Source organism: Pseudomonas sp. VMV1 (assembly GCF_056790235.1).
On record NZ_JBXGSE010000004.1, the window covers coordinates 224,895 to 281,237 of the forward strand.

The following is a 56,343-nucleotide window of genomic DNA, read 5'->3' on the forward strand; positions in this document are numbered from 1 at the left end:
CGGCGCCGCGGTGATGCCAGGCCACTGCCACATGCAGGAGCAGGAAGGCGGTCAGCGCACCGAAGTTGCACATGGATGCGAGCAGATTGATCTGACCGACAAAGAACAGGCCCAGTCCCAGGCTCAGTGCTGCCACCAGCAGGATGGCGCGTTGGGGCACTCGGGTCACCGGATGGATCTGGCGCAGGAACTGCGGCAGTTGGCGGTCACGGGCCATGGCGAACAGCAGCCGGGAGGTGGCGGCCTGGGCCACCAGGGCATTGGCGATGGCAGAGCCGATGGCTACCGCCAGGGCGATCACCACCTGCAGCCAGGGCCCGGCGATCAGCCGACCGATCTCGTAGAAGGCGTTGTTGGAGGCATCGGCGTCAGGGTACTGGACCAGGTTGGGTTGCAGCAGGGCGGCCAGCCAGGTCTGCACCATGAACAGCACGGCCACCAAGGCCAGGGCCAGCAGGGTGGTGCGGCCCACCACGCGGCTGCCGCCACGGGTCTCCTCCGACAGGGTGGAGATGGCATCGAAGCCGAGGAAGGACAGCACCGCCACCGACAGGGCACTGAAGATCAGCGGCAGGGAGAACTCCTCGGGGTTGTACAGCGGCTTCATGGTCCATTCGGCGCCGTTGACCCCACGGCTGATGGCCAGCGAGGCCAGCACCACGAACACCAGCAGCACTGCCAGCTGGCCATAGAGGAACAGGCGGTTGGCGCGGGCGGTGGTCTCGATGCCGCGCAGATTGACCAGGGTGTTGAGGGCGACGAAGAAAACGATCCACAGCGGCTGGGGAATCGCCGGGATGACATTGGCCATGGCGTTGGCGCCGATCACATAGAGCAGGGTGGGCACCAGCAGGTAGTCGAGCAGAATGGCCCAGCCCGCGAGAAAGCCCAGCGCCGGATGCAGGCCACGACCGACGTAGGCATAGACCGAGCCGGCCACCGGAAAGGCGCGCGACATCTGCTGATAGCTGACGGCGGTGAACAGCATGGCGACGAAGCCGATCAGGTAGGTGAGGGGCACCATGCCGTGGCTGGCGTCGAATACTCCGCCAAAGATGGAAAAGGGTGCGATGGGCACCATGAACACCAGACCGTAGATCAGCAGGTCCTTCAGCCCGAGCTGGCGCTTGAGCTCCTGGGTGTAGCCGAAGCGAGCGAGGTCGGCGCTGTCGCCGGACGGAGCGTGCTGAGTCATGGGGGCTTCCTCGAAGGGGCGGGGGTAAACTCGACTCTAGGCCAGGGGCGGCGACGGCCCCATCCACAAAAGTGCTAGGTTTGCAGGAAACCCGCGATGACTGGCAGAGCCTTTGCTTCGCGTTCCCTATCGTGATCCAGGGAGGAGCTTCAAGATGCATGCCGATCTGTTCGCCGTCAGTAGCCGACTCGCCGGGTTGCCCACGCTCGACGCCTGTCTGGATACCGTCCAGGACGTCGCCGAGCGTCTGGGCTGCAAGGCGCTGATCTACGACTACGCACCGGTTCCGCTCAGTCATGACGGGGTACTCATCACGCCGTCGGTGTTCAAGGTGCGCAACACCCCGGCGGACATGCAGGCCTTCTGGTGCGAGCGCGGCTACTACCAAATCGATCCCGTGCAACAGTGCGCCAGCCGCCGCGCGGCGCCCTTCGTCTGGTCGTTTCGCAGCGAAACCCGCAGCGCGCTTCGCGAGTACCTGGGTGACAGTCATCGGCCGGTCACCTGTTATGTGCGCGACAGTGGCCTCGCCACCGGGGTAACAGTGCCGCTGCACCTTCCCGGCGGCGCCTTCGCCACCCTGACCGGCATCCTCGATGCCGATGCCCGCGATGCCGAGGCCACCGGCGAAGCCTGCCTGAGTGCCTTCCTGGTGCTGGCCCATGCCTTCCAGGCCCGCGCCGATGAACTGCTCGCGCCCGCCGAGCGATGCTGCGGCCAGATCCGCCTGACGCCACGGGAGCGCGAATGCCTCCAGTATTCAGCCAAGGGGCTGACCGCCAAGCGCATCGCCGCGACGCTCCATCGCTCCACTGCCACGGTCAACCTGCACCTCAATTCCGCCGCCCGTAAATTGGGTGCGCGCAATCGGGTGGAGGCGGTGGTGCGTGGCCTGCACTATCGGCTGGTGGAGGTATGAGCGAGTTGGCCAGATCCGTGGGGCGATCGACCTTGCGACGATGACACGCCACCCGGACACTGGGGCCTCACCTGCCTAGGAGTGTCCCATGAGCGCTGCCCGTCCCCCCGTACCGCCTTTCACCCTGGAATCCGCCCGGCAGAAGGTTCGCGCCGCCGAAGACGGCTGGAACAGCCGCGATCCGGCCAAGGTGGCGCTGGCCTATACCGTCGACAGCCGCTGGCGTAACCGTTCCGAATTCCTCCAGGGGGGCGCCGCCATCGAGGCCTTTCTCACCCGCAAGTGGCAGCGCGAGCAGGAGTACCGGCTGATCAAGGAGCTCTGGGCCCATGACGGGGCGCGCATCGCCGTGCGCTTCGCCTACGAATGGCAGGACGAAAACGGCCAGTGGTATCGCTCCTATGGCAACGAGAACTGGCAGTTCGACGACCAGGGCCTGATGGCCGAGCGTCACGCCAGCATCAACGACCTGCCGATCAGCGAAACCGAGCGGCTGTTTCTCTGGCCCCAGGGCCGGCGGCCGGATGACCACCCGGGCTTGAGCGACCTGGGGCTCTGACTGGCAGCGGGTGGCTATCCCGGACGGGGCTGGGTCCTGTACAAGGACCTCTGGCCGCCAGGACCCGCTGACGATGCACTACCGCAACCTGCTCCGCCGCCTCGATCTGGTTTCGCTGCAACTGCTGCTGGCGGTGCACGAGGAGGGCACCCTGACCCGCGCCGCCGAGCGCGAGATGATCGCCCTGTCCGCCGCCAGCAAGCGCCTGCACGACCTGGAGCGCTCGCTCGACATCGAGCTCTTCGAGCGCAACGCCAAGGGCATGACCCTGACCCCGGTCGGCGAGACACTGCTCTACTACGCCAAGCGCATCCTCGCCGACGTCGAGCGCATCAGCATCGACGTCGGTGAGCACCTGCAGGGGGTGCGCGGCTACGTGCGGATGATGGCCAACATCTCCGCCATCATCGAATTCCTGCCCGAGGATCTGCAGGCCTTCGCGGTCGGCCATCCCCAGGTCAAGGTCAGCCTGGACGAGCGACCCAGCGCCGGCGTGGTGAAGGGCGTGCTGGAAGGCGCCGCCGACCTGGGCATCTGCTCCTCGGACACCGACACCCGTGGCCTGCTGGCCGTGCCCTACCGGCAGGACACCCTGGTGGTGGTGATGCGCCCGGATCATCGCCTGGCCGCGCAATCGCGGCTGGCCTTCGCCGAGACCCTGGACGACGACCACGTCGGCCTGCACGCCGACAGCTTCATCAACCTGCGTACCAAGGCGGCCGCACGCAGCCATGGCAAGGCCTTGCGGCTGCGCATCCACGTGCCCGGCTTCGATGCCGTATGCCGCATGGTGCAGGCCGGCTTCGGCCTGGGGGTTCTGCCGCTGCAGGCCTTCGAACTCATCGGTCGGCCGCTCGGACTGGTGGCCGCCGCCCTGGAGGATGACTGGGCGCAACGCAGCCTGGCGCTGGTAGTGCGCGACGTGGACTCCCTGTCACCGGTCAGCCGGTTGCTCTACGACCACCTGCTGCAGGTCTGAATCCAGGCCTTCGTGTTTCACGAAGGCCTGTTGCCGAAAGACGTTTATCCCCGGCTGACCGATTGTCCTAGCATCGGTGCATTCCAATAACAACGAGGCTAGTCCGCATGACGGCTCTTACCGGACTGCGTGTCATCGAGATCGGCACGCTCATCGCCGCCCCCTTCGCCGCGCGCCTGCTGGCCGAATTCGGCGCCGAGGTGATCAAGATCGAAGCCCTGGACAAGGGCGATCCCCTGCGCAAGTGGCGCAAGCTGCACGAGGGCACCTCGCTGTGGTGGTACCTGCAGTCGCGCAACAAGAAGTCCCTGGCGCTGAATCTCCGCTCCGCCGAGGGCGTGGCCCTGGTCAAGCAGCTGGTCGAGGGCGCCGACGTGCTCATCGAGAATCTGCGCCCGGGTGCCCTGGAAAAGCTGGGTCTCGGCTGGGACGTCCTGCACGCCCTCAACCCCAAGCTCACCCTGGTGCGCATCTCCGGCTACGGCCAGACCGGCCCCTATCGCGATAGACCCGGCTTCGGCGCCATCGGCGAGGCCATGGGCGGCATCCGCTATACCACCGGTACTCCAGGTACGCCGCCGGCACGGGTCGGGGTCAGCCTGGGCGATTCCCTGGCCTCCATGCACGCGGTGATCGGCGCGCTGATGTCGGTGCTGCGGGTCAAGACCGGCCAGGGCGACGGCCAGGTGGTCGATGTCTCCCTGGTCGAGAGCGTGTTCAACGTGATGGAGAGCCTGGTGCCGGAGTACTCCATGCTCGGCCATGTGCGCGAGCGCACCGGCGGGGCGCTGCCGGGCATCGCACCGTCCAATACCTATCCCACCCGTGATGGCGCCTATGTGGTGGTCGCCGGCAATAGCGATCCGATCTTCGTGCGGCTGATGCAGGCCATCGGCCGGCCGGATCTCGCCGAGCGGGCGGACCTGGCGCAGAACGATGGGCGTGCCCGCCACAGCGAGCTGATCGACGACGCCATCGCCGCCTGGACCGGCAGCCTGGGGATCGACGAGGTGCTGGCGGTGCTGGAGGGCGCCGAGGTGCCGGCCGGGCGCATCTATTCCGCCGCCGACATCGTCGCCGATCCCCACTACCAGGCGCGAGACATGCTGCTGGACACCACCTTGCCCGATGGAGCCACCCTGAAGATGCCGGGCATAGTGCCCAAGCTGTCGGCAACGCCGGGCCAGGTGAACTGGCAGGGTCCGACCCTCGGCCAGCACACCGATACCTTGCTGACCGACCTGGGGCTGAGCGAGGCGGACATCCAGCGGCTCAAGAAGGATGGGGTGGTGCAATGAGTGCCGAGCGCCTGATCGTCCAGGAAGTGGCGCCGCGTGATGGCTTGCAGATCGAGCCGAGCTGGGTGGAAACCGCTGACAAGATCGCCCTGATCGACCAGCTGTCTGGCCTGGGCTTCTCGCGGATCGAAGCCGGCTCCTTCGTCTCGCCCAAGGCCGTGCCCATGCTGCGCGATGGTGAGGCGGTGTTTCAGGGCATCGCCCGCCGGCCCGGGGTGACCTATGTCGCCCTGGTGCCCAATCTCAAGGGTGCCCAGCGCGCCCTGGCAGCGGGTGCCGATGAATTGAATCTGGTGCTCTCCGCCAGCCAGACCCACAACCAGGCCAACATGCGCATGAGTTGCGAGCAGTCGCTGGCCAGCTTCGCCGAGGTGGTGCAGCTGGCCAAGGGGCAGGCGGTCTCGCTCAACGGCACGGTGGCGACCACCTTTGGTTGCCCGTTCGAGGGGCGCATCGACGAAGGCTGGGTGTTCGAACTGGTGCAGCGCTACCTGGCGCTGGGCATGACCGGCATCACCCTCGCCGACACCACCGGCATGGCCAATCCACGGCAGGTCGCGCGGATCGTCCGTCAGGTGCTGGAATTGATCCCGGCGTCCGCCCTGACCCTGCATTTCCACAATACCCGCGGCCTGGGCCTGAGCAACGTGCTGGCCGCCTACGAGGCCGGCGCCCGTCGTTTCGACGCCGCCCTCGGCGGGCTCGGCGGCTGTCCCTTCGCGCCTGGCGCGTCCGGCAACATCTGCACCGAGGACCTGGTGAATCTCTGCATGGAAATCGGGGTGGAGACCGGCATCGATCTGGAGCAACTGATCGCGCTGTCGCGTACCTTGCCGGCGCTGCTCGGCCACGACACCCCTGGCCAGGTGGCCAAGGCCGGGCGCAACTGCGACCTGCATCCGCCGCCTGCGGCGAGTGGCTAACCCCCGCCCACCCTTCGTTCGCCCTGACTACAACAACAAAGGAGCGCCAGCCTGGCCGCTCCCGGGAGATCGCTATGCATCCGTCCGCCACCCCCGCCGCCGTCGCGGCCGCTGAACACACCCTGGTCCGCAAGGTCGCCTGGCGGCTCATGCCGCTGATCATGGTCTGCTACCTGTTCGCCTTCTTCGACCGCATCAACATCAGCTTCGCCAAGTTCCAGCTGCAGGCCGACCTGTCACTGAGCAACACCGCCTACGGCCTGGGCGCGGGACTCTTCGTGGTCGGCTATGTGCTGTTCGAGGTGCCCAGCAACATGATGCTGTACAAGGTCGGCGCACGGCGCTGGATCGCCCGCATCATGATTTCCTGGGGCATCGCCACGGCGCTGATGATGTTCGTCACCGCCGAATGGCAGTTCTATGTGCTGCGCTTCCTGATCGGCGCCATGGAAGCCGGCTTCGCCCCGGGCATCCTCTACTACCTGACGCTCTGGTTTCCGCAGAGCTACCGCGGCCGCATCACCTCGACGCTGTTTCTGGCCTCGGCCTTTGCCGGGCTGATCGGCGCCCCGGTCTCGGGACTGATCCTCGGCCAGCTGGACGGCCTGCTCGGTATGCGCGGCTGGCACTGGCTGTTCCTGCTCGGCGGCCTGCCCTGCGTGCTGCTGGGCGTGCTGGTGTTGCGCCTGCTGCACGACCGCATCAGTGATGCGCCCTGGCTCAGCGGCGAGGAAAAGACCTTTCTGGCCAGCCGCATCGCCCGCCATGAAAACAACGCCCACGGCTCGCTGCTGGCGGCGATCCGGCTGCCGGGTTTCCTGCTGCTCGGGCTGATCTACTTCCTGATCCAGGTCGCCTCCTACGGCCTCAACTTCTGGGCGCCGCAGCTGATCCGCAGTGCGGGCACCGAGAGTCCCACCATCATCGGGCTATTGACCGCCGTGCCCTATGTCTTCGGCGCCATCAGCATGGTGGTGGTGGGGCGGTTGTCGGACGCCAGCGGCGAGCGGCGCAAGTTCGTCTGCGGCCTGGTGATCGCCGGGGCATTGGGATTCTTCAGCGCAGGCCTCTTCGCTGACCACACCACCCTGCTGATCCTCTCCCTGGCGCTGATGGGCGCCGGCATCATCGCCTCCATTCCGGCCTTCTGGGCGCTGCCGCCGAAACTGCTCGCCGGCGCGGGAGCCGGTGCCGCGGGCGGTATCGCCCTGATCAACACCCTGGGACAGTTCGGCGGCATCGTCAGCCCGGTGATGGTGGGCTACATCAAGGACGTGACCGGCAGCACCACCCCGGCGCTCTATCTCATCGGCTGTACCAGCCTGCTGGCCGCCGGCCTGCTGTTCTGGGCACTGCCGCAGAGCCTGCGGACTTCGGACCGGGTGGGTGCCCGGACGCCAGAACCCGCACCGGTCGAGGACGTCGCGCTGCTGGGGGACAAGCGTCCCCTCAACTCCTGAGGCTAGCGGTCCGGCGCGCGCCAGCGCCGGACCAGCCTGAGCACCAACACGAAGAACACCGGCACGAAGACCAGCGCCAGGGTAGCGCTGAGCATGCCGCCGATCACCCCGGTGCCCACCGCCTGCTGGCTGGCCGAGCTGGCGCCGGTGGCCAGGGCCAGCGGTACCACGCCGAGGATGAACGCCAGCGAGGTCATGACGATGGGCCGCAGACGTAGCCGGGCGGCACGGCAGGTGGCCTCGTACAGGTCCATGCCGCCGTCGTGCAGGCTCTTGGCGAACTCGATGAGCAGGATGGCGTTCTTCGCGGTGAGACCTATCACCGTGATCAGGCCGACCTTGAAGAAGACGTCGTTGGGCATGCCTCTCAGGGTCACCGCCAGCACCGCGCCGAGCACCCCCAGGGGCACCACCAGCAGCACCGCGGTGGGAATCGACCAGCTCTCGTAAAGGGCGGCGAGGCAGAGGAACACCACCAGCAGCGACAGCCCCAGCAGCACTGGCGCCTGGCCGGCGGAGAGGCGTTCCTGCAGCGACAGTGCCGTCCACTCCAGGGCGAAGCCCCGCGGCAGCTCCGTGGCCAGGCGCTCCAGTTCGGCCATGGCCTCGCCGGTGGTGTGACCGGGCAGCGGCTCGCCGGACAGGCTGATGGCCGGATAGCCGTTGTAGCGCGACAGCTGCGCCGCACCCTGGGTCCAGTCGGCGCTGACGAAGGCGGAGAGCGGCACCATGCGGCCACGCTCATTGCGCACCTCCAGCCGCAGCAGGTCGTCCACCTGGCTGCGGGTGCCCAGTTCGGCCTGGACGATCACCTGCTGCATCCGTCCGCGATTGGGAAAGTCGTTGACGTAGCTGGAGCCCAGGGCGGTACCCAGCGTCTCGCCGAGGGCGGCGAAACTTACCCCCAGGGCAGCGGCCTGGCGGCGATCCACGACCAGTTGCACCTGGGCACTGTCGGCCAGGGCCGTCTCGCGCACATAGGCGATGATCGGATTGCCGGCGAGCTTCTCCTGCAGTTGGTCCCGCGCCGCCTTGAGCGCCGCCTGGCCGCGATTGGACCGGTCCTGCAGGCGCACCTCGAAACCGCTGGAGGTACCCAGGCCTTCCACCGGCGGCGGCAGCACGGCGAAGCCCTGGGCCTCGCTCTCGCCGGCCAGGGCGGCATTGGCGCGCTCGGCGATGGCCGCGGCGGAATCCGCTGAGCCGCGGGCGGACCAGTCCTTGAGGGTGGTGAAGGCCAGGGCGGCGTTCTGGCCGCTGCCGGAAAAGCTGAAGCCGAGCAGGACGAGATCGTTGGCCACGCCTGGCTCCTCGGCGTAATGGCGCTCCAGGCGCTCGATCACCTTGAGGGTGCGCTCCTGGGTGGCCCCGGGCGGCAGCTGGATGTCGGTGATCAGATAGCCCTGATCCTCGGTGGGCAGGAAGGCGCCGGGCAGACGGCCATAGAGCGCCACCAGCCCCATCAGCAGGGCGGCGAACAGCACGAGGTTCGGCAGCAGTCGGCGGATGGCACGGGCCACCCAGCCTTCGAAGCTGCCGGTCAGCCGCTCGAAGCCGCGGTTGAAGGCGCCAAAGACGCCACCGCGTGCGTGGGCATCCCGGGCAATCGGCTTGAGCAGGGTGGCGCACAGCGCCGGGGTCAGGCTCAGGGCGAGAAAGGCGGAGAAGAGGATGGCCACCGCCATGGACGCCGAGAATTGGCGATAGATGACGCCGACCGAGCCGCTCATGAAGGCCATGGGCACGAAGACCGCGGTGAGCACCAGGGTGATGCCGACGATGGCGCCGGAGATCTCGCCCATGGCCTTGCGGGTGGCGGCGCGTGGGTCGAGGCCCTCGCTGGCCATCAGTCGCTCGACGTTCTCCACCACTACGATGGCGTCGTCCACCAAGATGCCGATGGCCAGCACCATGCCGAACAGGGTCAGCACATTGATCGAATAGCCCAGTGCCAGGAGCACGGCGCAGGTGCCCAGCAGCGCCACCGGCACCACCAGGGTCGGGATCAGGGTGTAGCGCAGATTCTGCAGGAACAGGTACATCACCGCGAAGACCAGCGCCATGGCCTCCAGCAGGGTATGGATGACCTGGGTGATGGAGATCTTGACGAAGGGCGCCGTGTCGTAGGGGATGTCGTATTTCATCCCGGGTGGAAAATACTGGGACAGCTCGGCCAGCTTGGCGCGCACCGCCTGGGCGGTGGCCAGGGCGTTGGCGGTGGGTGCCAGCTGCACCCCGACCGCCACCGAAGGCTTGCCGTCCAGCCGCGTGCCGAAGTTGTAGCTCTGGCTGCCCACCTCGACCCGGGCCACGTCGCCCAGGGTCACGCTGGAACCGTCGGCCCCGGCACGCAGGAGGATGCCGGCAAACTCTGTAGGATCGCTGAGCTGGCCCTTGATCAGCACCGGTGCGGTCAGTTCCTGGCCAGCGGGGGCAGGCAGTTCGCCAAGGCTGCCGGCCGCTACCTGGACGTTCTGCTCGGCGATGGCCCGGGTCACGTCCGCCGGGGTCAGGCCGAAGGCCACCAGCCGACTGGGATCGAGCCAGACGCGCAGGGCGTGCTCGGCCCCGAACAGCTGGGCCTTGCCCACGCCGTCCAGGCGGCGCAGCTCGTTGACCACGTTGCGTGCCAGGTAGTCGCTCAGGGCGGTGGTGTCGAGGCGCTCATCGGTCGCGGAGAGGGTGACGAACATGAGGTAGCCGGCCGAGGTTTCCTCGATCTGGATGCCCTGCTGGGTGACCGCCCGCGGCAGGCGCGGCTCCACTACCTTGAGGCGATTCTGGATGTCCACCTTGGCCAGCTCCGGATCGGTGCCGGGCTGGAAGGTCACGGTCAGGGTGGCGCTGCCCTGGCTGCTGCTGGAGGAGAAATAGAGCAGGTGATTGACGCCATTGAGCTCCTGCTCGACAAGGCTGACCACGCTCTCGTCCAGGGTCTGCGGCGAGGCGCCCGGATAGGTCAGGTACAGCTCGATCTGCGGCGGCGCCACAGTGGGGTACTGGGCCACCGGCAACTGGGGGATGGCCAGCAGCCCGGCGAGCAGGATGAACAGCGCCACCACCCAGGCGAACACCGGGCGGTCGATGAAGAAGTTGGCCATCAGCGCACCTCCGCCGCGGCGGCCTGGGCTTCTTCGGGCTCCACCACCAGTCCCGGCTGGGCCTGTTGCAGGCCCGAGAGCAGTACCCGCTCACCGGCGGCGAGGCCGGACTCCACCACCCAGCGGCCTTCGACCACCGGGCCCAGGCGTATCTCGCGCAGGGCCACCCGGTTCTGGGCGTCCACCACCCAGACCTGGGCCCCGCCGTCGACGCTGCGCTGCACCGCCCGCTGTGCCACGCTCAGGCCCTGGTCGATGCGTGCCTGCTCCAGGCGCACCCGCACGAAGCTGCCAGGCAGGAGGTCGTGCCGCGGATTGGGAAACCGGCTGCGCAGGGTGATCTGCCCGCTGTTGGTGTCCACCGCGAGATCGGCGAACAGCAGGCGGCCTTCTTCGGGATAGGGGCTGCCGTCCTCCTGCAACAGGGTCACCCGCGCCTGATCCGGCGCCACCTGCTGTAGCCGGCCGTCCCGCAGCGCATCGCGCAGGGCCTTGAGCTGGCGGGTCGACTGGGTGACATCGGCATGGATGGGGTCCAGCTGCTGGATGATCGCCAGCGGCGTGGCGTCGCCCTGGCCGACCAGGGCGCCCTCGGTGACCAGCGCCTTGCCGATGCGCCCGGTGATGGGTGCGGTGACCGTGGCGTAGCCCAGGTTCAGCCGTGCCCGCTTGAGCGCCGCCTGGGCGGCTGCCACCTCGGCCTCGGCCTGCAGGCTGGCACCGCGGGCGTTGTCCTGCTCCTGGCGGCTGATCGCCTCGCTCTCGACCAAGGCCGCGTAGCGTTCGGCCAGGCGCCGCGCCTGGAAGGCACTGGCCTCGGCCTTGCGCAGGGCGGCGGCGGCACTGTCCACCTCGGCCTGCAAGGGCGCCGGGTCGATGCGGAACAGCACGTCACCGGCCTTGACCTCACTGCCTTCGCGAAACACCCGCTGCAGCACGATACCGGCGACTCGCGCCCGCACCTCCGCGGTCCGCGGCGCCACCAGGCGGCCAGTGAGTTCGCTGGCGATGGCCAGGGGCATGGTCCGCAGCCTCTCCACCTGCACCCTGGGCGCGGGCGGGGCGGCGGCTTCCTCGGCCGGACGGTCGCAGGCGGTGAGGAGCAGACAGAGCAGCACGAGGCTGCCAAGGGCAGGGCGGGTCAGGGACATCGGGACTTCCTCCAGGAGAGCGCCATGGTAGGCGGCGCGCGCTCGCGGTCCTGTAAACGTCTGTAGCGCTCTTGTGAAAGAGTGTTAAGGCAGGCGCCGGCCGGCCCGCTGCTCGGCTATGCTCGGGCTTTCCCCGCGTGAAGACCTGCCGTGATCCCCTTGCTTATCGTCGAAGACGACGCCGCCCTGGCCGAGCTCATCGCCACCTATCTGGGCCGCCAGGGCTATGCCGTGACCGTCATCGGTCGCGGCGACGAGGCCCTGGCCGCGGTGCGGCGGCTGCGCCCGCAGCTGGTAGTGCTCGACGTCATGCTGCCCGGGCTGGACGGCCTGCAGGTCTGCCGTCAGCTGCGCGCCGCCCAGCCCGGTCTGCCGATCCTGATGCTCACCGCCCTGGACGACAGCCACGATCAGGTGCTGGGGCTGGAGATCGGCGCCGACGACTACGTCAGCAAGCCCTGCGAACCGCGAGTGCTGCTGGCGCGCATCCGCACCCTGCTGCGCCGCTGCCAGCTGGGTGACACGTCCCAGGACGACGGCCTGGTCATTGGCCAACTGCGGCTGCTGCCAGGCGAACGCCAGGTCTGGTGGCGGGACCAATTGGTGGAGCTGTCGTCCACCGAATTCAACCTGCTGGCGATCCTCATGGACCATGCCGGCGAGGTGCTCAGTCGTGACCAGCTGATCCAGCAGCTGCGCGGCATCGAATTCAACGGTGTCGACCGCTCGGTGGACGTGGCCATCTCCAAGTTGCGCCGCCGCTTCGAGGAACATCCCGGCGAAGCCCGGCGGATCAAGACTGTCTGGGGCAAGGGCTATCTCCTCAGCCGCGCCGAGTGGGATTAGCGTGGTGTCTCGAACGTCAACTGCACGATGTTGGCGGCACTTCTTGTTTCAGGGCGTCGTTGCCACTTCTTGCCATTGCCCTGCTATGGCGAGGAGTGGCGCCTGGCCCATCCGGAGCGCCGAACCGAGCGAAACCACTCGCCAATTCTTGCGAACTTCTGAGGCGCCACACTAGATGTTCAAGATCCTCGTCCGGCTCTACCTCATCCTGCTGGTGACCTACGGCGCCGCCAGCTACCTGGTGCCCGAGGCGCTGCTCAAAGTGTTCGACGAGCGTTACAGCCGCTATACCCTGGAGCAGCTGCACGGCCCACTCAGCCTGGTACAGCGCGCCTTCGCCACCACGCCGGTGGAACGCTGGCCGGCGTTGCGAGACGAACTGGCCACGGAGCTGGCGCCCATCAGCCTGCGCCTGGTCGCACCTGATGATCCGGCCCTCACCCCGGAGGAGCGCACGGCCCTGGCCGCTGGCAAGCGGCGGGTGCGGCTGGGTGACTATGGCGAACCCAGCGCGGCCCTGGTCCCACTGTCGGGCGAACGCCTGCTGTGGATCGGCATTCCCGAGGCGCCCACCGACATCGCCCTGACCTATTGGGCGATGAACGCCCTGATCGGCGCCGCCTTGCTGATCTGTCTCTATGTCTGGCTGCGCCCGCACTGGCGCGACCTGGAACGGCTGCGGCGTACCGCGGCACGGCTGGGCAAGGGCCATCTCGGCGAGCGTACGGCCATCTCGCCACGCTCGGACATCGGCGAGCTGGCGCGGGCCTTCGATGACATGGCTCAGGAGCTGGAGGCGCTGATCGTCCAGCAGCGCGACCTGCTCAACGCCGTCTCCCACGAATTGCGCACGCCCTTATCGCGTCTGGAATTCGGCCTGGCGCTGCTGCAGGCCGATCCGCTGCCGGCCGAGACCCAGCGGCAGCTGGAGCAACTGGTCCGCCACGTCCGCGAACTGGATGCCCTGGTCGACGAACTGCTGTCCTTCGCCCGGCTGCAGAGCAGCCAGCAGCCCCCCGAGCGCCTGAGCCTGGACCTGAGCGCCTTTCTCGACAGCGTGCTGGCCGACTTCACCGAAGAACAGGAACGCCGCGGCGTCGAGGTGCACCTGGAATTCGCCGCCGCCCCGGCCCGCGCCGAACTGGCACCGCGCCTCACGGCGCGCGCCCTGCAGAATCTGCTGGGCAATGCCTTGCGCTATTGCCAGCGCGAGGTCTGGGTGACGGTTCGCGGTGAGGGCCATGAGCTGCTGATCGCGGTCGAGGACGACGGTGAAGGTATTCCGGCAAGCGATCGCGAGCGGGTCTTCGAGCCCTTCTACCGGCTGGATCGCAGTCGTGATCGCGCCACCGGCGGCTTCGGCCTGGGCCTGGCCATCAGCCGTCGCGCGGTGGAAAACCAGGGCGGTCGCCTGGACCTGGCCGCCGGCACGCGGGGCGGTGCCCGCTTCGAGATCCGTCTGCCTCTGCCGCCGCGCGCGGGGCTCGCCTGAGGGCGCCGCGGCCCCTACACTGGCGCCCCCGTCCGCTTCGGAATCGCTATGCCAGAGCCCTTCGATCGCCATCAGCTGCAGCCTCTGCTCGACCGCATCGCCGCCGCCGCGCCGCACCATTTCGGCGAAGGCAAGGTGGCCGACTACATCCCGGCCCTGGCCGAGGTGGAGCCGGATCACTTCGGCATCGCCGTCTGCGATGTCAACGGCCAGGTCTGGCGTGCCGGAGCGGCTGACACGGCCTTTTCCATCCAGTCCATCTCCAAGGTGCTCAACCTGGTGATCGCCATGCAGCGCCTGGACGAGCCGGACATCTGGACCCGCGTCGGCCGCGAACCCTCCGGCCATGCCTTCAACTCCATGGCCCAGCTGGAAGAAGAGAAGGGCGTGCCGCGCAATCCCTTCATCAATGCCGGTGCCGTGTTGGTCTGCGAACTGCTGGTGTCCCGCATCATGTCGATCCACTGGATGATGCGCGAACAGGCGCGGCGCCTGGCCGGCAATCCGGCGATCAACTTCGACGACCGGGTAGCCCGTTCGGAGATGGACCACAAGGCGCGCAACGCCGCCCTGGCCTATCTGATGAAGGCCTACGGCAACCTCACCAGCGAGGTGGACGACGTCCTCGACGTCTATTTCCACGGCTGCGCCCTGGCCATGAGCTGCGTCGACGTAGCCCGCGCCTTCGCCTTCCTCGCCAACGGTGGGGTCAACCCCCAGGACGGCCAGCCGGTGGTGACACCCCAGCAGACTCGGCAGCTCAATGCCCTGCTGCTGACCTGCGGCCTCTACGACGCCGCGGGCGACTTCGCCTGGCGCGTCGGCCTGCCGGGCAAGAGCGGGGTAGGGGGCGGCATCGTCGCCATCGTGCCGGGGCAGATGAGCATCTGCGTCTGGTCCCCGCGGCTGGACAGCTACGGCAACTCGGTGGCCGGCCTGCGTGCGCTCGAAAGCCTGGTGGAAGGCCTGGGGGTCGCGCCGCTGGGCTGAGGGGCCTAGTAGGCCATGGACAGGCTGAGCGTCACCTGGGGCACCACGCTGTCGGTTTCCCCCTCCGGACCGCTCAGGTCGCGCAGGGCGCCGTCACGGTATAGCGCCAGGGTCTCGGCGCGGGCGCTCCAGCGCGTCTCGCCCCAACGGAACGGTTGCTCCAGGGCCAGGCCGGTGCGGGCATAGAGCCGGTCGCCGGAAGCTGGTCCGTAGAAGCCATTCCAGCCTACTCCGAGCGCACTAGGGAAACTCAGGCGCAGACCGCCAGAGGTGAGATCCATGCCGGGTTCAAGGCTGCCCTGGGTATAGAAGCCACCGTCGCCCTGGGTGCGGGTAGTGACCGCCAGCCCTGGTCGCCAGGCGCCCAGGCCCGACTCGGCCTGGTACGCCAGGGTCAGGCTGGCCTCCTGGGTAGTGGCGGCGACATCGTTGGGGCTGCTCTTGACCGTATAGACGAAGCCGACCCTTAGACCTTCCGCCGGCGACACCACCAGGCCGAGCAGGTTGTTGCTCTCGTACCAGCGTCTCGGGCTGACCCGCTCGTCAGCCGATGGGGTGTGAAAGCCGTTGCTGCTGCTGAACACCAACCAGGCATCGGCTGCGCCATCGGCACCCTGGTGCAGATCCAAGGCGAAGCCAGCCTGAACATGCAGGGGGATGCGGTCGAGACTGGCCGCATCGTCGTCATAGTTGCCGCGGGAGAAATCGCCATTGCGGGCATCCACCCCCAGTTGCGGGTGGAAGCGCCCGGAGGTCTCGCTAACCTCCACGCTGCTCAGCGCGGCGTCTTCGCTGTCGAGGGAGGGCACGCTACGCGGCGCGGCGGTGGCATCCAGGGCCAGAAAGCCCGCCAGCAGACAGAAACAACGCAGGGGCGAGGGGGATGGCATGGCGGGCGACTCCGGGGACACGGGGCGCTCCGGGCGTGGCGCCATGGGGCATGGGACCGGACCGTCCCAGAGCGGGTTCCGGGGTCTACAGCACCGGCGAGAACACCCGCGCTACCCGCATGGCTACCCGCCGCCAGCGGCGCAGGGCTACGTTGTCCTCGGGCGTGAGTTCGCGAGAGCGGCTGAAGTCGTGCTCCAGCATCTTGCGCACCTCCCAGGCGAAGGGGACGTCCATCACCATCACCATGACCTCGAAGTTAAGGCGGAAGGACCGATTGTCCAGGTTCGCGCTACCCACCGCGGCGACGTCCTCGTCGATCAGCACCACCTTCTGGTGCAGGAAGCCAGGGCCGTAGCGAAACACCCGCACTCCCGCATGCACCGCCTCGAAGGCATAGAGGTAGGAGGCGGCATAGACCACCTTGTGATCCGGCCGCGAGGGCAGCAGGATGCGCACGTCCACTCCGCGCAGGGCGGCCAGGCGCAGGGCCGCCGACACGGCTTCGTCGGGGATGAAGTAGGGGGTGGTGATCCAGATGCGATGACGCGCCGAATGGATGGCCTCGACGAAGAACAGAGAGCAGGTCTCCTGGTCATCCGCCGGCCCGCTGGGCACCACCTGGCACAGCACCCCGCCTTCTTCGTAGCGTTCCGGCAGCAGCAGGGTGGGCAATCGGCGGGTCACCCAGTACCAGTCCTGGGCGAAGGTCTCCTGCAGGGTGGCCAGGGCGGGGCCACGCAGCTCCAGGTGGGTGTCGCGCCAGGGCGCCAGGGGTGGCTTGAGCCCCATGTATTCGTCGCCGACATTGAGGCCGCCGGTGAAGCCCACCTCGCCATCCACCACCACGATCTTGCGGTGGTTGCGGAAGTTGACCTGGAATCGGTTGATCAGTCCGCGGCGGTTGCTGAAGCCCTTTACCTCGCAACCGGCTTCGCGCAGCGTTTCCACATAGGTTCGCGGCAAGGCATGGCTGCCGATGGCGTCGTAGAGCAGATAGACCTTAACCCCGGCGCGGGCACGGTCGAGCAGGGTGTTCTGCAAGGCCAGGCCGAGGGCGTCGTCATGGATGATGAAGAACTGCACCAGCACCACCTTCTGCGCGCCGCGGATGGCACCGAGGATGGCGGCGAAGGTTTCCTCACCGTTGATCAGCAACCGCACCTGATTGTTGGCCACGCAGGGGGTGCCGGTGAGGGCGGTCATGGCCCGGAGCTTGCGATTGGCCGCGCTGCACTGCTGGGCGGCCATGGCCTCGGCGATCCAGGGCCGCCAGTCCAGTTCGGCGGCCTGGCGCGCCATCTCCTCGTCGGCCTGGCGCCGCGCCTTCACATAGCTGTCGAAGCGTCGCCGGCCAAACACCAGGTAGGGAATCAGGCTGAGGAAGGGCATGAACACCAGTGCCATGGCCCAGGCCATGGCGCCCTGGGCAGTGCGCACCGTGACGATGGCATGCACCGCCGCGCTGATGCCGATCAGTTCGAGGACCAGGGCGACGTAGTGGAGATCGAGGGGCAGGGAAGGCACGCGGGCAGCTCTCGCTCCTGGGTGGATGTCAGAGAGGTTGGACCGCCCTCAGCACCACGAATTTCGGCGTGGCCGCGATCTGTTCGACGCGCTTGAACAGTCGCTTGAGCTTGACGTGGTAACCCAGGTGGCGATTGCCCACCAGCCAGAGTTCGCCCTGCTCGCTCAGCGCCGCCCGTGCCTGCTGGAACATGCGCCAGGCAAGGAAGTCGCCCACCACCTGCTGCTGGTGGAAGGGCGGATTGCACAGGATCAGGTCCAGCGAGCGCGGTGGCTGTCCGGCCAGCCCATCGGCGGCGAGGATGGCGGCTGGCCGCTCGGGGAAGGCCGCCGTCCAGTTCTCCCGTGCCGACTGCACCGCCATGTAGGACTCGTCCACCAGGGTGAACCGCGCCTCGGGATTGGCCAGGGCACAGGCCAGGGCCAGCACGCCGTTGCCGCAGCCCAGATCGGCCACCCGGGCCTGGCCCAGGCCCTGGGGCAGGTGCGGCAGGAAGGCGCGGGTGCCGATGTCCAGGCCTTCGCGGCAGAAGACATTGGCATGGTTGACCAGGGTCAGCGGTGGTGCGTCCAGCCGATAGCGACTGGGATAGGGCGAGGCCACTGCCGGCCGCGACTCGGGCGTGGCAAATAGCAGTCGGGCTTTCTTCACCGCCAGCGAAGCCTGCACCGGGCCGATATGCCGCTCCAGCAGGTCGCCGGCGGCGCGGGGCAGGTGCTTGAGCATGCCAGCGGCGATCACCCGCGCACCGGGCGCCAGCTGGCCGTGCAGGCGGATCAGTTGTTCCTCCAGCAACGCCAGGGTCTTGGGCACCCGCAGCAGCACCAGGTCGAAGGGACCGCTGGTCGCCTCACTGGCCGGAACGAAGGTCACGGCATCGGCGGCGAGGCCGTTGCGCGCCAGATTCGCCGCCAGCGCCAGGGCCGCCAGGTGCGAATCGCCACTGGAGGTGACCCGGGCATGGGCGGCGAGGCTGGCGGCTAGGGCGCCGAAGCCGTCGTTGAGCACCAGCACCCGGGCGGCGGGGTCCAGGCCGTGCTCGGCGACCTGCTGCAGGAGGTACTCGTCGGCGGCGTCGAAGGCCTGCAGGGGATCGTCACGGCGCGGTGGCTGACGGTCAAGTTCGAGGGTGGCGAAGGGCGAGACGAGAGAAGGCATGGTTTCTGTCGGTGTTTATCGGCGGCCCAGTGCGGGACAATGGCGCAAAGATCCTTTTTACGATCTGCTGCGCGTCGGTCAAACGGCGTTGAAAATGGCCTGGGTCGCCAGCCCGGTCGGAATGCTCATTTACCACTCGTAAACGCGAGCACGAGACCGGTCCGCTTCCTCAGCCATTTTCGCGGGGCCGCCTAGGCCTTGTTTGGCTCTAGCTCGCGAGATCGTAAACAGGCTCTAAGCAATCGGGAAAAAGAGGCCAGTATGACCGCCACCGAAGACAAGTTCACCCGCGAGACGATCACCGCCGTCTGGCCCTGGAGCGACAACCTCTTCAGCCTGAGGACCACGCGTGACTCGCGCTATCGCTTTCGCGCCGGCCAGTTCGCCCGGCTGGGCGTGCGCAAGGCCGATGGCGACATCGTCTGGCGCGCCTACTCCATGGTCTCGGCACCTCATGATGAATTCCTCGAATTCTTTTCCATCGTGGTGCCTGGCGGCGCCTTCACCAGCGAGCTGAGCCGCCTGCGCGAGGGCGACGAGCTGCTGGTGGAAAAGCAGCCCTATGGCTATCTCACCCTGGAGCGCTTCGGCGGCGGGCGCGATCTCTGGCTGCTGGCCACCGGTACCGGTCTCGCGCCCTTCCTGTCGATGCTGCAGGAGCCCGATACCTGGGAGCGCTTCGAGCGCATCGTGCTGGTCTACAGCGTGCGCGAGGCCCGCGACCTGGCCTACCAAGACGTCATCAACGGCTACGGCCAGGTGGAACACCTCGAAGGCCTTACCGACCGCCTGGTCTATGTGCCCGTGGTGACCCGCGAAGACCATCCGGGTGCGCTGCGTGGCCGCATCACCACCCTGATCGAGAACGGCGAGCTGGAGCGCGCCGCCGGCGTCACGCTGTCGCCCGAGCACTCGCGGATCCTCATCTGCGGCAATCCGGAGATGGTCGATGAGACCCGTCAGCTGCTCAAGACCCGTGATCTGCAGCTGGCCCTGAGCCGCCGGCCCGGTCAGGTGGCCGTGGAAAACTACTGGTAATTGTGGGGCTACAGGGGCGTCTTTACGTTTTCTTCACAATTGGAAAAGGTTGGGCCTTTAGCTTTGGGCCCGCCTTGCTCTAGGATCGGAAATTCCAAGGCTACCTTTCGAGTTCCGATGAGCAGTGACAGATCCGAGCCGCCCCCGGCCCCCTGGCCGGGTGCGGCTGACACCCCCTCCCGCTTTCTTTCCTCCGTGGCCGTTCGGCCCGCTCATACGGAGGTCCGCTGCTGATGGAATGGATCGCCGATCCCACCGCCTGGTTGGGCCTGCTCACCCTGATCGTCCTGGAAATCGTCCTGGGCATCGACAACCTGGTCTTTATCGCCATCCTCGCCGACAAGCTGCCGCCCGCGCAGCGTGACAAGGCGCGGGTCATCGGCCTGTCACTGGCGCTGATCATGCGCCTGGGCCTGCTGGCCAGCATCTCCTGGATGGTGACCCTCACCGAACCGCTGTTCGAGGTGTTCGGCAAGGCCTTCTCCGGCCGCGACCTCATCATGCTGTTCGGCGGTATCTTCCTGTTGTTCAAGGCCACCACCGAGCTGCACGAACGCATCGAGGGCCACACCCACAAGACCGGCGGCAATCGCGCCTATGCCGCCTTCTGGCCGGTCGTGGCGCAGATCGTGGTGCTCGACGCCGTGTTCTCGCTGGACGCCGTCATCACCGCCGTGGGCATGGTCGAGCACCTGAGCGTGATGATGATCGCCGTGATCATCTCCATCGGCCTGATGCTGGTGGCGAGCAAGCCGCTGACCGCCTTCGTCAACGCCCACCCCACGGTGATCATGCTGTGCCTGGGCTTCCTGATGATGATCGGCCTGAGCCTGACCGCCGAGGGCCTGGGCTTCCACATTCCCAAGGGCTATCTCTACGCCGCCATCGGCTTCTCGATCCTCATCGAGATAGCCAACCAGGTGGTGCGCTGGAAGCGCAAGCGGCAGATGCACGAGCGTCTCGGCATGCGGGCGCGCACCTCCCAGGCCGTACTGCGCCTGCTGGGTGGTCGCCTGCGCGAAGACGAGGTGGATGAAGACATCGCCGAACTGCTGGATGGCGAGAAGGGGGAGAGTCCGGTCTTCGATCGGCGCGAGCGCCTGATGATCAGCGGCGTGCTGCAACTGGGCGAGCGTCCGGTGCGTGCGGTGATGACCGCCCGCGCCGACGTCGACATCCTCGATGCCGACGCCCCGCCGGAACGGCTGCACGAGCAACTGCTGGCCTCGGCCCACTCGCGCCTGCCGCTGGTGGTCAACGGCAACATCGATGAACCCCTGGGCTACGTGCACAAGAAGGAGCTGTTCGCCGACATCCTCCAGGGCCAGTCGCCTGACCTGCGCGCCCGGGTGCGGATGCCTATCCATCTGCCGGCCCAGGCCACGGTGCTGGGCGCCCTGGAACAGCTACGCGCGGCATCCACCCACGTGGCCTTCGTGGTCAACGAGTTCGGTGGCTTCGAAGGTCTGCTGACCCTGACCGACATCCTCGAGGCCATCGCCGGCGAATTGCCGGACGCCAGCGAGGACAGCCTGCCGGAGCTAGAGAAGGTGGAGAACGGCTATCGCGCCAGCGGCGGCCTGAATCTGCATCCCCTGGCTCAGCGCACCGGTTTCCAGATCCCGGAAAACGAGGACTACCAGACCCTGGGGGGATTGGTGGTGGACCTGTTGGGGCGCTTGCCGATGGCAGGTGACCGTCTGGAGTACCAGGGCTGGCAGTTGACGGTGGAATCGGTCAAGGATCGGCGGATCGGCTGGATCCGCCTGGAGCGACCCGCCTCCTAGCGAGGCGGGATCTGGCAAGGTTCTACTGCGGGGTGATCGGCGGTTCCTGCTTGACGACGGGAGCCGCGGGCGCCTGGCTGTTCTGCTCTTTCAGCAGATCACGGATCTCGGTCAGCAGCACCTGGTCCTTGGTAGGGCCCGAGGGGGCGGCGTCCTGATGCAGGCGCAGGCGATTGAGCACCTTGATCGCCATGAAGATGGCGAAGGCGATGATCACGAAGTCGAAGATGGTCTGCAGGAACTTGCCATAGGCGATCACCACCGCCGGCTGGTCGCCTATGGCCGCTCTCAGCGTGATCGCCAGCTGCGAGAAGTCCACGCCTCCCAGCAGCAGGCCCAGCGGCGGCGTGATGATATCGGCCACGAAGGACGACACGATCTTGCCGAAGGCAGCGCCCAGGATGATGCCGACCGCCAGGTCGACCACATTGCCTCGCATGGCGAACTTCTTGAACTCGGCGATGATACTCATGCTGTACTCCTTTGGATGGTTTCGAAGAGACGATAGCCGATTGTGATCGCTTCGCTCGGGTTTGGAACCTCAGGGACGGTCTTCAGGTTCCCCAGGCGCGGCAAATCGCTCGGAAAGAGGCAACTGGTCGTGGCTGTCGCACTTTGTCGAAGGCCTCGGGTCCACCCTGTAAGACGATGGCTACGGCCTTCGCGCTTCAAACCCACTGCGCCCAAGGAGCCTCTGATGGTTGCCAAACACGACCTGCACAAAGACTTTCCCGAGTACGCCGAACAGCTGGACAGTCGTCCGCAGTCCGATCCGGATTTCGCCAAGCTGCTGGAGGACTACCAGAAGCTCGATCAGCAGATCCTCGCTCTGGAAGAGGTGGAGGAATCCAGTGGCGATGAAGATCTGGGTCGTCTGCGTCGGGAACGTGTCCTGCTCAAGGACAAAATTGCCCAGCAGCTGAAATACCCGTCCTAGCCGGCCCGGGCTCTGCCTGCCGCGTCGAGCCGCGCTCGGCGCGATTGGCAAGGGCTGTCGACGTTGCCATCATGGCCTCCCTCAGGAGAGGGCCGATGACAGACGAAGTGGCGATGTACCAACAATGGCACCTGTGGATCACCGAAGCGGCCGTGGAAGACCAACGCCGCCGGGTGCAACGGGAATTCGCTGAATACAGCCGACTGCTCGCCTGTCTGCAGCATCTCGAACAGGAGCGCTGGCAGCAGGCGTTGCCGGTCTGGCTCCGGGGTGATTCGGGCCTGATCTCGACGCTCAAACACTAGTGTCAGAGCCCTTTGTCGGAGAGCTGGATGACATTTTGCTGAACGACGAGCGGCGCCTGGCGGTCAATGGGATACCCCAAAGGAATTTCGCGGGGTGAGCGAGGTTAATCCGGCCTACCTGGCCCTCTCAACGAGGATGTCCCCATGAAGCGTACCGCCCTGATCGCCCTGATGATGTTCGCCACCGCACCCGTGTTCGCCCAGGATCTCTGTACGGTTCAGCTGCAGAAGCTGGACGATGCCAGCAAAATGAAGACCAATATGATCGGGCCGGGCAGTTCCCAGGCCAAACAGATCGCCGAATTCCGCAAGAACGCCATGGCCGCTCAAAAGGCCGGCGACGAGAAGACCTGCATCGCTCAGGCCAACCAGGCCCTGACCATGCTGCGTCAGCCAGGTGGCGAGGGCAACTAGTCCTCGAGGCCGTAAATCCCAGAGGCGCGCTTCGCGAGAAGCGCGCCTTTTTACTGTCTATGCATCCAGTCGTGGTATGCTGGGAAACTCTTTCCTTCTCGACTGGAGAACCCGCCATGGCCAAGGCCAAGCGTCTCTACGGCTGCACCGAGTGTGGCGCCACCTTTCCCAAGTGGGCGGGCCAGTGCGGCGAGTGCGGTGCCTGGAATACCCTGGTGGAAACCGTCGTCGAGACCTCCGCCGTACCCTCCGGTCGCGCCGGCTGGGCTGGAGCCCAGGCGACCATCAAGACCCTGGCCGAGGTCAGCGTCGAGGAAACCCCGCGCTTCACCACCGACTCCACCGAACTCGACCGCGTACTGGGTGGCGGTCTGGTGGATGGCTCCGTGGTGCTGATCGGCGGCGATCCGGGCATCGGCAAATCCACCATCCTGCTGCAGACCCTCTGCCACCTGGCTGCGCGCATGCCGGCGCTCTATGTCACCGGCGAGGAGTCCCAGCAGCAGGTGGCGATGCGCGCCCGGCGTCTGGGCCTGCCGGAAGACAAGCTCAAGGTCATGACCGAGACCTGCATCGAGACCATCGTCGCCACCGCGCGCCAGGAAAAGCCGCGGGTCATGGTGATCGACTCCATCCAGACCATCTTCACCGAGCAGCTGCAGTCCGCACCCGGCGGGGTGGCCCAGGTGCGCGAGAGCGCGGCGCTGCTGGTGCGCTTCGCCAAGCAGACCGGTACCGCCATCTTCCTGGTCGGCCACGTCACCAAGGAAGGCGCCCTGGCTGGCCCCCGGGTGCTGGAGCACATGGTCGACACCGTGCTCTATTTCGAGGGTGAGTCCGACGGGCGCCTGCGCATGCTGCGGGCGGTCAAGAATCGCTTTGGCGCGGTCAACGAGCTGGGCGTGTTCGGCATGACCGACAAGGGCCTCAAGGAGGTTTCCAACCCCTCGGCGATCTTTCTCAATCGCGCTCAGGAGGCCGTGGCCGGCAGCGTGGTCATGGCGACGTGGGAGGGTTCGCGGCCCATGCTGGTGGAGGTGCAGGCGCTGGTGGACACCAGCCACCTGGCCAATCCGCGGCGGGTCACCGTGGGCCTGGACCAGAATCGCCTGGCCATGCTGCTGGCCGTGCTGCACCGTCATGGCAGCATTCCTACCTACGACCAGGACGTCTTCATCAACGTGGTCGGCGGGGTCAAGGTACTGGAGACGGCGGTGGACCTGGCGCTGATGTCGGCGGTGATCTCCAGTCTGAGGGACCGCGCCCTGCCGCATGATCTGCTGGTGTTCGGCGAGATCGGCCTGTCCGGCGAGATCCGGCCGGTGCCCAGTGGCCAGGAGCGCCTCAAGGAGGCTGCCAAGCACGGTTTCAAGCGCGCCATCGTGCCCAAGGGCAATGCGCCCAAGGATCCGCCGCCCGGTCTGCAGGTGGTGGCGGTGACCCGGCTGGAGCAGGCGCTGGATGCGCTGTTCGAATAGCCTGGAGCGGCTTTTGTAATATTTTTTAAAACTCTGGGCGGGCGAGGGTGGTCTATCAGGCGCTTCCACGACCCTGGATACCCGCCATGCCTCGTCTGCTCTCCTTGTCCGTACTCATCGCCGGCCTTGTCTCCAGTGCCCTGGCCCAGGCTTCCGATCCCAATGGCACCGCCCCGGCCAGTCTGGAAGTGGATCAGCTCGAATGGCAACACGCCGATGAAGGCAGCGTCTTCAACTGGGACCTGGAAGGTTGGGCCTTTGGCGGCGGCGCCAATCGCCTGGATTTCCGCAGCCAGGGCGAACGCACCAATGGCCACACCGAGCAGGCCGAGGTGCAGGCGCTCTGGGGCCATGTCCTGACCCAGGGCTGGGGCACCGTCGCCGGTATCCGCCAGGATTTCAAACCGGGTTCGCCACAGACCTGGGCTGCCCTGGGTATCCAGGAGCACGATCCCGAGGATCTCGACGTCGAGATCACCGCCTTCATCGGCGAGAACAACCAGACGGCGTTGCGCCTGGAAGCCGAATACGACTGGGCGCTGACCCAGCGGCTCATCCTGCAGCCTCACACCGAACTCAACTTCTATGGCCGCAACGACGAGTCACGCGGCCAGGGCGCGGGCTTCGCCGAAAGCGAAGCCGGGCTGCGCCTGAGATACCAGGTGACGCCGGAAGTGGCGCCCTATGTCGGGGTGTCCTGGAATGCCACCCATGGCAACACTGCCGCCATGGCGCGGGAAGAGGGTGAAGACACCCACGATGCCCGGCTGGTGGTGGGTCTGCATCTGGAGTTCTAACAGTAAGGTCGAGAAGACGAACCTTCCCGCGGGTTGACGCTGAGCGCAGCGAAGCCCAACGCCGTCAACCTGGTGAAAAAGGCTGTGCCGTTTTCCACCGGCTTCACTGATCGCGGCCTTGGTGGTCCGCTGCGACCGCTCCTACAGGTCCAGCTACTCCGGTAGGAGCGGCCCATGGCCGCGATCAAATTGACCTACCACTCCCCCAGCGCCGCCAACTCGCGCTCCAGCAGGGTCTCGTCACCAAGGTTCAGCTCCACTAGCCGCCGTAGGTGGCTGATGGAATCCAGGTCGATCTGCCGGCAGGCGAAGGCCAGCTGTTCCGGGGTTTCCCGCACCAGCTCCACATCCATGCTCACCTGGGTCTCGTCGTTGAGCAGGACGCGCAGCTGATAGTCCGCGCTCGACTGGGCGGACCAGTCGGCGGGTCGCGCCAGCAGCACGCCCTTGAGCGAGATGTCGTCCACGGGCGCTGCCCACTGGCGCTCACCCTGGTGCAACTGCGCGGGGGCATCGAAGGTGAAGCGGGTAAAGCGGCGACGCTCGTTGGTGTCGTTCATGGAAGGCTTCCTGAGGTTTCCTGATCACTGTAGACGACAGCCGTCGTCCCGTATCGACTTCTCCTGCGAGGGTAGCGGTCTCGGCCCGGCGGAGCCAGAACGAGACGGCTCATTGGTCGCCTGGGTGCGAGCAGCGGCCTTTTGGTCAGGCTTTGGAGGCGTCCTCGGGGCGCCAGCCGTACTCGCGCGCATGGCGGACCAGATCCGCCGGCTTCTGGATGTCCAGCTTGCGGCGGATGCTCAGGCGGTGGGTCTCCACCGTGCGCACGCTGAGGTTCAGTTGCTGGGCCATGGTCTTGTTGTTGAGCCCCTGGGCCATCAGCAGCAGCACCTGGCGCTCGCGCGGGGTGAGTTCGCCTTCGCTGGCGCCGCCTTCACCCAGGCGGGCGGCGATGGCGCTGCTGTAGAAGCGTCCGCCCACCGCCAGTGCCTCGACCGCGGCGATGATCTCTTCGGAAGGGGCATCCTTGAGTACGTAGCCGGCCGCGCCCACCCGCAGCGAGGTACTGACGTATTCACGATTGTCGTACATGCTCAGGATCAGCACCCGGGCGCGCGGTGCCCGCGCGGCGATCTGGGCGGTCAGCTCCAGGCCGTTGATGTCCTTGAGGCCGATGTCCACCAGCAGGATGTCGGGGTCGAGGCGCGCCAGCAGGTCGAGGGCCTCCGCGCCGCTGCTGGCTTCGCCGACCACGGCGAAGCGCTCGATGGTGCCCAGCAACGCCCGCACCCCGGCGCGGACCAGGGCATGATCGTCGACCAGGACGATACGGATCGGCGTCATGTCAGGCTCTCCTCGTCGGCGGCAAGGTCCGAGCGTAGCAGAACCACGTCCAGGGTCGTGCCGCCGGGGCCGGACTGGATGGCGCAGCGGCCGCCGAAGAGCTCCACCCGTTCGCGGATGTTGCGCAGGCCGATGCCGCCGCTGAGACGTTCCACCTGGCCGGTGTCGAAGCCGCGACCGTCGTCGTGCACGGTCAGGCAGATCCAGCGACCGCGCCGTTGCAGATCGATCACCACGTGCCGCGCCGCGGCGTGGCGTTCGATATTGGTCAAGGCCTCCTGGACGATGCGAAACAGGGCGACGTCCATGTCGCCGCCGGCGGGGCTGTCATCCAGGGTCTGCCGGTAATCCACCGCCAGGCCGCTGCGTTGGCGAAATTCCTCCACCAACTGGCCGAGGGCGGCCGGCAGGCCAAGGGTATCCAGCAGCGAGGGATGCAGGTCGTGGGAGATACGGCGGATCTCGCCGATGGCCGCGGCCAGGCGCTGGGTGCCCTCACGCAGGGTCTCACCGGCGCTGGGCTTGCTCGCGTCCAGTTCGCGGCTGGCCAATTCGAACTGGAACTTGATGGACACCAGCAACTGGCTGATACCGTCGTGCAGCTCGCGTGACAGCCGCGAGCGCTCTTCCTCCTGGGAGGTGATGAGACGCTGGGTCAGCTGCTTGAGCTTGCGATCGGCCTGGCGGTGCTCGCTGACGTTGAGCGTCAGGCCGCCGGCGAACACCAGCAATACCGCCACCAGCGCCACCGCGGCGCTGGCCAGCAGGGTGGTGCGGATACCGGCGGCCACGTCGTGGCGCACCTGGGCGAGGGCCGCGTCGACGTCGTCCAGGTAGAGGCCGGTGCCCAGCACCCAGCCCCAGCGCTGCAGCTGGGTCACGTAGGCGAGTTTCGCCGCCATCTGGCCGGTGGAGGGCTTCTGCCAGCCGTAGCGCTGGAAGCCATCGCCCGTGCGGGCGCTTTTGAACAGCGCCTGGATCACCAGCAGACCATTGCCATCGGTGAGCTGCCAGAGGTCCTGACCGACCAACTCGGGCTGGCGCGGATGCATGAGATTGCGTCCGTGCTGGTCGTAGACGAAGAAGTAGCCGTCGCTGCCGAAATTCAGGCTGGCCAGCAGCGCCAGTACCTTGGCCTTGGTTTCCTCGTCGTCACGGCCGCTGCCGTACAACGGCTGGATGGCGCTGACGCCCATCTCCACATAGTTGCGCAGCTCGGTCTTCTTGCTGTTGAGGATGCTGTGTTCGAGCAGATGTGCCTGCTGCTCGCCCAGGCGCTGACTCTGTTCCAGCACCACCAGGCAGACCGCTGCCACTGCCAGCAGCAGGGGCAGGAGACCGAGGGCGACCATCTTGTATTTGAGCTGCATCGGGACCTGTCTGGGGCGGGTGTCTACGTAGAACTACGTAGCGGGCCTTGGGTAGTTCTGCGAATTTCGCTGTCGCGTCGCGCCGCCGATAGTAATATGGCTCCGCTGTGGGCTCTCACAATAACAAGTATCGTCGCGGCCACTGGCGCGCGGCAGGAGAACAAGCATGACCCGAATGGCCAGCCATCTAGCCTGGTTCGCCGTTGCTGTACTGGGCGCCTTCGCGCTGGGTACCGTGGCGCTGAGTCGAGGCGAAGCGATCAACGCCCTCTGGATCGTGGTCGCCGCCGTGGCGATCTACCTCGTTGCCTATCGTTACTACAGCCTGTTCATCGCCACCAAGGTGATGGGGCTCGATGCCAAGCGTGCCACGCCTGCCGTCCTCAACAACGACGGCCTGGACTACGTGCCCACCAACAAGCACATCCTCTTCGGCCACCACTTCGCCGCCATCGCCGGTGCCGGTCCGCTGGTCGGCCCGGTGCTCGCCGCCCAGATGGGCTACCTGCCCGGCACCCTCTGGCTGATCGCCGGGGTGGTCTTCGCCGGTGCGGTGCAGGACTTCGTGGTCCTGTTCCTCTCCACCCGCCGCAATGGCCGCTCCCTGGGCGACATGGTGCGCGAGGAGATGGGACGCATCCCCGGTACCATCGCGCTGTTCGGCTGCTTCCTGATCATGATCATCATCCTCGCAGTGCTGGCGCTGATCGTGGTCAAGGCCCTGGCCGAGAGCCCCTGGGGCATGTTCACGGTGATCGCCACCCTGCCGATCGCCATGTTCATGGGCGTCTACATGAGATACATCCGCCCCGGTCGCATCGGCGAGATCTCGCTGATCGGCGTGGTGCTGCTGCTGGCCTCCATCTGGGCCGGTGGCCTGGTCGCCGCCGATCCGGTCTGGGGCCCGGCCTTCACCTTCACCGGCATACAGATCACCTGGATGCTGATCGGCTACGGCTTCGTCGCCGCCGTGTTGCCGGTCTGGCTGGTACTGGCCCCGCGTGACTACCTGTCCACCTTCCTCAAGATCGGCACCATCATCGCCCTGGCCATCGGTATCCTGGTGACCATGCCGATGCTCAAGATGCCGGCCCTGACCCAGTTCGTCGACGGTACCGGCCCGGTCTGGAAGGGCACCCTGTTCCCCTTCCTGTTCATCACCATCGCCTGCGGCGCGGTGTCCGGCTTCCATGCCCTGATCAGCTCGGGCACCACGCCCAAGCTGATCGCCAAGGAAACCCATGCCCGCTACATCGGCTACGGCGCCATGCTGATGGAGTCCTTCGTCGCCATCATGGCCATGGTCGCCGCCTCGGTGATCGAGCCGGGCGTCTACTTCGCCATGAACAGTCCGGCCGCCGTGGTCGGCGCCGACGTGGTGTCGGTGGCCGCCAAGATCAGCACCTGGGGCTTCGTGGTGACGCCTGAGATGCTGCAGGCCACCGCCACCGAGATCGGTGAGCACACCATCCTGGCGCGTGCCGGTGGTGCGCCGACCCTGGCGGTGGGCATCGCCCAGATCATGCACAACGTGCTGCCGGGCGAGAACACCATGGCCTTCTGGTACCACTTCGCGATCCTGTTCGAGGCGCTGTTCATCCTCACCGCGGTGGACGCCGGTACCCGTGCCGGGCGCTTCATGCTGCAGGATTTGCTGGGCAGTTTCGTGCCATCCCTGAAGCGGACCGACTCCTGGACTGCCAACGTCATCGGTACCGCCGGTTGCGTCGCCCTCTGGGGCTGGCTGCTGTACCAGGGCGTGGTCGATCCGCTGGGCGGCATCAACACCCTCTGGCCGCTGTTCGGTATCTCCAACCAGATGCTCGCCGGTATCGCCCTGATGCTGGGCTCCGTGGTCCTGATCAAGATGAAGCGCCAGCGCTATGTCTGGGTCACCCTGGTGCCAGCCGTCTGGCTGCTGATCTGCACCACCACCGCCAGCCTGATCAAGCTGTTCGATTCGAATCCGGCGGTCGGCTTCCTGGCCCTGGCCAAGAAGTACAGCACCGCCATGGACCAAGGCCAGGTGATCGCCCCGGCCAAGAGCATGGAGCAGATGCAGCACATCGTCTTCAACGCCTACACCAACGCCACCCTGTCGGTACTGTTCCTGGTGGTGGTGATGAGCATTCTGTTCTTTTCCATCAAGGTCGGTCGCGCCGCCCTGGCCAAGCCCGAGCGCAGCGATCGCGAAACCCCCTTCCAGCCGGTAGCGGGTTCCTAAAGGAGCACTCTCATGTTCAATGACCTGGGTCGCATGGGCAAATACCTCGGGCAGGCCGCCAAGATGCTGGTGGGCATGCCCGACTACGACACCTATGTCGAGCACATGCGTGGCAAGCATCCTGATCAGCCGGTGATGAGCTACGAAGCCTTCTTCCGCGAACGCCAGGAAGCGCGCTACGGTGGCGGCAAGTCCGGCGCCATCCGCTGCTGCTGACCATGGGTCACCCAAGGCCGGGCTCCATGCCCGGCCTCTTTCTGTCTGGAGTTTCCATGCGTGAACCTATTCCCGTCACCGTCCTGACCGGCTTTCTCGGTGCCGGCAAGACCACCCTGCTCAAGCACATCCTGCAGGCCGAGCACGGTCTCAAGATCGCCGTGATCGAAAACGAATTCAGTGCCCTGGACGTCGATGGCGAACTGCTCGAAGACGCCGGCGCGGTACAACTGATGAAGGTGGCCAACGGCTGTGTCTGCTGCACCGGCAGCAAGGACCTGGCCTATGCCCTGACCGTGCTATTGGAGCGGCTGGACAGCGGAGAGCTGGATTTCGAGCGTCTGGTGGTGGAGTGCACGGGCCTCGCCGATCCCGGTCCGGTGGCCCAGACCTTCTTCACCGACGACCTCTTGCGCGAACGCTATCTGCTCGACGGGGTACTCACCCTGGTGGACGCCGTCCATGCCAGCGAGCAACTGAGCGATCCGCTGTTGCAGGCGCAGATCGGGTTCGCCGATCGCCTGCTGCTGACCAAGCTCGACCTGGCCGAACCGGCCGCCGTCGAGGCGCTGGAGAACCGCCTGCAGCGCATCAACCGTCGCGCGCCGATCCGCCATGTCGATCATGGCCGGATCGAGTTGGCCGAGCTGCTGGATATCCGCGGCTTCAACCTGCACGACGAAGACCTGACGCCGCCCACGCTGTTCCGGCCGCTGCGACCGGTGTCGGAAGCCGTCAGTCTCACCGAGCGCATCCAGTCCATTGCCATCCGTGAGGCGCGCCCCTACGACCAGGACAAGATCGGCAAGGTCATGGAGATGCTGCTCGACACCCTCGGCTGCGACCTGCTGCGCTACAAGGGGCTGCTGAACATCGCCGGCGAGGATCGCCGCCTGCTGTTCCAGGGCGTACAGCAGATCTATGCCGCCGACTGGGAGCGTGACTGGCTGGCGGACGAGGAGCGCGAGAGTCGCGTCGTGCTGATCGGCATGGATCTGCCGGAAGACCGCATCCGCGCGGCCTTCGACCGGGCGGTGGCCAAGGAGTAGGACCTATTCCGCAGGCTGGCCGGTACGACTGGCCAGCCGCTCCAGGGCGGCCTTGAGCTTGGGATCGCGGATCCCGGCCGCGACCTCGCGCAGGCTGTCGGCGCCCACCTGGCTGACCTGCCGCACGGGACGGGCCCGGGTGGCGACGCCAGGGCTCGGCTGCATCTTGAACTGCACCCGCATGAGGCCGGCGAATTCCGGCGCCTGCTGCAATAGCCTGAGCAGGCGCCGCTGCTGATAACGCAGTCGTGTTGCCCAGTGGGCATCGTTGACTACCAGCAGCAGGGTACCCTCGCGCCAGCTGGCCACCCGGCAGTGGGGGCGAGCGGCCGGTTGCAACTGCTCTTCCAGCAACTGTTGCAGACGCCCCAGTCGCTCGGCCTCGCGAAACAGCGCCTTGAGCGGTTTGGCCTGGCGCAGCAGGGCAGCGGGAGCGACGGCAGGAAGCGGGCGAAAGGCCATGCGCAGGACTCGCGATGGGCGAAGAGAGGACGCCGATGGTAACAGATCGCTCTGGCGTCCTGGCGGCTGGTGCCCCGTCGTTCTTTCCTCATCGGCATTTCCGAGTAGAATGCCCGATTACCATTGCGGGACACCGCGGGCTTCAACCCCCGCGCCTAGGCGTCTGGCCAGGCTCTGTAGAGGCCTTGCCGCCCGTTTCGCTCCTCTCATTCCAGCGGAAGAATTCCAGTCGATATGTTTGCGCCTTTGTTGAAGAAATTCTTTGGAAGCAAGAACGAACGAGATGTCAAACGCCTAGGCAAGGTCGTGGTGGCCACCAATGCGTTCGAATCCCAGATTGCCTCCTTGAGCGACGAGCAACTGCGCGCCAAGACCGAGGAATTCAAGCAGCGCGTAGCCAAGGGCGAGTCCCTCGATGCGCTGATGCCCGAAGCCTTCGCCGTGGTCCGCGAGGCGGGTAAGCGCGTCATGGGCATGCGCCACTTCGATGTCCAGCTTATCGGCGGTGCCGCACTGCACGAAGGCAAGATCGCCGAGATGCGTACCGGTGAGGGCAAGACCCTGGTGGGAACCCTGCCGGTCTACCTCAACGCGCTGTCCGGCAAGGGCGTACACGTGGTCACGGTGAACGACTACCTGGCCCGCCGCGACGCCAACTGGATGCGGCCCTTGTATGAGTTCCTCGGGCTGTCGGTAGGTATCATCCTGCCGTTCCAGCCGCCGGAGGAGAAACGTGCCGCCTACGCCTCGGATATCACCTACGGCACCAACAACGAGTTCGGCTTCGACTACCTGCGCGACAACATGGCCTTCAGCATGGCCGAGAAGTACCAGCGCGAGCTGAACTTTGCGGTGGTCGACGAGGTGGACTCCATCCTCATCGACGAAGCCCGGACCCCGCTGATCATCTCCGGCCAGGCCGAAGACAGCTCCGAGCTCTATCAGAAGATCAACCTGCTGATTCCGCGCCTGCAACAGCACATCGAGGAAGAGGAAGGCAATCCGACCCAGGTCGGTCACTACACCATCGATGAAAAGACCCGCCAGGTGGAAATCACCGAGCTGGGTCACCAGTTCATCGAGGAAATGCTCACCGAAACCGGTCTGCTGGCCGAAGGCGAGAGCCTCTACTCCGCGCACAACCTGGGCCTCCTGACCCACGTGTTCGCTGGCCTGCGTGCCCACACCCTGTTCCATCGCAACGTCGAGTACATCGTCCAGCAGGACCAGGTGCTGCTGATCGACGAGCACACCGGCCGTACCATGCCGGGCCGCCGTCTTTCCGAAGGCCTGCACCAGGCCATCGAGGCCAAGGAAGGACTGCCGATCCAGCCCGAGAGCCAGACCCTGGCCTCGACCACCTTCCAGAACTACTTCCGCCTCTACAACAAGCTCGGTGGCATGACCGGCACCGCCGATACCGAGGCCTTCGAGTTCCGCCAGATCTACAACCTCGACGTGCTGGTGATCCCGACCCACCGCGAGGTCGCCCGTAAGGACTTCAACGACCTGGTCTACCTGACCCAGGCCGAGAAGTACCAGGCGATCATCGAGGACGTGAAGCAGTGCCAGGCCGAAGGCCGTCCGGTGCTGGTGGGTACCGCCTCCATCGAGAGCTCCGAGTACGTCGACCAGCTGCTGACCCAGGCCGGCATCGAGCACAAGGTGCTCAACGCCAAGTACCACGAGCGCGAAGCCGAGATCATCGCCCAGGCCGGTCGTCCGGGCGCCGTGACCATCGCCACCAACATGGCCGGTCGCGGTACCGACATCCTGCTCGGCGGCAACTGGGAAGTCGAAGTCGCGGCCCTGGAAAATCCCACCGAGGAGCAGATCGCCGCGATCAAGGCCGCCTGGCAGGCACGTCACAAGCAGGTCATCGATGCTGGCGGCCTGCACGTGATCGCCTCCGAGCGCCACGAATCCCGCCGGATCGACAACCAGCTGCGTGGCCGTGCCGGTCGCCAGGGCGACCCGGGTTCCAGCCGCTTCTACCTGTCGCTGGAAGACAGCCTGATGCGCATCTTCGCCTCCGACCGGGTGAAGAATTTCATGAAGGCCCTGGGGATGCAGGGCGGCGAGGCCATCGAGCATCGCATGGTCACCAACGCCATCGAAAAGGCGCAGCGCAAGGTCGAAGGCCGCAACTTCGATATCCGCAAGCAGCTGCTGGAATACGATGACGTGGCCAACGAGCAGCGCAAGGTGATCTATCACATGCGCGACACCTTGCTGGCCAACGAAGACGTCGGCGACACCATCAAGGGTTTCCGCGAGGAAACCCTGACCCAGGTGATCAACGAGCATATCCCGCCGCAGTCGTTGCCCGAGCAGTGGGACGTGCCCGGTCTGGAAGCCGAGATCTACAGTGTCTTCGGCCTGCAACTGCCCATCGGTCAGTGGCTGGACGAGGATGACAAGCTGTACGAGGACACCCTGCGGGTGAAGATCCTCGACCAGCTCGAAGCCGCCTACCTGGAAAAGGAAGACATGGCCGGTCGCGAGGCCCTGCGCAACTTCGAGAAGCAGATGCTGCTGCGGGTGGTCGACGACCTCTGGAAGGACCACCTCACCACCATGGATCACCTGCGTCACGGCATCCATCTGCGCGGCTACGCCCAGAAGAACCCCAAGCAGGAATACAAGCGCGAGTCCTTCAACCTGTTCCAGGAGCTGTTGGAAAGTATCAAGCGCGACACCATTCGCGTGCTGTCCCACGTTCAGGTCCGCCGCGAAGATCCGGCCGAGGAAGAGGAGCGCATGCGCCGCGAGGCCGAGGCCCTGGCCGAGCGCATGGAGTTCCAGCATGCCGAGGCGCCTTCGCTGGTCGACCCCGAGGTGATCGAGGACGAGCAGGGCGAGGATACCGTGGTGCCCTTGCAGCCCCAGCGCAACGATCAGAAGATCGGGCGCAACGAGCCGTGCCCCTGTGGGTCCGGCAAGAAGTACAAGCAGTGCCACGGCAAACTCGACTAAGGTTTTGCCGAAACGGCCGAGGCGACGGCAACCTGTCGGCATAGCCGCCGACAGGTTGTAAACTCTCGCTAGGCTGTCTGCGCCCCTTGCCCAGGCTGGGCGAAGCGGGTGCTGGAATCCCGATTTCCACGCCGCGACCGGTTTTCCGCTCGCGGCGTTTCCTTTTCTTCCACTGGAGTTTTCCCATGGCTGTCGGTCTCGGTCCGCTCTCCACGCTGCACCCGGTTCCCGGTTTCGAACTCGGTATCGCCTCCGCCGGCATCAAGCGTCCCGGGCGCAAGGATGTGGTGGTGATGCGTTGCGCCGAAGGCTCCAGCGTGGCCGGTGTCTTCACCCTCAATGCCTTCTGCGCGGCGCCGGTGATCATCGCCCGGCAGCGTTTCACCGGTCCGGTACGCTATCTGCTGACCAACACCGGCAACGCCAACGCCGGTACCGGTCAGCCTGGCCTGGCAGCGGCCGAACGCACTACCAAGACCCTGGCGACCCTGGCCAGCGTGGGCGAGGAGGCGGTACTGCCGTTCTCCACCGGCGTGATTGGCGAGCCGCTGCCCGTGGAGAAGATCGAAGCCGCGCTGCCGGCCGCCCTGGCCGATCTGGCCGAGGACAACTGGGCCGCCGCCGCCAGCGGCATCATGACTACCGATACCCTGCCCAAGGGCGCCAGTCGGCAGTTCCAGGTGGACGGCACCACCGTCACCGTGACCGGCATCAGCAAGGGCGCCGGCATGATCAGGCCGAACATGGCCACTATGCTCGGCTACGTGGCTACCGACGCCAAGGTCGCGCGGGGCCTGTTGCAGGACCTGCTGGCCGATGCCGCCAACCGCTCCTTCAACCGCATTACCATCGACGGCGACACCTCCACCAACGACTGCTGCATGCTGGTGGCTACCGGTCGCGCGGCCATGGCGGAAATCGCCCAGCCCAGCGGTGAAGCCTTCGAGCAGCTGCGCGACGCGGTCTTCTCGGTGTTCGCCGAACTGGCCCAGGCCATCGTGCGCGATGGCGAGGGTGCCACCAAGTTCGTCACCGTGCAGGTCAATGGCGGTGCCAACGCCCAGGAATGCCTGGACGTCGGCTATGCCGTCGCCCATTCGCCGCTGATCAAGACCGCGCTGTTCGCCTCCGATCCCAATTGGGGCCGCATCCTGGCCGCCGTTGGCCGGGCTGGAGTGCCGAGCCTCGACGTCAGCCTGATCGACGTCTTCCTCGGGGATGTCCAGATCTGCCAGCAGGGCGGTCGTGCGGCCACCTACACCGAAGCGCAGGGCGCGCGGGTCATGGGCCAGGCGGAGATCGAGATCCGTATCGAGTTGGGCCGTGGCAGCCATGCCGAGACCATCTGGACCACCGACCTGTCCCACGACTATGTGAAGATCAACGCCGAGTACCGTACCTGACGGCTACCCGGCGCTTCGGCGTCCGCCGTCTGGCGGGCGCCTGCGCGCGGTCCGCCGGGGCCGCATCGTTCCGAGGAATTCCCGCATGTCCCAGCTGCAACTCGTGATCGGCAACAAGAATTTCTCCTCCTGGTCGCTACGGGCCTGGCTGGCCATGGAGCTCAGTGGTGCTGCCTATGAAGAGCTGCCGGTTCCGCTCTATGCGCCCAACAGCCGCGCCTTGCTCAAGGCCCAGTCGCCGACCGGCAAGGTGCCCGTGCTCAAGCTGGAAGAGGGCACCATCTGGGACTCCCTGGCCATCGTCGAGTATCTCGCCGAGACCTATCCCGACGCCGGGCTATGGCCCGTGGATACCCTGGCGCGCGCCCATGCCCGAGCCCTGTGCGCCGAGATGCACAGTGGCTTCCTCGCCCTGCGCCGCGAGCTGCCCATGGACCTGCGTCGTCGGCAGCGGCTGAAGTCCACCACGGCCGAGGCGGTGGAAGACATCCAGCGCATCCAGCGCCTGTGGCGCGAATGCCGCGAGCGCTATGGCCAGCAGGGCCCCTATCTGTTTGGTACGCCGACCATCGCCGATGCCTTCTATGCGCCGGTGGCGAGTCGCTTCCATAGCTACGGGGTGGAGCTGTCCGCCGAAGCGGCCGCCTATGTCGAAACCATCTACGCCTGGCCGGCCTTTCAGCGCTGGCTGGCGGAGGCAGAAACGGAGGAGCAGAGCGCATGACTCGTCTGCACGTCGTCGCGGCGGTGATCCGCGATCCCCAGGGGCAGATCCTTATCGCCCAGCGCCCGGCGCACAAGCACCAGGGTGGACTCTGGGAGTTTCCCGGAGGCAAGGTCGAGGCTGGTGAAGCCCCGGCCGTGGCGCTCGAGCGCGAGCTGGCCGAGGAGCTGGGCATCAGGGTGACAGCGGCCCGCCCGCTGTTGCAGGTCCGCCACGACTATCCCGACCAAGCGGTGCTGCTGGACGTCTGGCAGGTGGACGCCTTCACCGGCGAGGCCCATGGCGCCGAGGGCCAGCCGCTCGCCTGGGTCGCCCCGCGCGCGCTGCTCGACTATGACTTCCCTGCGGCCAACCGGCCCATCGTCCAGGCCGCGCGCCTACCGGAGCGCTACCTCATCACCCCCGGCGAGTTGACCACCGCGGAATTGCTCAATGGCCTGCACCGGGCGCTGGACAGTGGCATCCGCCTGGTCCAGCTGCGTACGCCGGACAACTTCGATCCCCAGTACCGCGACCTGGCTGGCGACGTCCAGGGGCTCTGCACCGGTCGCGCCCAGCTGATGCTCAAAGGCCCGCTGGAATGGTTGGGGGATTTCCCCGCCGCCGGCTGGCACCTGACCGCCGAACAGTTGCGTCGCTATGCGCCCAATGGCCGACCCTTTCCGGAACAGCGCCTGCTGGCAGCTTCCTGCCACGACGCCGAAGAGCTGGCCCTGGCCCAGCAGATGGGCGTGGATTTCGTCACCCTGTCGCCGGTGATGCCTACCACCAGCCATCCCGGCGCTCCGACCCTGGGCTGGGTCAAGGCCCAGCAACTGCTGGCCGACTGCAATCTGCCAGCCTATCTGTTGGGTGGTCTCGGCGAGGATGACCTCAGCGGTGCCTGGCAGGCCGGCGCCCAGGGCGTGGCGGCGATCCGGGCGTTCTGGCCCACCCCGGCGCAGGTTGAGCCGTAGGTTGGCGCTGAGCGCAGCGAAGCCCAACACGGTGGCCCGTGCTCGTGGCTGTTGGGCTTCGACGATGGAACCGTCTCAGTCCAACCTACAATTCCTGACGTAGGTTGGCGCTGAGCGCAGCGAAGCCCAACAGGGTGGTCCGTGCCCATGACTGTTGGGCTTCGACGATAGAACCGTCTCAGCCCAACCTACGGTTGATGCCTGGACGTTAGGGGCATCACTGCCATGGCGGTCCGCCGATGCGGTCGCTCCTACAGGTTCAGACATCACTGTAGGAGCGGCCCATGGCCGCGATAAACCTGAATCCCCATGAAAAAGCCCGCCAATCGGCGGGCTTTTCTTGTCGGCGGGAAAAATTACAGCCGTGGATAGTCGATGTAGCCTACCGGGCCCTTGCTGTAGAAGGTATCCGGATGCGGCTCATTGAGCGGGGCATCCTGCTCCAGGCGTTGCGGCAGGTCCGGGTTGGCGATGAAGGGCACGCCGAAAGCCACGGCATCGGCCTTGCCCTCGTCCAGCCAGGCGTTGGCCTTGTCCTTGTCGAACTTCTCGTTGGCGATATAGACGCCGCCGAAGGCTGCCTTGAGCTCCGGGCCGAGGCTGTCGCTGCCCGCCGCTTCGCGGATGCAGATGAAGGCCACCTGGCGCTTGCCCAGTTCGCGGGCCACGTAGCCGAAGGTGGCAGCGGGATCGCTGTCACCCATGGTGTGCATGTCTCCGCGGGTGGACAGGTGCATGCCGACGCGATCGGCGCCCCAGACGTCGATGCAGGCATCGGTTACCTCCAGCAGCAGCCGGGCACGATTCTCGATGGAGCCGCCGTAGGCATCGTTACGCTGGTTGGTGTCGCTCTGCAGGAACTGGTCGAGCAGGTAGCCATTGGCACCATGAACCTCGACGCCATCGAAGCCGGCGCGCTTGGCGTTTTCGGCGCCACGGCGGTAGGCGGCGACGATACCCGGGATTTCCTCGGTTTCCAGCGCCCGTGGGGTGACGTAGTCACGCTTGGGACGCAGCAGGCTGACGTGGCCCTGGGCGGCGATGGCGCTCGGTGCCACCGGGAGTTCGCCATTGAGGTAGCGGGGATCGGAGATACGGCCAACGTGCCAGAGTTGCAGGACGATACGGCCGCCGGCCTTGTGCACGGCGGTGGTTATGCGTTGCCAGCCGGCCACCTGCGCATCGGACCAGATGCCGGGGGTGTCGGGGTAGCCCACGCCCATGGGATCCACTGAGGTGGCTTCGGTGATGATCAGGCCCGCCGAGGCGCGTTGCACATAGTATTCGACCATCAGGTCGCCCGGGACCCGGCCTGGCTCGGCACGGCAGCGGGTGAGGGGCGCCATGATGACGCGGTTGGGCAGTTCCAGGGCGCCGATCTTGATCGGCTCGAACAGCTGAGTCATGGCTAGCTCTCTTGATTAGCTGGCGGTCGCCAGGCCGCTCTTGCGAGCCTGGCTGGCGGTCAGCAGGGTGGCGATTAGGGCCAGCAGGGCGAGCCCGCTGGCGGCGAGGGGTACCGCGGTAAGACCCAGGCCGTGATCGATCACCAGGCCGCCGACCCAGGCACCGAGGGCATTGCCCACGTTGAAGGCACCGATGTTGAGGGTCGAGACCAGGTTTGGTGCGTCCTTGCCGAAGGTGACCACGTTGATCTGCAGGGCGGGGACCGCGGCGAAGGCAGCGGCGGCCCAGAGGAAGAGGGTGATTTCGGCCGGCAGGAAGGCGTGGCCGGTCCAGCGCAGGGCGGCGGAGGTCAGCGCCAGGGCGATGAAGATGCCCACCAGGCTGGTAGCCAGGCGCCAGTCGGCCAGCCGGCCCCCGATGAAGTTGCCCAGGGTGAGGCCCAGGCCGATCAGCAGCAGGGTACCGGTCACGCCGCGGGGCGAGACGCCGGTGACTTCCTGCAGCAGGGGCGCCACATAGGTGAAGAGGGCGAACATGGAGGCGGCAAAGAACACCGTCATCGACAGCGCCAACCAGAAGCCCAGGCCGCGCAGGGCGAGCAACTCCCGACGCAAATCGGCGCGTGGCTGGTTGCGATCGGCTGGCAGGACCCGCCAGAGGCCGATCAGGGCGACCACGCCGATGGCTGCCACCGCCCAGAAGGTCGAGCGCCAGCCAGCGGCCTGACCTAGGGCGGTGCCCAGGGGCACGCCCAGCACATTGGCTAGGGTCAGGCCGGTGAACATCAGGGCCACCGCCGAAGCGCGGCGATTCTCGGGAACCAGGCTCGCCGCCACGACGGCGCCGATACCGAAGAAGGCGCCATGGCACAAGGCAGTGACCACCCGAGCCAGCATCAGCATGTTGTAGCCGCTGGCCACCGCGCAGAGCAGGTTGCCGACGATGAAGATGCCCATCAGGGCGAGCAGGGCACGCTTGCGCGGCCAGTGGGCGGTGGCCAGTGCCATGAAGGGGGCGCCGACGGCCACGCCCAGGGCATAGCCGGTGACCAGCCAGCCGGCGCTGGGAATGGACACGCCTAGGTCGGCGGCGACGTTGGGCAGGAGCCCCATGATGACGAATTCGGTGGTGCCGATGGCGAAAGCGCTCAGCGCCAGCACGATGAGAGAAGCGGGCATGAAGATTCCTTGCAGACTAGAGGTCGCGGGCGAGGCGTTGCAGGAAGGCCTGGATGGCGGCCTCGTCGCGTTGGTAGAACACCCATTGGCCGATTCGCCGCGTGGTGACCAGCCCGGCCCGGGTCAGCACCGCCAGATGCGCCGACACCGTGGACTGCGACAGCCCGGCTCGGGCCTCGATCTGGCCGGCACAGACGCCCGTGCCCAGGTCGTGTTCCTGATGCGGGAAGTACTGCTGGGGATCACGCAGCCAGCCTAGGATCTGGCGGCGCAAGGGATTGGCCAGGGCTTTGAGGATCTCGTCCATCGCGGTCGTATCGTCATATTGGGTTGTTACGAACCTTAGATCGTAAAAAATCGATGTGCAAGCTATCGATATTTGATTTCTTCAATCGCTTGGTTAGAGCCTTGCTATTGCGATAAGTGTCCGGGCGTACCGCTTCGTTCAGTTGCGATTCAGATCACGCAGCTAGAATCGCAAGGTGCGGCCCTGTCCGCCGCAATGGATTTTCAAGGAGTAAAGACATGGCGCTGCCCACTCGTATGCTTCTCGCCAGCCTGGCCTTGGCCACCCTGGCGGGATGCGCATCCCCCAATCCCTACGAAAACCAGGGTCAGGCCAGCGGTGGCACTTCCAATACCGCCAAGTACGGTGGCCTGGGTGCCCTGGCCGGGGCGGTCGCCGGTGCCGCCATCGATCACAATCACCGGGGCAAGGGCGCGCTAATCGGTGCCGCTGCCGTGGGCGCGGCCGCCGCCGGCTATGGCTACTATGCCGATCGCCAGGAAGCCGAACTGCGTCGGCAGATGGAAAATACCGGTGTCGAGGTGCAGCGCCAGGGCGACGACATCAAGCTGATCATGCCGGGCAACATCACCTTCGCTACCGATTCCGCCGATATCGCCAATAGCTTCTACAAGCCGCTGAACGATCTGGCCAATTCCTTCAAGCAGTTCGATCAGAACAGCATCGAGATCGTCGGCTACACCGACAGCACCGGCAGCCGTGCCCACAACGTCGAGTTGTCCCAGCGGCGGGCGCAAAACGTCGCCGGCTACCTGACCGCTCAGGGCGTGCCCGCGGCCCGGCTGAGCACCCGCGGCGCCGGTCCCGACGCGCCCATCGCCAGCAACGCCACCGCCGATGGTCGCGCGCAGAATCGCCGCGTCGAGGTCAATCTGCGTCCGCTTCCCGGCGCGACTGGCGCCCCCGCCCAGTAGCGACCGCTTGTCGTCCGCGACCCGCAGTTTCCGCGCCCTGGTGAAGGGTTGCGGAAACTGCTTTTTCATTTTGCGCTCTGATAGACGTCGCGAAGGCTTCCTCCTGTCAAATTGCAGGCGGCAGGCGCCTGTCCGGCTGCTACGCTAGTAGGGTTAGAGCGACACATCGCATAACGGACACGAAGGGAAGGGGTAGCCAGCCGCTTATGGCTGCTGCACGGCGGCAGAAGCCGCGGGGAGAAAGGCTTGATGGAGTGCCCGTTGCCGCAGACAGAGCAAGGCCCGGTATTGCTGGTGGTGGACGACCGCCAGGAGAACCTGTTCGCCATGCAGGCTGTGCTGGAGGTCGGAAATTGGCGGGTGATCACAGCCGCCTCGGGTGAGCGCGCCCTGCAATACCTGCTGGACGAAACCGTCGACCTGGTGCTGCTCGACGTCCAGATGCCGATCATGGATGGCTTCGAGGTGGCGCGCATCATGCGCAGCAACCTGCGCACCCGTTTCACCCCGATCATCTTCGTCTCCGCCGAAGCCCACTCCTACGAATCGGTGCTGCGTGGCTATGCCACCGGTGCGGTCGACTACCTGCTCAAACCGGTCGATCCCAACATCCTCCGGCACAAGGTGCGCTCGCTGCTCGATCACGAGCGCAATCGCCGCGAACTGCTGCAGGCCACCCAGCAGCTGGAGCTGGCCAAGTCCTTCAGCGATTCGCTGCTCGACAATGCCGCCGAGGGTATCCTCACCGTCAACGAACAGGGGCGGGTGACCTTCGCCAATGCCGCCATCGCACGCATGCTCAGATGCAGCGTCAGCGATCTGGTGCACGCCAACTTTCTCGATTTCCTCGAAGGCGGCAGCGGCCTGGACGACTGGCAGACCTCGCCCTTCATGGAGCACTACGACCGCCGCGAGACCTATCGCCTGCATGATGCGCGCCTGCGGACCAACCGCGGCGACAGCCTGCCGGTGGCGCTGTCCTGCGCGCCGCTGCCACGCATGCAGCGCGCCATGGTCATCATCGCGCTGGACATGTCGCGCATGCGCGAGCTGCAGGACCAGCTCGAATCCCAGGCCGTCACCGATGCCCTGACCGGGCTGCTCAACCGCCGTGGCTTCAACCAGACGCTGGAAGCGGCGCTGGCGCGCAGTGGTCGCAACGGCAAGCGCATGGCCGTGCTCTACATCGACCTCGACGGCTTCAAGCGCATCAACGATTCCCTCGGCCACGAAGCGGGTGACCGGGTGCTGTGCATCGTCGCCGAGCAGCTCAAGAGCTGCATGCGGCCCTACGACATCCTGGCGCGCATGGGTGGCGACGAATTCACCGCCCTGCTCGATTCCCTGGAGCATCCCGAGGATGCCGCCCGGGTCGCCGAGAAGCTGCTGGAGCTGTTGGCCACGGTGCATCGCATCGACGGCATGGAAGTCAGTCTGGGCGCCAGCATCGGCATCGCCAGCTATCCCGATTGCGGCCATACCGTGGACGGCCTGCTGCGCTCGGCCGACATCGCCATGTACGAGGCCAAACGCGGTGGACGCCAGCAGTACCGCTTCTTCTCACCGGAAATGAATGGCCGTGCCCGCTCACGACTGATGCTCGAAGAGAGCGTGCGCAATGCCATCGACAACAAGGATTTCGTCCTCGCCTACCAGCCGCAGGTCTATCTGCGCGATGGTCGCCTGCGCGGCTTCGAGGCGCTGCTGCGCTGGGAGCACACGGTGGCCGGCAAGGTCTCGCCCAGCGTCTTCATCCCGCTGCTGGAAGAGACCCGGCTGATCAATCGCATCGGCGACTGGATCTTCCGCGAAGGCGCGACCAAGCTGCAGTCCCTGCAGGAGATCTATGGCGACGAGCTGCTGCTGAGCATCAACCTCAGCCCGGTGCAATTCGGCATGCCGCAACTGGCGGAAAGCCTGCGCCAGATCATCGAGACTCACCATCTGCGGCCCGAGCAGATGGAAATCGAGGTGACCGAGTCGGCGCTGATGCACGACATCGACTACACCCGGGCGCAGCTGTCGCAATTGCGTGCCCTCGGCGTGCGCATCGCGGTGGACGACTTCGGTACCGGCTATTCCTCACTGGCCTACCTGCGTCACTTCGAGCTGGACACCCTCAAGATCGATCAGCTGTTCATCGCCAACATGCTGGACTCCTCGCGTGATGCTGCCATCGTCAGCACCATCCTCGAACTGGGTCGCAACCTGGATCTGGAAGTTATCGCCGAAGGCGTGGAGACCCTGGAGCAGCGCGACTGGCTAATCGAGCACGGCTGCGAAATCATGCAGGGCTTCCTGGTCTCGCGGCCACTGAGCGCCGAGGTGACCGGACGTTTCCCCCAGCAGGTGGACTGGACCGCGCGACGACCCGAGCCAACGCTCTAGGATGCGCTGATACTCTGCTCCGACCGGTGCCCGTCCATCGGGCCCGGGGGCCTAGCCATGCCCCATCCAGAGCTTGCCGAGGTGCGCCGACCAAGGCCCGGTTAGCCAAACCGCGAACCTCACTGAACGAACCCACGCGCGTGCCTTCTTATGCAATGGCCACAGGCACGGAGTAGGAAGCATGCGGGGCGCCGTCTTTCCATGGCGGGAAAACAACAGGTTCGAATTGCTGGTGGACGGCGGTCGGTTCTTTCCGGCCATGCTCGAATCCATTGCTGGCGCCAGTCGCCAGATCGATGTCGAACTCTATCTGGTGGAAGCCGGGAGCTGCTCCGAACAGCTGCTCGTGGCGCTGACCGAGGCGGCCCGCCGGGGCGTCGCGGTGCGCTGCCTGTTCGATGGCTTCGGCACCCTGCGGATGGACGCCGGCTTGCGCCGCCAGCTGGAGGAAGCGGGCGCCGAACTGCGCCTCTTCAATCCCGTGCGCTTCGGCCACGGCCTGCACAATCTGCACCGCGATCATCGCAAGATCTTTATCATCGACGGCGAAGAAGCCTTTGTCGGTGGCAGCGGCGCGACCGATGACTTCTGGGATCCGGCCAAGAGCGACTGCAACTGGCACGAGGTGATGGTGCGCATCCAGGGGCCACTGGTGGAAGACTGGCTGGCACTGTTCGAGCGGCAATGGGAGGCGGTCGGTCGCCGTCGCGCCTGGAAGCCGCGTCCGCGCCGCGGCCGCGAACGCCCACCACCACCACCGGCCGCCCAGGAAGGGCAGGGCCGGGTGGCCTATGCCGATGCCCGCCAGCACCGCGATATCCTCCAGGCGCTGATTCGTGCCCTGGTAGGGGGCCGCGAGCGCATCTGGTTCGCCACTCCCTATTTCCTGCCGACCTGGCGCGTGCGCTGGGCGTTACGGCGCGCCGCACGCCGCGGCGCCGACGTACGCCTGTTGCTCACCGGCCGGCATACCGACAACCCGCCGGTACGTTTCGCCGGGCAGCGCTACTACCGCAGCCTGTTGCGCGCCGGTGTGCGCATCTACGAATACCAGCCCAGGTTCATCCACGCCAAGATGGTGCTGGTGGACAACTGGGTCAGCGTCGGTTCCTGCAACTTCGATCACTGGAATCTGAGATTCAATCTGGAAGCCAACGTCGAAGCGGTCGATCGCGGCCTGAGCCAGGCGGTGGCGGCCAGCTTCGTCAAGGATTTCGCCCAGAGTCGCGAGATCACCCTTGAGTTCTGGCGCAGTCGTCCCTGGTGGCGGCGCGCCCGCGAATGGCTATGGGGCTCGCTGGATCGTTTGGTGATTGGTGTACTGGGGCGCGGTTAGCAGCCCCAGATGTCAGGTGCGGGTAACATAATCGATCCGGTGCGGTAGGCCGGACCCATCGTCCCGCGGACGAGGCCAGACGAGTAACGCCTTAGTGCAGAATTTAGATAAACACCGCTTCATTGGTCTGGAGTGGCTCAGGTTCCTGATGGGGTTCTATGTGGTCGTCTACCACACCATCCATTTCTATCCCGAGCGCAAGACCATTCCCCTGCTGGACGAAATCACCAGCATGGGTTTCTTCGCCACCAGCACCTTCTTCGTGCTCTCCGGTTTTCTGCTCGCCCATGTCTATTGTGGTCGCGGCAGCCTGCGTGAGCCGGCGCGCAGCTTCTGGGTCAAGAGATTCGCCAACCTCTATCCGATCCACATCTTTGCCCTGCTGCTGGCGATGGCGGTGGTGACCTGGATCGGCGACCTCGGCATACCGCCAGGCGCGGCCACGGCCAGCATTCGTTTCGTGGTGTTCGACACCAACGAGCCCCTGGCGCGCACCAACCCCGAGTTGTTCCAGCACTTCATGAGCAATGGCGAGCTGGCCTTCAACGCCGTGTTGCAGCTGTTCATGCTGCAGGCCTGGAATCCCTATTACCTGACCTTCAACGCGCCGCTCTGGTCGATCTCCGCACTGTTCTTCTTTTACCTCACCTTTCCCAAGCTGGCCCCGCGCCTGATGACCAGCGAGCGGCCCTGGCAGCTGTTGCTGCTGGTATGGGTGCTCTACCTGATCCCGCCGCTGCTGGTGATCGCCAACCAGAACTACGGCATGCCCTTCACCGGTCTCCTGCAGCGGGTACCGCTGTTCCGTCTGCCCGAGTTTCTCGCTGGCATCCTTCTGTACGCGATCTTCCGGCGCCAGTACCAGCGCGGCTGGACGCTGTCGGAGCGGCAGCGGGTGCTGTTGGCGAGCTACCTGATCCTGAGCTTCGCCATGGGGACTGCGCTGTTCACCCATGGGCCCAAGTTCTGGTATTTCCTCTTCCACAACGGCCTGTTCCTGCCGTCGCAGCTGATCCTGGTCTACCTGGCCGCCCTGGCAAGGGAGCCTGCCAGTGAACTCATCCGCCATTGGTCGCCCCGGCTGGGGGCCGCGTCACTGTCCATGTTCGCCCTACATGTACCCCTGTCGGGCATCTACATGACCCTGGAACAGCTGATCGGTGGGAATCTCAAGGCGTGCCTGAGCGGCAATCGCGAGGTCTGCATCGCCGCGGCGGGGGCCTATACCAATTCCATCGTCTGGTATTGGCTGTTCCTGTTGGCGGTGGTGGTACTTTGCGTACTGTTCCAAGAGCGGCTGGTGGTGCCGACCCGCAAGCGCATCCTCGCGGTGCTACTGCCACGGCTGGCGCCGCAGCAGAAGCCACCTGTGCAAGGCTAGCGGCGAAAACCTTCGGCCATGACGAAGAAGCGGGCGTTCAGCGCCGCCAGCGGCTCGCGTAGCTGCTCCAGCTGATCGGCCGCGCCGAATACCTCGAAGCGTTCCAGCGTCGCGATGGCCTGGGCCTGTTCCAGCAGATCGCCGACGTTGTCCAGGTGAGCGAGCAGCGCCTGGGCGTCGCGATAGCCTTCACGGCAACGCGCCGTGGCGCCGTCGTAGCAGAAGCCGTAGTAGAGGCAGCCGGGTTCGCTCTGGGTGCGCTGCAGCATGGCCTCGCCCAGGCGCTTGAACGCCTCGACCTGATCAGGCTGGATGGCGAAGACGGGGGCCAGGCTGCAGACGGAATCGCTGGGAAGGGTGGGCATGGGAGCTCCAGGGGGCAGGGATCGTCTTCATGCGACCCCTGCGCGCGGACAGTGCTCCCGCCAGCTGACGGACGTCAGCCGCCGACCTGGGCGATCCAGTCGTTGAGATTGTAGTAATTGGTGACCCGCGCCACCTTGCCGTCGCGGATCTCGAAGAAGGCGCCGGCTGGCAACTGGTAGGTCTGGCCGTTGGCAGCGGGCAGCCCTTCATCGCTGGCCAGGTATTCACCGTGGACGACGAACTCGGCGGCAGCGCGCCGGCCGTTGGGTTCGCTCATCACGACCAGATCGGTCAGCCGCTCGCGATAGCAGCGATTCATGTGCGCCATGAAGATGGCGAAGGCGGCCTTGCCCACCTGCCGCTCGCCCTGATTGATGTCGTGGACCACGTCCTCGGTGAGCAGGTCGAGGAAACGCTCCATGTCGCCAGCATTGAAGGCGGCATAGTAGGCGTCGATGAGATCGGTCGTTAGCATGGCGGCTCCTGTCGTTGATGAAAAAACGGCGTTGCCGACGCATGGTAGGGTGCCTGGACAACGCCGACATAGCCATTCACGTCTCCTGCTTAACCAGAAGAGTCCATGGACATCCAACTTCTTCACGGCGCCGCCATCGCTCCGCTGATTCCCGAGCTCGCGGCACTGCGCATCGCGGTCTTTCGTGAGTTTCCCTACCTCTACGACGGCACCCTGGACTACGAGTCCCGCTATCTGCAGACCTACGCCAAGGCGCCAGACAGCCTCTGCGTGCTGGTCCGCGATGCCGGCCGGGTAGTGGGCGCTGCCACCGCCCTGCCGCTGGTGGACGAGACCCTGGAATTCCAGCAGCCCTTTCTCGCCCATGGCTGGCCACTAGAGCGGATTTACTATTTCGGTGAGTCCCTGCTGCTACCGGCCTACCGCGGCCAGGGACTCGGCCGGCGCTTCTTCGCCGAGCGCGAGGCCCGCGCACGGCAGCTGGGGCGCTTCGCCTGGTGTGCCTTTTGCGCCGTGCAGCGCCCGGACGACCATCCGCGCTGTCCGGTGGAGTATCGACCCTTGCACGGTCTTTGGCGTGGCGAGGGCTTCGTCGAGCATCCGGAGTTGCTGGCCCACTACCTCTGGCAGGATCTCGACGAGACTGCCGAATCGCCCAAGCCCATGACCTTCTGGCTCAAGGAGTTGCCATGATCCGCCTCGCCGCCTGCCAATACGCCATCGACCTGCTGGAGTCCTGGGATGCCTATGTCGTGCACCTGACCGACCTCTGTGAGGAGGCCGCAGCCGAAGGCAGTCAGCTGCTGCTATTACCCGAATACGCCGGCCTGGTGCTCAGCGGCCAGCTGCCGCCCGACGAGCGCAGCGACCTGCAGGGCTCCATTGCCGGCATCCAGCCACTGATTCCGGCTTGGCGCGACCTCTGTGAAAGCCTGGCGCGTCGGCTGCGGCTGTACCTGTTGCCCGGTTCGCTTCCCGTCCTCGATAGCGACGGCCAATACCGCAATCGCGCCTGGCTGTTCGGTCCCGAGGGCTGCCTGGGCCATCAGGACAAGCTGATGATGACCCGCTTCGAGCGGGAAGAGTGGAACATCTCCAGCGGCCGCGAAGGCTTGCGAGTATTCGATACGGCCCTGGGGCGTCTTGGCATCCTGATCTGCTACGACAGCGAATTTCCGCTGCTGGCCCGCCACCTGGCCGAAGCGGGAGCTGATCTGCTCCTGGTGCCGAGTTGCACCGATACCGCCGCCGGTTTCCACCGGGTACGTGTCGGCGCCCAGGCCCGGGCGCTGGAAAATCAGCTGGCGGTGCTGCAGGCGCCGACGGTGGGCTTGGCGCCCTGGTCGCCGGCGCTGGACGAAAACGTCGGCCGCGCCGGACTCTTCGTCCCGCCGGATCGCGGCATGCCGGCCGACGGGGTGGTCGCCCAAAGCAGCGAGCTCTGTCCCGCCCTCAGTCAGTGGCTGTATGCCGATCTCGATCTGGAGGAGGTGCGACGGGTCAGGTCCCACGGCCAGGTATTCATCCGGCGCGATTGGCCGGACCAGTCGCGGGCATTGCAGCCCCGCCCCTGAATGAAAAAGCCCAGCACTGGGCTGGGCTTTTTCGTCGGGCGGCGCTTAGATCTCGACGGCGAGGCTGTCGGCAATCTTCTTCTGCCACACCTGCGGACCGGTGATGTGCACCGACTCGCCACGGGTGTCGACGGCCACGGTCACCGGCATGTCCTTGACCTCGAACTCGTAGATGGCTTCCATCCCCAGTTCCGGGAAGGCCAGCACCTGGGAGCCCTTGATGGCCTGGGCCACCAGGTAGGCGGCGCCACCGACGGCCATCAGGTACACCGCCTTGTGGTCCTTGATCGCCTCGATGGCGATGGGGCCGCGTTCGGACTTGCCGATCATGCCCAGCAGACCGGTCTGGTCGAGGATCTGGCGGGTGAACTTGTCCATGCGGGTGGCCGTGGTGGGACCGGCCGGCCCCACCACCTCGTCGCCTACCGGATCGACCGGGCCGACGTAGTAGATGAAGCGGCCCTTGAGGTCCACCGGCAGCGGCTCGCCCTTGTTGAGCATGTCGACCATGCGCTTGTGGGCGGCGTCGCGACCGGTGAGCATCTTGCCGTTGAGCAGGACGGTCTCGCCCGGTTGCCAGCTCTGTACTTCTTCCGGGGTCAGGGTGTCGAGGTCGACGCGACGAGCGCTCGGGCCGGCTTCCCAGACGATTTCCGGATAGGCGTCCAGTGGCGGGGCTTCCAGCGCTGCGGGGCCGGAGCCGTCGAGCACGAAGTGGGCGTGGCGGGTGGCGGCGCAGTTGGGGATCATGCACACCGGCAGGGAGGCGGCGTGGGTCGGGTAATCCTTGATCTTGACGTCCAGCACCGTGGTCAGGCCGCCCAGGCCCTGGGCGCCGATGCCCAGCTGGTTGACCTTGTCGAAGATCTCCAGGCGCAACTCTTCCAGACGATTCTGCGGGCCGCGGGCCTTCAGCTCATGGATGTCGATCTCGTCCATCAGCGATTCCTTGGCCAGCACCGCGGCCTTCTCGGCGGTGCCGCCGATGCCGATGCCCAGCATGCCTGGCGGACACCAGCCGGCGCCCATGGTCGGTACGGTCTTGAGCACCCAGTCGACGATGGAATCGGACGGGTTGAGCATGGCCATCTTCGACTTGTTCTCGGAGCCGCCGCCCTTGGCCGCGACATCGATCTCCACGGTGTTGCCGGGGACGATCTGGTAGTGGATCACCGCCGGGGTGTTGTCTTTGGTGTTCCGGCGAGCACCGGCCGGGTCGGCCAGGATCGAGGCGCGCAGGACGTTTTCCGGCAGGTTGTAGGCGCGACGGACGCCTTCGTTGATCATCTCGTCCAGGCTCAGGGTGGCGCCGTCCCAACGCACGTCCATGCCAACCTTGGCGAACACGGTGACGATGCCGGTGTCCTGGCAGATCGGACGGTGGCCGGTGGCGCACATCCGCGAGTTGATCAAAATCTGGGCGATGGAGTCGCGCGCGGCGGCGGATTCTTCGCGCAGATAGGCCTCGTGCATGGCCTGGATGAAGTCGACGGGGTGGTAATAGGAGATGAACTGCAGGGCGTCGGCAACGCTCTGGATCAGGTCATCCTGCTTGATCACGGTCATGTACGCGCTCCTCTTGGCGGTTTCTTGCGTCTCGGCCACGGGCGGTGGCGAGACGGGCGCGCAATTCGGGTCGCACGGACCGGGCCGCGAAGGGGCCCGATCGGAGGGGTGGCCTGGACACACTGAGAGAGGCCCACCCGGCCGGGCGGCCGACCCGAGAGCGGCGCGGCAGTATAGCCTTTAAGGGGCCGTACGGCACGCCGCCTGGGACGGCAGCGGGCGATCAGCGCTCAGCGGCGCTCCAGAGCCGCCGGATTGACCAGGTCGGTCGGCTGCTTGCCTTCGAGGGCCGCGATCAGGTTGTCCACCGCCCGCTCCGCCATGGCAAAGCGCGTTTCGTGGGTGGCCGAGCCAATGTGCGGCAGGGTCACCACGTTGGGCAGCTCGAACAGTGGCGAGGCGTCCAGGGGCTCGCGGGTATAGACGTCAAGGCCCGCGCCGCGGATCTGGCCACTGCGTAGGGCCTCGATCAGCGCCGGCTCGTCGATGACCGGGCCGCGCGCCAGATTGATCAGGATGGCGCTGGATTTCATCAGCCCCAATTCGCGTGCACCTATGAGTCCTTCGGTAGCCGCCGACAGAGGCACCACCAGGCAGACGAAGTCGGCCTCGCGGAGCAGGTCGTCCAGCTCGCGGCGCTGGGCATCCATCTGCTCTTCCAGCTCGGGTTTGGCACTGTTGGCGGTGTAGAGGATCGGCATGTCGAAGCCGAAATGGCCGCGCTTGGCGATGGCCGCGCCAATGCGGCCGGCGCCGACGATGCCCAGGGTACGGCCATGGATATCGGTGCCGAAGTGCTCTTCACCGATGCCCTTGCGCCAGAGACCGGCCTTGACGAAGGCATCCAGCTCCGGCACCCGCCGGGCGGCACTCATCAGCAGGGTGAAGCCCAGGTCGGCAGTGGTGTCGGTGAGCACGTCCGGGGTATTGGTGAGCAGGATGCCCCGCTTGGTCAGGTAGTCCACATCGTAGCTGTCGTAGCCAACTGACACGCTGGCGATGGCTTCCAGGGTGGTGGCCATTTCCAGCTCCTTCTCACCCAGCTTGCGGCTGGCGCCGATCAGGCCCTGGGCCTTGGCGGCGGAGGCAGCGAAGAGGTCGACGTTGGCACTGAAGGGAATCACCTCGACCGTGAAGTGCTGGCGCAGACGCTCCACCAGCTCTTCGGGCAGGCGGTTGAAGACCATTACGTGCTTCTTGCTCATCGATACCTCGGCGTGTGGAAAAGGGGTTAGGCCAGACCCGCCGCCGCGAAACGCGGTAGCGCAGGATGCTGGTCCAGCAGCGGCGCCAGGCCCTCGCGGGTAGGCTCCTGATTGAAGTCCAGCCCCAGGGCCTCGCGGTGGATGCCGGTGGCGGCCAACCAGAGACAATCGATCTCCGCGGCCACCGCACCCGGCACATCGGTCACCAGGGAGTCGCCGACGAACAGCAGGCGCTTGGCGCCACGCGTGGCCAGTTCCTCTGCAGCGCAGCGGAAGGCATAGGGATCGGGCTTGCCGTACCAGGTGACCTCGCCACCCAGGGCGGCGAAGCGATCGGCCAGCTTGCCGGCCGCATAGAAGGGTAGACCCCCGGACACCACGTTACGATCCGGGTTGGCGCAGAGAAAAGGCTTGTCCAGGGCAGTCGCCAAGGGTGCGAAGCGGGTCTCCAGCTCGTCTTCCGGAAAGCTGCCGACGCCGAGGATGATGGCTGCCTGGTCGATCTCCTCGACGAAGCGCTCGCGGATCTCCGCGGGCCAGCCCGCCTGGCCGGTTCCAGGGCCGGACAGGTAGATGCCGCCCTCGCGGAATTTCGCATCCTGCAGGAAGGCATCGATGGCCAACTGGCCCGAGGTGGTGATACCGGCGAATAGTTCGCGTGGCACGCCCAGCTTGCCCAGTTCCTCGACCATGCCGGCGGCGTCGCGGGAGGCGTTGCTGAGGAACCATACCGGCTTGCCCTCGGCCGCGCGGCGCTCCAGCCACGCACGGGCGCCGGGAAAGGTCTCGTAGCCGTCGATCAGCACGCCCCAGAGGTCGAGGATGAAGCCGTCGTAGGCGGCCAGCGCCTCGTCCAGTTGATCGAGGCGGAGCAGGGTGGGAGAGGTCATGCAACGGATCCGATGGCGAAAAAGAGAAACGACAAGCCTAACCGGTTTGCCGAGCGATTGCCGAAAACGCAGACACCGGCCTTGGCCGGTGTCTGGGGATTGCCGTGAGGCGGGGCTTAGCGGGTGGACGCCTTGCCTGCCTTGGCGACTTCCAGGGCCTGGGTGTCGACGCGGCCGTAGATGTCTTCGAAGCGAACGATGTCGTCCTCGCCCAGGTAGCCACCGGACTGCACTTCGATCAGCTCCAGCGGTACCTTGCCGGGGTTGGCCAGGCGGTGCACGGAGGTCATCGGCAGGTAGGTGGACTGGTTCTCGGTCAGCAGGAAGACCTTGTCGTCACAGGTGACTTCGGCGGTACCGGACACCACGATCCAGTGCTCGGCGCGGTGGTGGTGCATCTGCAGCGACAGCTGGGCGCCCGGCTTGACGGTGATGCGCTTGACCTGGAAACGCTGGCCCATGTCGATGGAGTCGTAGGAACCCCAGGGACGGAAGACTTCCTGGTGCGCCTTGACCTCGTTGCGGTTCTGCTTCTCGAGGGCGTTGACCAGCTTCTTGACGTCCTGAACCTTGTCCTTGTGGGCGATCATGACCGCGTCCTTGGTTTCCACCACGACCACGTTTTCCAGACCGACCAGGGTCACCAGCTTGCCGTTGCCATGCACCAGGCAGTTGCGGCTGTCATGCAGGACGACGTCGCCCTTGATGACGTTGCCATTGCTGTCCTTGGCATGGACGTCCCACAGCGCGGACCAGGAACCGACATCGTTCCAGCCGGCGCTCATGGGCACCACGCAGGCGCGGGTAGTCTTTTCCATGACGGCGTAGTCGATGGAATTGTCCGGGCAGACGGCAAAGGTGGCGGCATCGATGCTGATGTTGATGCCGTCGATGCTGCTGCGCTCCAGCGCCAGCAGGCAGGTGTCATAGATGTCGGTGTCGTGCTTCTTCAGCTCTTCCAGGAAACGGCTGGCGCGGAACAGGAAGATGCCGCTGTTCCAGCAGTAGTCGCCGGAGGCCACGTATTCGGTGGCGGTGACGGCGTCAGGCTTCTCGACGAAGCGCTCGACGTGGGCCACGCCCTGGGGCAGACCCTCGTTGGAGCCGGTCTTGATGTAGCCGTAGCCGGTCTCGGGCGCGGTGGCCGGGATACCGAACAGCACCATCTCGCCACGCTCGGCGGCGGCGGCGGCCTGTTGCAGGGCGGCCTTGAACTGGGCTTCGTCCTCGATCACGTGATCGGCGGGCAGCACCAGCATCAGGTCGTCCTTGCCGTCAGCGACCAGCTGCATGGCAGCGATGGCCACGGCCGGCGCGGTGTTGCGACCGAAGGGCTCCATGATCAGGGCCTGGGGCTTGCACTCGACGGCCTTGAGCTGCTCTTCCACCAGATAGCGGTGTTCGGCGTTGCAGACGATGATGGGGCAAGCGATGCTGCCCTCGCAGCCCAGGCGATTGATGGTCTCCTGGAACATGGTCTGTTCGCTGGTCAGAGCCAGGAACTGCTTGGGGTAGAGCTTGCGCGAGAGGGGCCAGAGTCGCGAGCCGCTACCACCGGACAGGATGACGGGAATCATGGGCGTTACTCCTTCAGCGTCTGCTGATTTTGTGGCCGCTGTCCCTGAGGTCGGGACGAAGCGTCCGTGCTTCGAAAGATCAACCGGCCGAATGGTCGACCGGTACAAATTGAACGTGCGGACTGATTGCCATTGGCCATCATGGCCTAGGGCAAGGACCAGACAAAGACAGAATCAAACGAAAGTGGTTCTCAGCGAAGTTTCCTTTTTCCGGAAACACAGCGGTTTTGAGATGTCCGGCAACTTTTCGTGCCTGGAACGCCACCGCTGCACGGCTGAAACCTTTTTATTGGAGGGAGATGACAGTCTTTCACGGATATAGGTCATCGAGTGTGACCCTTTAGCCAGTTCGGCAGCGCCAAACCCGGGCCGGGCTGCCACTTGTCGATTTGCCAGCTTATTCAAGCGGGGTATCCCGCAGGAATACTAGCTTGTCAGCTGTAGATCGCTCCGTCGAGTAGCGATAGCCCTGATCGTCGAAATCCCGCAGGTCATCCACCAGGGTGATGCGTTGCTTGATCACATGCCGTGCCATCAGGCCCCGTGCCTTCTTGGCATAAAAGCTGATGATCTTGTAGTCGCCATTCTTGAGGTCGCGAAATTCCACATCGACGACCCGGGCCTGCAGGCGAGCGCGGCGCACCGCGCTGAAATACTCGTTCGAGGCCAGATTCAGCAGGACGTCATCGCCCTGGGCCGCGAGGTCCGCCTTGAGCCAGTCACTGATACGGTCGCCCCAGAAGGCATAGAGGTCCTTGCCGCGCGGATTGGCGAACCTGGTGCCCATCTCCAGGCGATAAGGCTGCATCAGATCCAGCGGACGCAACAGGCCATAGAGTCCGGACAGCATGCGCAAGTGGCGCTGGGCGAAGTCGAAGTCGTCTTCCTGAAAGTCTTCGGCGGCAAGGCCCGTATAGACGTCGCCCTTGAACGCCAGCAGCGCCTGCTTGGCATTGTCCGGCGTGAAGTCCGGGGTCCAGCTGCCGAAGCGGGCGACGTTGAGGGTGGCGATCTTGTCGGACACGCCCATGAGCTGAGCGACCTCAGCCGGTGCGAGCGTCTTGAGTCCGTCGATCAGCTCGCGGGAGTGGTCCAGGTATTGCGGCAGGGTATGGCGGGACGTGCTCGGCGGTGTGCTGTAGTCCAGCGTCTTGGCAGGTGAAATCACCATCAGCATCGGCTTGGCTCCTCTTGGCGAGGCGCCATTCTAGAAGCCTCCGTCGCCGGGCTCCAGTGGGCCTTGCCCATGGGATCGATAGGTATTGACCACGGCCGCGGAGCGACGTTGCCTGGCCGGATGGCAAGATCGACGGGGCCGTGAAAAAAATCGGACGCGGCCAAAAAAAGCTTTTGTGCCCAAGGGCTTTTGCGTTATTACCGAAGTGTCCGTCGCATCTCCCGGGTCCCGTGCCCTCATGTTGGCCGGTCCGTGAACCCGTTGCTGGAGCGACGGCACCTTTCGCCGCGGAGCGTCTGCTGACGCTCCGTCGACTGGCTTGCGAGTCAAGCGTTTCTGACGAGGTGACCGAGTATGGATGATCACGGACGTTCCCGCCCCACCCAGCCCACCCTCTATGTGCTCGACACCAACGTACTGATCCACGACCCCAACGCGCTGCTCAATTTCGAAGAGCATCACGTCGCCATTCCCATGACGGTCCTGGAGGAACTCGACAAGCTCAAGACCGGCAAGCACAACGTTGCCGCCGAGTGCCGGCAGGCGATCCGCCTGATCGACAGTGTCCTCGCCGAATCCTCGCCCGAGGACGTCGAGCGGGGCGTACCCATTCCCCGCGGCAAGGGCGAGGCCAA

Annotated in this window: 51 protein-coding genes (2 of these 51 running past the window's edge); 30 read left to right on the top strand and 21 right to left on the bottom strand. The window is 65.9% G+C overall.

What is annotated here, in order from left to right:
- Positions 1-1,195: the 5' portion of an APC family permease gene (locus tag ACUCV0_RS15345; RefSeq protein ID WP_482213056.1), read on the bottom strand. Its footprint begins 188 nt before the window's first position; only the first 1,195 of its 1,383 coding nucleotides appear in the window; it begins with the start codon at positions 1,193-1,195; its stop codon lies off the left edge, out of view.
- Positions 1,196-1,349: 154 nt separating this feature from the next.
- On the opposite strand from ACUCV0_RS15345, the gene ACUCV0_RS15350 reads away from it, so the two are divergent.
- From ACUCV0_RS15350 to ACUCV0_RS15375, 6 genes are all read left to right on the top strand, one after another.
- Positions 1,350-2,114 carry a LuxR family transcriptional regulator gene (locus tag ACUCV0_RS15350; protein ID WP_313647369.1) on the top strand — a complete coding sequence of 255 codons (765 nt, stop codon included), beginning with the start codon at positions 1,350-1,352 and terminating at the stop codon, positions 2,112-2,114.
- An 88-nt stretch (positions 2,115-2,202) separates the two neighbouring features.
- A complete protein-coding gene (locus tag ACUCV0_RS15355; RefSeq protein WP_482213057.1) occupies positions 2,203-2,673 on the top strand; it encodes a nuclear transport factor 2 family protein in 471 nt (156 codons plus the stop codon).
- Positions 2,674-2,746: 73 nt separating this feature from the next.
- Positions 2,747-3,652 carry a LysR family transcriptional regulator gene (locus tag ACUCV0_RS15360; protein ID WP_271653907.1) on the top strand — a complete coding sequence of 302 codons (906 nt, stop codon included), beginning with the start codon at positions 2,747-2,749 and terminating at the stop codon, positions 3,650-3,652.
- A 107-nt stretch (positions 3,653-3,759) separates the two neighbouring features.
- A complete protein-coding gene (locus tag ACUCV0_RS15365) occupies positions 3,760-4,950 on the top strand; it encodes a CaiB/BaiF CoA-transferase family protein (RefSeq protein WP_313647370.1) in 1,191 nt (396 codons plus the stop codon).
- Positions 4,947-5,873: a hydroxymethylglutaryl-CoA lyase gene (locus ACUCV0_RS15370; protein ID WP_482213058.1), complete on the top strand. Its 927-nt coding sequence runs from the start codon at positions 4,947-4,949 to the stop codon at positions 5,871-5,873. Before ACUCV0_RS15365 ends, ACUCV0_RS15370 begins: the two co-directional genes overlap by 4 nt.
- A gap of 74 nt (positions 5,874-5,947) precedes the next feature.
- A complete protein-coding gene (locus ACUCV0_RS15375; protein ID WP_059313597.1) occupies positions 5,948-7,333 on the top strand; it encodes an MFS transporter in 1,386 nt (461 codons plus the stop codon).
- 2 nt (positions 7,334-7,335) lie between these two features.
- Here ACUCV0_RS15375 and ACUCV0_RS15380 read toward each other — a convergent pair whose 3' ends face one another.
- Both ACUCV0_RS15380 and ACUCV0_RS15385 read right to left on the bottom strand, forming a co-directional pair.
- Positions 7,336-10,434, bottom strand: a complete 3,099-nt coding sequence (locus ACUCV0_RS15380; RefSeq protein WP_482213059.1) for a multidrug efflux RND transporter permease subunit — start codon at positions 10,432-10,434, stop codon at positions 7,336-7,338.
- On the bottom strand, positions 10,434-11,585 hold the full coding sequence (locus tag ACUCV0_RS15385; protein ID WP_434775785.1) for an efflux RND transporter periplasmic adaptor subunit: 1,152 nt from the start codon (positions 11,583-11,585) through the stop codon (positions 10,434-10,436). Before ACUCV0_RS15385 ends, ACUCV0_RS15380 begins: the two co-directional genes overlap by 1 nt.
- A 150-nt stretch (positions 11,586-11,735) precedes the next feature.
- Between ACUCV0_RS15385 and ACUCV0_RS15390 the strand changes: the two genes are divergently transcribed.
- The 3 genes from ACUCV0_RS15390 (at position 11,736) to glsB (ending at position 14,913) form a co-directional block, all read left to right on the top strand.
- Positions 11,736-12,431, top strand: a complete 696-nt coding sequence (locus ACUCV0_RS15390) for a response regulator (RefSeq protein WP_423815123.1) — start codon at positions 11,736-11,738, stop codon at positions 12,429-12,431.
- Between the two features lie 175 nt (positions 12,432-12,606).
- Entirely contained in the window at positions 12,607-13,923 is a 1,317-nt protein-coding gene (locus ACUCV0_RS15395) for an ATP-binding protein (RefSeq protein WP_434775786.1), read from the top strand.
- A gap of 75 nt (positions 13,924-13,998) precedes the next feature.
- Positions 13,999-14,913: a glutaminase B gene (glsB, locus tag ACUCV0_RS15400; RefSeq protein WP_217265993.1), complete on the top strand. Its 915-nt coding sequence runs from the start codon at positions 13,999-14,001 to the stop codon at positions 14,911-14,913.
- 5 nt (positions 14,914-14,918) lie between these two features.
- Here glsB and ACUCV0_RS15405 read toward each other — a convergent pair whose 3' ends face one another.
- The 3 genes from ACUCV0_RS15405 to ACUCV0_RS15415 form a co-directional block, all read right to left on the bottom strand.
- The gene (locus ACUCV0_RS15405) at positions 14,919-15,803 is read right to left on the bottom strand and encodes a hypothetical protein (RefSeq protein ID WP_482213060.1); all 885 of its coding nucleotides are present in this window, start codon (positions 15,801-15,803) and stop codon (positions 14,919-14,921) included.
- A gap of 85 nt (positions 15,804-15,888) precedes the next feature.
- Positions 15,889-17,328, bottom strand: a complete 1,440-nt coding sequence (cls, locus tag ACUCV0_RS15410; protein WP_434775788.1) for a cardiolipin synthase — start codon at positions 17,326-17,328, stop codon at positions 15,889-15,891.
- A 28-nt stretch (positions 17,329-17,356) separates the two neighbouring features.
- On the bottom strand, positions 17,357-18,487 hold the full coding sequence (locus ACUCV0_RS15415; protein ID WP_482213061.1) for a methyltransferase: 1,131 nt from the start codon (positions 18,485-18,487) through the stop codon (positions 17,357-17,359).
- 261 nt (positions 18,488-18,748) lie between these two features.
- On the opposite strand from ACUCV0_RS15415, the gene ACUCV0_RS15420 reads away from it, so the two are divergent.
- Both ACUCV0_RS15420 and ACUCV0_RS15425 read left to right on the top strand, forming a co-directional pair.
- Complete coding sequence (locus tag ACUCV0_RS15420) at positions 18,749-19,525, top strand: ferredoxin--NADP reductase (RefSeq protein ID WP_482213062.1); 777 nt, start codon at positions 18,749-18,751, stop codon at positions 19,523-19,525.
- 233 nt (positions 19,526-19,758) lie between these two features.
- On the top strand, positions 19,759-21,312 hold the full coding sequence (locus ACUCV0_RS15425; RefSeq protein WP_059313606.1) for a TerC family protein: 1,554 nt from the start codon (positions 19,759-19,761) through the stop codon (positions 21,310-21,312).
- Positions 21,313-21,334: 22 nt separating this feature from the next.
- Here ACUCV0_RS15425 and mscL read toward each other — a convergent pair whose 3' ends face one another.
- On the bottom strand, positions 21,335-21,784 hold the full coding sequence (mscL, locus tag ACUCV0_RS15430) for a large-conductance mechanosensitive channel protein MscL (protein WP_323149195.1): 450 nt from the start codon (positions 21,782-21,784) through the stop codon (positions 21,335-21,337).
- Positions 21,785-22,009: 225 nt separating this feature from the next.
- Here mscL and ACUCV0_RS15435 point away from each other — a divergent pair, with 225 nt between their 5' ends.
- From ACUCV0_RS15435 to ACUCV0_RS15455, 5 genes are all read left to right on the top strand, one after another.
- The gene (locus ACUCV0_RS15435; protein WP_059313608.1) at positions 22,010-22,249 is read left to right on the top strand and encodes an HP1242/YdcH family protein; all 240 of its coding nucleotides are present in this window, start codon (positions 22,010-22,012) and stop codon (positions 22,247-22,249) included.
- 95 nt (positions 22,250-22,344) lie between these two features.
- Positions 22,345-22,554: a hypothetical protein gene (locus ACUCV0_RS15440; protein ID WP_059313609.1), complete on the top strand. Its 210-nt coding sequence runs from the start codon at positions 22,345-22,347 to the stop codon at positions 22,552-22,554.
- A 144-nt stretch (positions 22,555-22,698) separates the two neighbouring features.
- The gene (locus ACUCV0_RS15445) at positions 22,699-22,968 is read left to right on the top strand and encodes a hypothetical protein (protein ID WP_059313610.1); all 270 of its coding nucleotides are present in this window, start codon (positions 22,699-22,701) and stop codon (positions 22,966-22,968) included.
- A 116-nt stretch (positions 22,969-23,084) separates the two neighbouring features.
- Positions 23,085-24,446, top strand: coding sequence for a DNA repair protein RadA (gene radA / locus ACUCV0_RS15450; protein WP_017639095.1), 1,362 nt, complete (start codon positions 23,085-23,087; stop codon positions 24,444-24,446).
- 86 nt (positions 24,447-24,532) lie between these two features.
- Entirely contained in the window at positions 24,533-25,243 is a 711-nt protein-coding gene (locus tag ACUCV0_RS15455; RefSeq protein ID WP_271653918.1) for a copper resistance protein B, read from the top strand.
- Positions 25,244-25,437: 194 nt separating this feature from the next.
- Here the strand turns inward: ACUCV0_RS15455 and ACUCV0_RS15460 are convergent, their stop codons facing one another.
- The 3 genes from ACUCV0_RS15460 to ACUCV0_RS15470 form a co-directional block, all read right to left on the bottom strand.
- A complete protein-coding gene (locus ACUCV0_RS15460) occupies positions 25,438-25,803 on the bottom strand; it encodes a PilZ domain-containing protein (protein WP_482213063.1) in 366 nt (121 codons plus the stop codon).
- 145 nt (positions 25,804-25,948) lie between these two features.
- Positions 25,949-26,587 carry a response regulator gene (locus ACUCV0_RS15465; RefSeq protein ID WP_482213064.1) on the bottom strand — a complete coding sequence of 213 codons (639 nt, stop codon included), beginning with the start codon at positions 26,585-26,587 and terminating at the stop codon, positions 25,949-25,951.
- Positions 26,584-27,957 (bottom strand): cache domain-containing protein, encoded by a 1,374-nt coding sequence (locus ACUCV0_RS15470; RefSeq protein WP_482213065.1) that lies wholly within the window; start codon positions 27,955-27,957, stop codon positions 26,584-26,586. Before ACUCV0_RS15470 ends, ACUCV0_RS15465 begins: the two co-directional genes overlap by 4 nt.
- Before the next feature lie 166 nt (positions 27,958-28,123).
- On the opposite strand from ACUCV0_RS15470, the gene ACUCV0_RS15475 reads away from it, so the two are divergent.
- From ACUCV0_RS15475 to yjiA, 3 genes are read left to right on the top strand one after another with little or no spacing between them, the layout of a single operon-like run.
- Complete coding sequence (locus ACUCV0_RS15475) at positions 28,124-30,181, top strand: carbon starvation CstA family protein (protein WP_059313615.1); 2,058 nt, start codon at positions 28,124-28,126, stop codon at positions 30,179-30,181.
- A gap of 12 nt (positions 30,182-30,193) precedes the next feature.
- On the top strand, positions 30,194-30,397 hold the full coding sequence (locus tag ACUCV0_RS15480) for a YbdD/YjiX family protein (protein ID WP_007162682.1): 204 nt from the start codon (positions 30,194-30,196) through the stop codon (positions 30,395-30,397).
- Positions 30,398-30,453: 56 nt separating this feature from the next.
- Positions 30,454-31,446, top strand: a complete 993-nt coding sequence (gene yjiA, locus ACUCV0_RS15485) for a GTPase (protein WP_482213066.1) — start codon at positions 30,454-30,456, stop codon at positions 31,444-31,446.
- 3 nt (positions 31,447-31,449) lie between these two features.
- Here the strand turns inward: yjiA and ACUCV0_RS15490 are convergent, their stop codons facing one another.
- Complete coding sequence (locus ACUCV0_RS15490) at positions 31,450-31,908, bottom strand: DciA family protein (RefSeq protein ID WP_059313617.1); 459 nt, start codon at positions 31,906-31,908, stop codon at positions 31,450-31,452.
- 234 nt (positions 31,909-32,142) lie between these two features.
- On the opposite strand from ACUCV0_RS15490, the gene secA reads away from it, so the two are divergent.
- The 4 genes from secA (at position 32,143) to ACUCV0_RS15510 (ending at position 37,967) form a co-directional block, all read left to right on the top strand.
- On the top strand, positions 32,143-34,884 hold the full coding sequence (gene secA, locus ACUCV0_RS15495) for a preprotein translocase subunit SecA (protein WP_059313618.1): 2,742 nt from the start codon (positions 32,143-32,145) through the stop codon (positions 34,882-34,884).
- Between the two features lie 185 nt (positions 34,885-35,069).
- Positions 35,070-36,287: a bifunctional glutamate N-acetyltransferase/amino-acid acetyltransferase ArgJ gene (argJ, locus tag ACUCV0_RS15500; protein ID WP_313647383.1), complete on the top strand. Its 1,218-nt coding sequence runs from the start codon at positions 35,070-35,072 to the stop codon at positions 36,285-36,287.
- An 85-nt stretch (positions 36,288-36,372) separates the two neighbouring features.
- Entirely contained in the window at positions 36,373-37,011 is a 639-nt protein-coding gene (locus tag ACUCV0_RS15505; RefSeq protein ID WP_434775794.1) for a glutathione S-transferase family protein, read from the top strand.
- Positions 37,008-37,967 carry a Nudix family hydrolase gene (locus tag ACUCV0_RS15510; protein WP_313647385.1) on the top strand — a complete coding sequence of 320 codons (960 nt, stop codon included), beginning with the start codon at positions 37,008-37,010 and terminating at the stop codon, positions 37,965-37,967. Before ACUCV0_RS15505 ends, ACUCV0_RS15510 begins: the two co-directional genes overlap by 4 nt.
- A gap of 356 nt (positions 37,968-38,323) precedes the next feature.
- Here ACUCV0_RS15510 and ACUCV0_RS15515 read toward each other — a convergent pair whose 3' ends face one another.
- The 3 genes from ACUCV0_RS15515 to ACUCV0_RS15525 are packed head-to-tail and all read right to left on the bottom strand — an operon-like array spanning position 38,324 to position 40,859.
- Positions 38,324-39,373, bottom strand: a complete 1,050-nt coding sequence (locus tag ACUCV0_RS15515) for an alkene reductase (protein WP_482213067.1) — start codon at positions 39,371-39,373, stop codon at positions 38,324-38,326.
- A 15-nt stretch (positions 39,374-39,388) separates the two neighbouring features.
- On the bottom strand, positions 39,389-40,552 hold the full coding sequence (locus ACUCV0_RS15520; protein WP_482213068.1) for an MFS transporter: 1,164 nt from the start codon (positions 40,550-40,552) through the stop codon (positions 39,389-39,391).
- Positions 40,553-40,568: 16 nt separating this feature from the next.
- Entirely contained in the window at positions 40,569-40,859 is a 291-nt protein-coding gene (locus ACUCV0_RS15525) for an ArsR/SmtB family transcription factor (protein WP_059313624.1), read from the bottom strand.
- 218 nt (positions 40,860-41,077) lie between these two features.
- Between ACUCV0_RS15525 and ACUCV0_RS15530 the strand changes: the two genes are divergently transcribed.
- The 4 genes from ACUCV0_RS15530 to ACUCV0_RS15545 all read left to right on the top strand — a co-directional run bounded on the left by ACUCV0_RS15530 (position 41,078) and on the right by ACUCV0_RS15545 (position 46,878).
- A complete protein-coding gene (locus ACUCV0_RS15530; protein WP_271653926.1) occupies positions 41,078-41,773 on the top strand; it encodes a YiaD family glycine zipper/OmpA-like lipoprotein in 696 nt (231 codons plus the stop codon).
- A 249-nt stretch (positions 41,774-42,022) separates the two neighbouring features.
- Positions 42,023-44,161 (top strand): putative bifunctional diguanylate cyclase/phosphodiesterase, encoded by a 2,139-nt coding sequence (locus tag ACUCV0_RS15535; RefSeq protein WP_313647389.1) that lies wholly within the window; start codon positions 42,023-42,025, stop codon positions 44,159-44,161.
- A 181-nt stretch (positions 44,162-44,342) separates the two neighbouring features.
- A complete protein-coding gene (locus tag ACUCV0_RS15540) occupies positions 44,343-45,497 on the top strand; it encodes a phospholipase D-like domain-containing protein (RefSeq protein WP_059313627.1) in 1,155 nt (384 codons plus the stop codon).
- A 148-nt stretch (positions 45,498-45,645) separates the two neighbouring features.
- Entirely contained in the window at positions 45,646-46,878 is a 1,233-nt protein-coding gene (locus ACUCV0_RS15545) for an acyltransferase family protein (protein WP_482213129.1), read from the top strand.
- On the opposite strand, the gene ACUCV0_RS15550 is transcribed toward ACUCV0_RS15545, so the two are convergent.
- Complete coding sequence (locus ACUCV0_RS15550; RefSeq protein WP_059313629.1) at positions 46,875-47,243, bottom strand: putative quinol monooxygenase; 369 nt, start codon at positions 47,241-47,243, stop codon at positions 46,875-46,877. The genes ACUCV0_RS15545 and ACUCV0_RS15550 overlap by 4 nt on opposite strands.
- A gap of 74 nt (positions 47,244-47,317) precedes the next feature.
- Positions 47,318-47,719 (bottom strand): ketosteroid isomerase-related protein, encoded by a 402-nt coding sequence (locus tag ACUCV0_RS15555; protein WP_482213069.1) that lies wholly within the window; start codon positions 47,717-47,719, stop codon positions 47,318-47,320.
- Between the two features lie 105 nt (positions 47,720-47,824).
- On the opposite strand from ACUCV0_RS15555, the gene ACUCV0_RS15560 reads away from it, so the two are divergent.
- Both ACUCV0_RS15560 and ACUCV0_RS15565 read left to right on the top strand, forming a co-directional pair.
- A complete protein-coding gene (locus tag ACUCV0_RS15560) occupies positions 47,825-48,412 on the top strand; it encodes a GNAT family N-acetyltransferase (protein WP_482213070.1) in 588 nt (195 codons plus the stop codon).
- Complete coding sequence (locus ACUCV0_RS15565; protein WP_482213071.1) at positions 48,409-49,293, top strand: carbon-nitrogen hydrolase family protein; 885 nt, start codon at positions 48,409-48,411, stop codon at positions 49,291-49,293. The genes ACUCV0_RS15560 and ACUCV0_RS15565 overlap by 4 nt, the downstream gene beginning before the upstream one ends.
- Before the next feature lie 45 nt (positions 49,294-49,338).
- On the opposite strand, the gene ACUCV0_RS15570 is transcribed toward ACUCV0_RS15565, so the two are convergent.
- The 5 genes from ACUCV0_RS15570 to yaaA all read right to left on the bottom strand — a co-directional run bounded on the left by ACUCV0_RS15570 (position 49,339) and on the right by yaaA (position 55,708).
- Complete coding sequence (locus ACUCV0_RS15570) at positions 49,339-50,859, bottom strand: fumarate hydratase (protein ID WP_271653933.1); 1,521 nt, start codon at positions 50,857-50,859, stop codon at positions 49,339-49,341.
- A gap of 230 nt (positions 50,860-51,089) precedes the next feature.
- Entirely contained in the window at positions 51,090-52,064 is a 975-nt protein-coding gene (locus ACUCV0_RS15575) for a 2-hydroxyacid dehydrogenase (RefSeq protein WP_271653934.1), read from the bottom strand.
- A 26-nt stretch (positions 52,065-52,090) separates the two neighbouring features.
- Positions 52,091-52,954, bottom strand: a complete 864-nt coding sequence (locus ACUCV0_RS15580; protein WP_313647394.1) for a TIGR01459 family HAD-type hydrolase — start codon at positions 52,952-52,954, stop codon at positions 52,091-52,093.
- Between the two features lie 116 nt (positions 52,955-53,070).
- Positions 53,071-54,531 carry a mannose-1-phosphate guanylyltransferase/mannose-6-phosphate isomerase gene (locus tag ACUCV0_RS15585; RefSeq protein WP_313647395.1) on the bottom strand — a complete coding sequence of 487 codons (1,461 nt, stop codon included), beginning with the start codon at positions 54,529-54,531 and terminating at the stop codon, positions 53,071-53,073.
- 397 nt (positions 54,532-54,928) lie between these two features.
- The gene (gene yaaA, locus ACUCV0_RS15590) at positions 54,929-55,708 is read right to left on the bottom strand and encodes a peroxide stress protein YaaA (RefSeq protein ID WP_482213072.1); all 780 of its coding nucleotides are present in this window, start codon (positions 55,706-55,708) and stop codon (positions 54,929-54,931) included.
- A gap of 354 nt (positions 55,709-56,062) precedes the next feature.
- Here yaaA and ACUCV0_RS15595 point away from each other — a divergent pair, with 354 nt between their 5' ends.
- Positions 56,063-56,343 carry the beginning of a PhoH family protein gene (locus ACUCV0_RS15595; RefSeq protein ID WP_059313638.1) on the top strand. Its footprint extends 1,111 nt past the window's final position, so 281 of the gene's 1,392 nt are visible here — the first part of the coding sequence; the start codon lies at positions 56,063-56,065; its stop codon lies off the right edge, out of view.

Bases quoted from the DNA above. Each gene is read 5' to 3' on its own strand.
- ACUCV0_RS15405 (WP_482213060.1), bottom strand. From the start codon at position 15,803: ATGCCATCCCCCTCGCCCCTGCGTTGTTTCTGTCTGCTGGCGGGCTTT.
- ACUCV0_RS15415 (WP_482213061.1), bottom strand. From the start codon at position 18,487: ATGCCTTCTCTCGTCTCGCCCTTCGCCACCCTCGAACTTGACCGTCAG.
- ACUCV0_RS15370 (WP_482213058.1), top strand. From the start codon at position 4,947: ATGAGTGCCGAGCGCCTGATCGTCCAGGAAGTGGCGCCGCGTGATGGC.
- yaaA (WP_482213072.1), bottom strand. From the start codon at position 55,708: ATGCTGATGGTGATTTCACCTGCCAAGACGCTGGACTACAGCACACCG.
- ACUCV0_RS15425 (WP_059313606.1), top strand. From the start codon at position 19,759: ATGGAATGGATCGCCGATCCCACCGCCTGGTTGGGCCTGCTCACCCTG.
- ACUCV0_RS15510 (WP_313647385.1), top strand. From the start codon at position 37,008: ATGACTCGTCTGCACGTCGTCGCGGCGGTGATCCGCGATCCCCAGGGG.
- ACUCV0_RS15530 (WP_271653926.1), top strand. From the start codon at position 41,078: ATGGCGCTGCCCACTCGTATGCTTCTCGCCAGCCTGGCCTTGGCCACC.
- ACUCV0_RS15535 (WP_313647389.1), top strand. From the start codon at position 42,023: ATGGAGTGCCCGTTGCCGCAGACAGAGCAAGGCCCGGTATTGCTGGTG.
- ACUCV0_RS15545 (WP_482213129.1), top strand. From the start codon at position 45,646: ATGGGGTTCTATGTGGTCGTCTACCACACCATCCATTTCTATCCCGAG.
- ACUCV0_RS15555 (WP_482213069.1), bottom strand. From the start codon at position 47,719: ATGCTAACGACCGATCTCATCGACGCCTACTATGCCGCCTTCAATGCT.
- mscL (WP_323149195.1), bottom strand. From the start codon at position 21,784: ATGAGTATCATCGCCGAGTTCAAGAAGTTCGCCATGCGAGGCAATGTG.
- ACUCV0_RS15470 (WP_482213065.1), bottom strand. From the start codon at position 27,957: ATGCAGCTCAAATACAAGATGGTCGCCCTCGGTCTCCTGCCCCTGCTG.
- ACUCV0_RS15375 (WP_059313597.1), top strand. From the start codon at position 5,948: ATGCATCCGTCCGCCACCCCCGCCGCCGTCGCGGCCGCTGAACACACC.
- ACUCV0_RS15365 (WP_313647370.1), top strand. From the start codon at position 3,760: ATGACGGCTCTTACCGGACTGCGTGTCATCGAGATCGGCACGCTCATC.
- ACUCV0_RS15380 (WP_482213059.1), bottom strand. From the start codon at position 10,434: ATGGCCAACTTCTTCATCGACCGCCCGGTGTTCGCCTGGGTGGTGGCG.
- ACUCV0_RS15560 (WP_482213070.1), top strand. From the start codon at position 47,825: ATGGACATCCAACTTCTTCACGGCGCCGCCATCGCTCCGCTGATTCCC.
- ACUCV0_RS15505 (WP_434775794.1), top strand. From the start codon at position 36,373: ATGTCCCAGCTGCAACTCGTGATCGGCAACAAGAATTTCTCCTCCTGG.
- radA (WP_017639095.1), top strand. From the start codon at position 23,085: ATGGCCAAGGCCAAGCGTCTCTACGGCTGCACCGAGTGTGGCGCCACC.
- yjiA (WP_482213066.1), top strand. From the start codon at position 30,454: ATGCGTGAACCTATTCCCGTCACCGTCCTGACCGGCTTTCTCGGTGCC.
- ACUCV0_RS15420 (WP_482213062.1), top strand. From the start codon at position 18,749: ATGACCGCCACCGAAGACAAGTTCACCCGCGAGACGATCACCGCCGTC.
- ACUCV0_RS15480 (WP_007162682.1), top strand. From the start codon at position 30,194: ATGTTCAATGACCTGGGTCGCATGGGCAAATACCTCGGGCAGGCCGCC.
- ACUCV0_RS15475 (WP_059313615.1), top strand. From the start codon at position 28,124: ATGACCCGAATGGCCAGCCATCTAGCCTGGTTCGCCGTTGCTGTACTG.
- ACUCV0_RS15385 (WP_434775785.1), bottom strand. From the start codon at position 11,585: ATGTCCCTGACCCGCCCTGCCCTTGGCAGCCTCGTGCTGCTCTGTCTG.
- ACUCV0_RS15465 (WP_482213064.1), bottom strand. From the start codon at position 26,587: ATGACGCCGATCCGTATCGTCCTGGTCGACGATCATGCCCTGGTCCGC.
- ACUCV0_RS15565 (WP_482213071.1), top strand. From the start codon at position 48,409: ATGATCCGCCTCGCCGCCTGCCAATACGCCATCGACCTGCTGGAGTCC.
- ACUCV0_RS15575 (WP_271653934.1), bottom strand. From the start codon at position 52,064: ATGAGCAAGAAGCACGTAATGGTCTTCAACCGCCTGCCCGAAGAGCTG.
- ACUCV0_RS15520 (WP_482213068.1), bottom strand. From the start codon at position 40,552: ATGCCCGCTTCTCTCATCGTGCTGGCGCTGAGCGCTTTCGCCATCGGC.
- ACUCV0_RS15460 (WP_482213063.1), bottom strand. From the start codon at position 25,803: ATGAACGACACCAACGAGCGTCGCCGCTTTACCCGCTTCACCTTCGAT.
- ACUCV0_RS15525 (WP_059313624.1), bottom strand. From the start codon at position 40,859: ATGGACGAGATCCTCAAAGCCCTGGCCAATCCCTTGCGCCGCCAGATC.
- ACUCV0_RS15440 (WP_059313609.1), top strand. From the start codon at position 22,345: ATGACAGACGAAGTGGCGATGTACCAACAATGGCACCTGTGGATCACC.
- ACUCV0_RS15540 (WP_059313627.1), top strand. From the start codon at position 44,343: ATGCGGGGCGCCGTCTTTCCATGGCGGGAAAACAACAGGTTCGAATTG.
- ACUCV0_RS15490 (WP_059313617.1), bottom strand. From the start codon at position 31,908: ATGGCCTTTCGCCCGCTTCCTGCCGTCGCTCCCGCTGCCCTGCTGCGC.
- ACUCV0_RS15360 (WP_271653907.1), top strand. From the start codon at position 2,747: ATGCACTACCGCAACCTGCTCCGCCGCCTCGATCTGGTTTCGCTGCAA.
- ACUCV0_RS15350 (WP_313647369.1), top strand. From the start codon at position 1,350: ATGCATGCCGATCTGTTCGCCGTCAGTAGCCGACTCGCCGGGTTGCCC.
- ACUCV0_RS15570 (WP_271653933.1), bottom strand. From the start codon at position 50,859: ATGACCGTGATCAAGCAGGATGACCTGATCCAGAGCGTTGCCGACGCC.
- ACUCV0_RS15395 (WP_434775786.1), top strand. From the start codon at position 12,607: ATGTTCAAGATCCTCGTCCGGCTCTACCTCATCCTGCTGGTGACCTAC.
- ACUCV0_RS15455 (WP_271653918.1), top strand. From the start codon at position 24,533: ATGCCTCGTCTGCTCTCCTTGTCCGTACTCATCGCCGGCCTTGTCTCC.
- ACUCV0_RS15585 (WP_313647395.1), bottom strand. From the start codon at position 54,531: ATGATTCCCGTCATCCTGTCCGGTGGTAGCGGCTCGCGACTCTGGCCC.
- ACUCV0_RS15445 (WP_059313610.1), top strand. From the start codon at position 22,699: ATGAAGCGTACCGCCCTGATCGCCCTGATGATGTTCGCCACCGCACCC.
- ACUCV0_RS15550 (WP_059313629.1), bottom strand. From the start codon at position 47,243: ATGCCCACCCTTCCCAGCGATTCCGTCTGCAGCCTGGCCCCCGTCTTC.
- secA (WP_059313618.1), top strand. From the start codon at position 32,143: ATGTTTGCGCCTTTGTTGAAGAAATTCTTTGGAAGCAAGAACGAACGA.
- ACUCV0_RS15580 (WP_313647394.1), bottom strand. From the start codon at position 52,954: ATGACCTCTCCCACCCTGCTCCGCCTCGATCAACTGGACGAGGCGCTG.
- argJ (WP_313647383.1), top strand. From the start codon at position 35,070: ATGGCTGTCGGTCTCGGTCCGCTCTCCACGCTGCACCCGGTTCCCGGT.
- ACUCV0_RS15435 (WP_059313608.1), top strand. From the start codon at position 22,010: ATGGTTGCCAAACACGACCTGCACAAAGACTTTCCCGAGTACGCCGAA.
- ACUCV0_RS15355 (WP_482213057.1), top strand. From the start codon at position 2,203: ATGAGCGCTGCCCGTCCCCCCGTACCGCCTTTCACCCTGGAATCCGCC.
- ACUCV0_RS15515 (WP_482213067.1), bottom strand. From the start codon at position 39,373: ATGACTCAGCTGTTCGAGCCGATCAAGATCGGCGCCCTGGAACTGCCC.